Source organism: Sinomonas sp. T428B (genome assembly GCF_056780155.1).
The window spans coordinates 1623703-1681018 of the sequence record NZ_JBRAZR010000001.1 but is presented as its reverse complement, the minus strand read 5'-3'; the positions used below and the strand labels follow the sequence as shown (position 1 = coordinate 1681018).

At 72.5% G+C, this 57316-nt stretch carries 49 protein-coding genes (2 of these 49 running past the window's edge); 14 read left to right on the top strand and 35 right to left on the bottom strand.

Annotated features, from left to right (window positions below):
- Together ACUYMY_RS07745 and ACUYMY_RS07740 are read right to left on the bottom strand one after the other, a co-directional pair.
- A protein-coding gene (locus ACUYMY_RS07745; RefSeq protein WP_481703017.1) for an MFS transporter crosses the window boundary here: on the bottom strand, positions 1-373 show its 5' end (the start). Its footprint begins 938 nt before the window's first position; the window shows 373 of its 1311 coding nt (coding positions 1-373); its start codon is at positions 371-373; its stop codon lies beyond the left edge, outside the window.
- Positions 374-383: 10 nt separating this feature from the next.
- Complete coding sequence (locus ACUYMY_RS07740; RefSeq protein WP_481703016.1) at positions 384-1355, bottom strand: proteasome assembly chaperone family protein; 972 nt, start codon at positions 1353-1355, stop codon at positions 384-386.
- Between the two features lie 183 nt (positions 1356-1538).
- On the opposite strand from ACUYMY_RS07740, the gene ACUYMY_RS07735 reads away from it, so the two are divergent.
- The 5 genes from ACUYMY_RS07735 (at position 1539) to ACUYMY_RS07715 (ending at position 7651) form a co-directional block, all read left to right on the top strand.
- Positions 1539-3071: a leucyl aminopeptidase gene (locus ACUYMY_RS07735; protein ID WP_481703015.1), complete on the top strand. Its 1533-nt coding sequence runs from the start codon at positions 1539-1541 to the stop codon at positions 3069-3071.
- Positions 3072-3319: 248 nt separating this feature from the next.
- Positions 3320-4702, top strand: a complete 1383-nt coding sequence (gene lpdA, locus ACUYMY_RS07730; RefSeq protein WP_481703014.1) for a dihydrolipoyl dehydrogenase — start codon at positions 3320-3322, stop codon at positions 4700-4702.
- A gap of 50 nt (positions 4703-4752) precedes the next feature.
- Positions 4753-6540 carry a 2-oxoglutarate dehydrogenase, E2 component, dihydrolipoamide succinyltransferase gene (gene sucB / locus ACUYMY_RS07725; RefSeq protein ID WP_481703013.1) on the top strand — a complete coding sequence of 596 codons (1788 nt, stop codon included), beginning with the start codon at positions 4753-4755 and terminating at the stop codon, positions 6538-6540.
- 154 nt (positions 6541-6694) lie between these two features.
- Positions 6695-7063, top strand: a complete 369-nt coding sequence (locus tag ACUYMY_RS07720; protein ID WP_481703012.1) for a hypothetical protein — start codon at positions 6695-6697, stop codon at positions 7061-7063.
- Positions 7064-7225: 162 nt separating this feature from the next.
- On the top strand, positions 7226-7651 hold the full coding sequence (locus ACUYMY_RS07715) for an OsmC family peroxiredoxin (RefSeq protein ID WP_481703011.1): 426 nt from the start codon (positions 7226-7228) through the stop codon (positions 7649-7651).
- 156 nt (positions 7652-7807) lie between these two features.
- Here ACUYMY_RS07715 and ACUYMY_RS07710 read toward each other — a convergent pair whose 3' ends face one another.
- Together ACUYMY_RS07710 and ACUYMY_RS07705 are read right to left on the bottom strand one after the other, a co-directional pair.
- Complete coding sequence (locus tag ACUYMY_RS07710; protein WP_481703010.1) at positions 7808-11464, bottom strand: S41 family peptidase; 3657 nt, start codon at positions 11462-11464, stop codon at positions 7808-7810.
- Positions 11465-11494: 30 nt separating this feature from the next.
- Positions 11495-13141 carry a serine/threonine-protein kinase gene (locus ACUYMY_RS07705; RefSeq protein ID WP_481703009.1) on the bottom strand — a complete coding sequence of 549 codons (1647 nt, stop codon included), beginning with the start codon at positions 13139-13141 and terminating at the stop codon, positions 11495-11497.
- Positions 13142-13253: 112 nt separating this feature from the next.
- On the opposite strand from ACUYMY_RS07705, the gene lipB reads away from it, so the two are divergent.
- The 3 genes from lipB (at position 13254) to ACUYMY_RS07690 (ending at position 15793) form a co-directional block, all read left to right on the top strand.
- Complete coding sequence (lipB, locus tag ACUYMY_RS07700; protein ID WP_481703008.1) at positions 13254-13934, top strand: lipoyl(octanoyl) transferase LipB; 681 nt, start codon at positions 13254-13256, stop codon at positions 13932-13934.
- Positions 13931-14941, top strand: a complete 1011-nt coding sequence (lipA, locus tag ACUYMY_RS07695; protein ID WP_481703007.1) for a lipoyl synthase — start codon at positions 13931-13933, stop codon at positions 14939-14941. The genes lipB and lipA overlap by 4 nt, the downstream gene beginning before the upstream one ends.
- Before the next feature lie 120 nt (positions 14942-15061).
- Positions 15062-15793 carry a DUF4191 domain-containing protein gene (locus ACUYMY_RS07690; RefSeq protein ID WP_481703006.1) on the top strand — a complete coding sequence of 244 codons (732 nt, stop codon included), beginning with the start codon at positions 15062-15064 and terminating at the stop codon, positions 15791-15793.
- A 120-nt stretch (positions 15794-15913) separates the two neighbouring features.
- Here the strand turns inward: ACUYMY_RS07690 and ACUYMY_RS07685 are convergent, their stop codons facing one another.
- Positions 15914-16348, bottom strand: coding sequence for an RDD family protein (locus tag ACUYMY_RS07685; RefSeq protein WP_481703005.1), 435 nt, complete (start codon positions 16346-16348; stop codon positions 15914-15916).
- 226 nt (positions 16349-16574) lie between these two features.
- Here ACUYMY_RS07685 and glnA (ACUYMY_RS07680) point away from each other — a divergent pair, with 226 nt between their 5' ends.
- Entirely contained in the window at positions 16575-17999 is a 1425-nt protein-coding gene (glnA, locus tag ACUYMY_RS07680; RefSeq protein ID WP_481703004.1) for a type I glutamate--ammonia ligase, read from the top strand.
- A gap of 131 nt (positions 18000-18130) precedes the next feature.
- Here glnA (ACUYMY_RS07680) and ACUYMY_RS07675 read toward each other — a convergent pair whose 3' ends face one another.
- The 3 genes from ACUYMY_RS07675 to glnA (ACUYMY_RS07665) are packed head-to-tail and all read right to left on the bottom strand — an operon-like array spanning position 18131 to position 22889.
- Positions 18131-18466 (bottom strand): cupin domain-containing protein, encoded by a 336-nt coding sequence (locus ACUYMY_RS07675; protein ID WP_481703003.1) that lies wholly within the window; start codon positions 18464-18466, stop codon positions 18131-18133.
- Positions 18467-18501: 35 nt separating this feature from the next.
- Positions 18502-21540, bottom strand: a complete 3039-nt coding sequence (locus ACUYMY_RS07670) for a bifunctional [glutamine synthetase] adenylyltransferase/[glutamine synthetase]-adenylyl-L-tyrosine phosphorylase (protein ID WP_481703002.1) — start codon at positions 21538-21540, stop codon at positions 18502-18504.
- An 8-nt stretch (positions 21541-21548) separates the two neighbouring features.
- Positions 21549-22889: a type I glutamate--ammonia ligase gene (glnA, locus tag ACUYMY_RS07665; RefSeq protein WP_481703001.1), complete on the bottom strand. Its 1341-nt coding sequence runs from the start codon at positions 22887-22889 to the stop codon at positions 21549-21551.
- A gap of 135 nt (positions 22890-23024) precedes the next feature.
- Between glnA (ACUYMY_RS07665) and panB the strand changes: the two genes are divergently transcribed.
- Positions 23025-23906, top strand: coding sequence for a 3-methyl-2-oxobutanoate hydroxymethyltransferase (panB, locus tag ACUYMY_RS07660; RefSeq protein ID WP_481703000.1), 882 nt, complete (start codon positions 23025-23027; stop codon positions 23904-23906).
- Positions 23907-23921: 15 nt separating this feature from the next.
- On the opposite strand, the gene ACUYMY_RS07655 is transcribed toward panB, so the two are convergent.
- Entirely contained in the window at positions 23922-24110 is a 189-nt protein-coding gene (locus ACUYMY_RS07655; protein ID WP_481702999.1) for an SPOR domain-containing protein, read from the bottom strand.
- Positions 24111-24140: 30 nt separating this feature from the next.
- On the opposite strand from ACUYMY_RS07655, the gene map reads away from it, so the two are divergent.
- Together map and ppgK are read left to right on the top strand one after the other, a co-directional pair.
- The gene (map, locus tag ACUYMY_RS07650; RefSeq protein WP_481702998.1) at positions 24141-25019 is read left to right on the top strand and encodes a type I methionyl aminopeptidase; all 879 of its coding nucleotides are present in this window, start codon (positions 24141-24143) and stop codon (positions 25017-25019) included.
- A 19-nt stretch (positions 25020-25038) separates the two neighbouring features.
- Positions 25039-25836, top strand: a complete 798-nt coding sequence (gene ppgK / locus ACUYMY_RS07645) for a polyphosphate--glucose phosphotransferase (protein ID WP_481702997.1) — start codon at positions 25039-25041, stop codon at positions 25834-25836.
- 59 nt (positions 25837-25895) lie between these two features.
- On the opposite strand, the gene nrdR is transcribed toward ppgK, so the two are convergent.
- From nrdR to dinB, 26 genes are all read right to left on the bottom strand, one after another.
- The gene (nrdR, locus tag ACUYMY_RS07640; RefSeq protein ID WP_481702996.1) at positions 25896-26366 is read right to left on the bottom strand and encodes a transcriptional regulator NrdR; all 471 of its coding nucleotides are present in this window, start codon (positions 26364-26366) and stop codon (positions 25896-25898) included.
- Positions 26367-26446: 80 nt separating this feature from the next.
- Complete coding sequence (gene hisD, locus ACUYMY_RS07635) at positions 26447-27823, bottom strand: histidinol dehydrogenase (protein WP_481702995.1); 1377 nt, start codon at positions 27821-27823, stop codon at positions 26447-26449.
- Between the two features lie 9 nt (positions 27824-27832).
- Positions 27833-28348 carry a hypothetical protein gene (locus tag ACUYMY_RS07630; protein ID WP_481702994.1) on the bottom strand — a complete coding sequence of 172 codons (516 nt, stop codon included), beginning with the start codon at positions 28346-28348 and terminating at the stop codon, positions 27833-27835.
- 10 nt (positions 28349-28358) lie between these two features.
- The gene (gene dnaE, locus ACUYMY_RS07625) at positions 28359-31916 is read right to left on the bottom strand and encodes a DNA polymerase III subunit alpha (protein ID WP_481702993.1); all 3558 of its coding nucleotides are present in this window, start codon (positions 31914-31916) and stop codon (positions 28359-28361) included.
- An 81-nt stretch (positions 31917-31997) separates the two neighbouring features.
- Positions 31998-32924: an RluA family pseudouridine synthase gene (locus ACUYMY_RS07620; protein WP_481702992.1), complete on the bottom strand. Its 927-nt coding sequence runs from the start codon at positions 32922-32924 to the stop codon at positions 31998-32000.
- Positions 32917-33504, bottom strand: coding sequence for a signal peptidase II (gene lspA, locus ACUYMY_RS07615; protein WP_481702991.1), 588 nt, complete (start codon positions 33502-33504; stop codon positions 32917-32919). The genes ACUYMY_RS07620 and lspA overlap by 8 nt, the downstream gene beginning before the upstream one ends.
- Before the next feature lie 73 nt (positions 33505-33577).
- Positions 33578-34207 (bottom strand): DivIVA domain-containing protein, encoded by a 630-nt coding sequence (locus tag ACUYMY_RS07610; protein ID WP_481702990.1) that lies wholly within the window; start codon positions 34205-34207, stop codon positions 33578-33580.
- A gap of 134 nt (positions 34208-34341) precedes the next feature.
- Positions 34342-34629, bottom strand: coding sequence for a YggT family protein (locus tag ACUYMY_RS07605; RefSeq protein ID WP_481702989.1), 288 nt, complete (start codon positions 34627-34629; stop codon positions 34342-34344).
- 7 nt (positions 34630-34636) lie between these two features.
- Positions 34637-35149, bottom strand: a complete 513-nt coding sequence (locus tag ACUYMY_RS07600) for a cell division protein SepF (RefSeq protein WP_481702988.1) — start codon at positions 35147-35149, stop codon at positions 34637-34639.
- An 80-nt stretch (positions 35150-35229) separates the two neighbouring features.
- The gene (locus tag ACUYMY_RS07595; protein WP_481702987.1) at positions 35230-35964 is read right to left on the bottom strand and encodes a YggS family pyridoxal phosphate-dependent enzyme; all 735 of its coding nucleotides are present in this window, start codon (positions 35962-35964) and stop codon (positions 35230-35232) included.
- Positions 35957-36685, bottom strand: coding sequence for a purine nucleoside phosphorylase YfiH/LACC1 family protein (locus ACUYMY_RS07590; RefSeq protein WP_481702986.1), 729 nt, complete (start codon positions 36683-36685; stop codon positions 35957-35959). Before ACUYMY_RS07590 ends, ACUYMY_RS07595 begins: the two co-directional genes overlap by 8 nt.
- Positions 36682-37914, bottom strand: a complete 1233-nt coding sequence (ftsZ, locus tag ACUYMY_RS07585) for a cell division protein FtsZ (protein ID WP_481702985.1) — start codon at positions 37912-37914, stop codon at positions 36682-36684. The genes ACUYMY_RS07590 and ftsZ overlap by 4 nt, the downstream gene beginning before the upstream one ends.
- Positions 37915-38132: 218 nt before the next feature.
- Complete coding sequence (locus ACUYMY_RS07580; RefSeq protein WP_481702984.1) at positions 38133-39104, bottom strand: cell division protein FtsQ/DivIB; 972 nt, start codon at positions 39102-39104, stop codon at positions 38133-38135.
- A complete protein-coding gene (gene murC / locus ACUYMY_RS07575) occupies positions 39094-40482 on the bottom strand; it encodes a UDP-N-acetylmuramate--L-alanine ligase (RefSeq protein WP_481702983.1) in 1389 nt (462 codons plus the stop codon). The genes ACUYMY_RS07580 and murC overlap by 11 nt, the downstream gene beginning before the upstream one ends.
- Positions 40479-41612: an undecaprenyldiphospho-muramoylpentapeptide beta-N-acetylglucosaminyltransferase gene (murG, locus tag ACUYMY_RS07570; RefSeq protein ID WP_481702982.1), complete on the bottom strand. Its 1134-nt coding sequence runs from the start codon at positions 41610-41612 to the stop codon at positions 40479-40481. The genes murC and murG overlap by 4 nt, the downstream gene beginning before the upstream one ends.
- A 6-nt stretch (positions 41613-41618) precedes the next feature.
- The gene (ftsW, locus tag ACUYMY_RS07565) at positions 41619-43022 is read right to left on the bottom strand and encodes a putative lipid II flippase FtsW (RefSeq protein ID WP_481702981.1); all 1404 of its coding nucleotides are present in this window, start codon (positions 43020-43022) and stop codon (positions 41619-41621) included.
- Positions 43023-43044: 22 nt separating this feature from the next.
- On the bottom strand, positions 43045-44598 hold the full coding sequence (gene murD, locus ACUYMY_RS07560) for a UDP-N-acetylmuramoyl-L-alanine--D-glutamate ligase (RefSeq protein ID WP_481702980.1): 1554 nt from the start codon (positions 44596-44598) through the stop codon (positions 43045-43047).
- Positions 44580-45689, bottom strand: a complete 1110-nt coding sequence (gene mraY, locus ACUYMY_RS07555) for a phospho-N-acetylmuramoyl-pentapeptide-transferase (RefSeq protein WP_481702979.1) — start codon at positions 45687-45689, stop codon at positions 44580-44582. The genes murD and mraY overlap by 19 nt, the downstream gene beginning before the upstream one ends.
- A 1-nt stretch (position 45690) precedes the next feature.
- Positions 45691-47211: a UDP-N-acetylmuramoyl-tripeptide--D-alanyl-D-alanine ligase gene (locus ACUYMY_RS07550; protein ID WP_481702978.1), complete on the bottom strand. Its 1521-nt coding sequence runs from the start codon at positions 47209-47211 to the stop codon at positions 45691-45693.
- Positions 47211-48875, bottom strand: coding sequence for a UDP-N-acetylmuramoyl-L-alanyl-D-glutamate--2,6-diaminopimelate ligase (locus tag ACUYMY_RS07545; protein ID WP_481704999.1), 1665 nt, complete (start codon positions 48873-48875; stop codon positions 47211-47213). The genes ACUYMY_RS07550 and ACUYMY_RS07545 overlap by 1 nt, the downstream gene beginning before the upstream one ends.
- 105 nt (positions 48876-48980) lie before the next feature.
- Positions 48981-50864, bottom strand: a complete 1884-nt coding sequence (locus tag ACUYMY_RS07540) for a peptidoglycan D,D-transpeptidase FtsI family protein (RefSeq protein ID WP_481702977.1) — start codon at positions 50862-50864, stop codon at positions 48981-48983.
- 74 nt (positions 50865-50938) lie between these two features.
- Complete coding sequence (gene ftsL / locus ACUYMY_RS07535; RefSeq protein WP_481702976.1) at positions 50939-51613, bottom strand: cell division protein FtsL; 675 nt, start codon at positions 51611-51613, stop codon at positions 50939-50941.
- Entirely contained in the window at positions 51610-52611 is a 1002-nt protein-coding gene (gene rsmH / locus ACUYMY_RS07530) for a 16S rRNA (cytosine(1402)-N(4))-methyltransferase RsmH (protein ID WP_481702975.1), read from the bottom strand. The genes ftsL and rsmH overlap by 4 nt, the downstream gene beginning before the upstream one ends.
- 177 nt (positions 52612-52788) lie before the next feature.
- Positions 52789-53220 (bottom strand): division/cell wall cluster transcriptional repressor MraZ, encoded by a 432-nt coding sequence (gene mraZ, locus ACUYMY_RS07525; RefSeq protein WP_481702974.1) that lies wholly within the window; start codon positions 53218-53220, stop codon positions 52789-52791.
- Positions 53221-53723: 503 nt separating this feature from the next.
- A complete protein-coding gene (locus tag ACUYMY_RS07520; RefSeq protein WP_481702973.1) occupies positions 53724-54089 on the bottom strand; it encodes a DUF3040 domain-containing protein in 366 nt (121 codons plus the stop codon).
- A gap of 216 nt (positions 54090-54305) precedes the next feature.
- Positions 54306-55556, bottom strand: a complete 1251-nt coding sequence (dinB, locus tag ACUYMY_RS07515) for a DNA polymerase IV (RefSeq protein WP_481702972.1) — start codon at positions 55554-55556, stop codon at positions 54306-54308.
- A 102-nt stretch (positions 55557-55658) separates the two neighbouring features.
- Here dinB and ACUYMY_RS07510 point away from each other — a divergent pair, with 102 nt between their 5' ends.
- Together ACUYMY_RS07510 and ACUYMY_RS07505 are read left to right on the top strand one after the other, a co-directional pair.
- Positions 55659-56213, top strand: a complete 555-nt coding sequence (locus ACUYMY_RS07510; protein ID WP_481702971.1) for a hypothetical protein — start codon at positions 55659-55661, stop codon at positions 56211-56213.
- Between the two features lie 5 nt (positions 56214-56218).
- Positions 56219-57316 carry the 5' portion of a polyprenyl synthetase family protein gene (locus ACUYMY_RS07505; protein WP_481702970.1) on the top strand. 6 nt of this gene lie beyond the right edge of the window, so only the first 1098 of its 1104 coding nucleotides appear in the window; it begins with the start codon at positions 56219-56221; the stop codon falls past the right edge of the window.

Genomic DNA, 57316 nt, shown 5'->3' with positions numbered 1-57316 from the left:
ACCATACGGGGACGAGCCGCAGCACGGAGACGAACGTCATCGCGTCCCCCATGCCCACGAGCATCCTGCCGATGATCCCGGTCACGACGGACTCGGCGACGGCGATCTGGAGCTGGCCGAGCGCCATGAAGGTGGCGCCCACGGTGACCATGATGCGCGTGCCGAACCGGTCCACGAGCAGGCCCACGGGGACCTGGAGCGAGGCGTAGACGATGAGCTGGATGACGGTGAAGGCCGAGAGCAGGGCGCCGCCCGCGTGGAACCGCTCCGTGGCCTCGAGGCCGACGACGCCGAACGACGTCCGCTGGACCACCGCCACGAGGTAGGCGGCGACGCCGATCCCCCACACCAACCACGCCCGCCAGCTGTTCACCCGCTCGATCCTAGTCGGCCGGGCGGACCCTCCCGGGGCTCCCGCCGTCGTAGCCGCCGTGCGAGGCGAGGTACGCCTCGGCAGCGGCGCCGAGGTCCTCCGCCGTCGGCAGCTCGTCCTCGGGGCCTGCAAGGAGCGAGCGGAGCGGGAACTCCTCGGAACGGTCGTCGAACCGCTTTTCAAGCCCCGCGACGAGCTCCCGGATGTCGGCGGACCCGGACACCTGCTCGGCGACCTGGCGCCCGACCTCCCGCGCCGCCTCACGGAGGCGGTCGCTCGGGAGCATGAGCGCGGACGCGGCGCCGAGGTGCTCGAGGCCCGTCACAGCCGCGGCCGGGTACTCGGCCTCGGCGAGGTAGTGCGGGACGTGGACGACGAAGCCCGTCACGTCGCGGCCCGCCTCGATGAGGCGCAGCTCGAGGATGTGGCCGACGGAGGCCGGGAACTCGACGGTGGGCTTCCACCGCGAGATCCGCTCGACGAGCTCCTGCCGGGTGCCGTGGACGGTCACGCCGAGCGGCCGCGTGTGCGGGACGGGCATGGGGATCGCGTGGAGCCACAGCACCGACGAGACGTCGAGCTGCTCGACGAGTCCGACGACGGCGCGCGCGAACCGCTCCCACTGCAGGTCGGGCTCGGGGCCCGCGAGGAGGAGGTAGGGCCGGCCGAGCCCGTCGGCGAGCCGGTAGAGGGCGAGCCGCGGCGGCTCGTAGCCCTCGAGGTGGTCCTCGGCGAAGCGGATCCTGGGCCGGCGGGAGCGGTAGTCGAGCAGCTGGTCGACGTCGAAGGCCGCCACTGCGCCGTCGGACTGCTCGCGCACGAGCTCGTCGACGATCTGGCGGACGGCGTGCCCGGCGTCGGCGAAGCCGGTGAAGCCCATGATGAGCGGCAGGCCGCGCAGCGCGGCGTCCTCGGTCAGCTCGGGGGCGGCGGAGTACAGTCCGGCCGGCTCCTGCAGGGGCCCGGTCACGGGGTCGATCACGGTGGAATCCTCTCTGGCCTAGCTGTCGGCCCTCGCGGGACAGTCTGGAAGAGTCCAACGTGGGCCAGCCTTCGATCATTCCACGAGCGGCTACGATCGGTAGGACCTGAAGCAACCGCAGCGAAATACTTCAAGAGCGCGGCGACAAGGACCCCGGCGCCGCGCAGAATCGAGGCCACCGACGTGTTCAGCAACCGCGAAGTCACCCTGAGCGCCATCGCCAAGGACCTCCGCAAGACTCCGAGCGACGTCCTCGTCGTGGGCGTCGCGGCCGGGCCCGACGGCCCCGTCCTGCTCGAGAGCCCGCTCAGCGCGCGCGACGCCGAGGCCATCGGCTCGACCCTGAGGGCCCTCGGGGTGACGGGGTCCGCGGACCAGCTCCACCGCCTCCCGGGGCTGCCCGAGCTGGGCACGGACGTCATCGCGCTCGCGGGCGTGGGCAGGCTCGACGACGGGGCCGTGCCGAGCGCCGAGCAGCTGCGGCGCGCCGCCGGCAGTGCCGTGCGGCAGCTCGCGGGGAGCGACACCGTGGTCCTCGCCCTCCCGGCCCCGGGCGCGGCGGAGCTGGGCGCCGTCGCCGAGGGCGCGGCCCTCGGGGCGTACGCCTACACGGAGCACAAGACCGTGACGCCGGACGGCCCGAAGGAGAACGTGCGCCGCGCCGTCGTCTACTCCCCGGCGGCGGGCACTCCGGCGGCCGACGACGCCCTCGCTCGCGCCGCCGTCGTCGGCGCCGCGGTCAACGCCACGCGCACTCTCGTGAACATGCCGCCGAGCCAGCTCTACCCCGAGACGTTCGCCGAGGCGGCCCGCGAGCTCGCGAAGGGCCTTCCGGTCAAGGTGACGGTCTGGGACGAGAAGCGGCTCGCGAAGGAGGGGTTCGGGGGCATCCTCGCCGTCGGCCAGGGCTCGGCCCGCCCGCCCCGGCTCGTCAAGCTCGAGTACACGCCGGCCAAGGCCACGCGGCGCGTCCACCTCGTGGGCAAGGGCATCACCTTCGACACCGGCGGCATCTCGATCAAGCCCGCGGCCCAGATGGACCAGATGAAGAGCGACATGGCGGGCGCCGCGACCGTGCTCACCGCGCTGCTCGCGGCCGCACGGCTGGGCCTCGGTGTCTCCATCACGGCGTGGCTGTGCATCGCCGAGAACATGCCCTCGGGCACAGCGCAGCGGCCCGCCGACGTCATCACCGTGCGCGGCGGGAAGACCGTGGAGGTGCTCAACACCGACGCCGAGGGCCGGCTCGTCATGGCGGACGGGCTCTCGGCCGCGAGCGACGAGGAGCCCGACGCGCTTATCGACGTCGCGACGCTCACCGGCGCAGCGCTCATCGCGCTCGGCACGCGCACGGCGGGGGTCATGGGCGACGACGCCGTCACGCGCCCGCTGCTCGACGCCGCTGCCGCTGCGGGCGAGCCCGCCTGGCCCATGCCGCTGCCCGAGGAGCTCCGCGCGGGCCTCGACTCCGCGACGGCCGACATCGCGAATGTCGGCGAACGGCCCGGGGGCATGCTCACCGCGGCGATCTTCCTCCGTGAATTCGTCGGCACCCGCGCCGACGGCAGTCCCGTGCCGTGGGCCCATATCGACATCGCGGGCCCCGCCTTCAACACCGGCTCCGCCTACGGCCACACGCCGAAGCAGGGAACGGGCGCCACGGTCAGGACCCTCGTGGGCTACCTCGAGGCCCTCGACGGCGCGTCCCAGGCCTGAGCCGGAGGGCCTGACGCCACCCGGCGTCAGGCCCTCTTTTCATATTGCGAAATTGAAAGTCCGCCAAGTGGAAGTGCTAGAGTTCCCGTGACTCTGGCCACAAGCCCGGTGACATTCGATCCGGGAAGGTGGAGCATAGTCCGTCGGGGGGATAGGGTTTCCCCTGATACCGGGCCTGCGCGGACCGCCGCGGGCACAACTGTCATATCTGACGGCGGAACGCCGTCCACAAGGCGAGGAGCGTCCACGTGGCCGACCAGGCAACTGCGCAGGAATTCGACATCTTGGTCCTCGGCGGCGGGAGTGGCGGCTACGCCACGGCGCTGCGCGCCGTCCAGCTCGGCCTCACCGTCGGCCTCGTCGAGAAGGCCAAGCTCGGCGGCACGTGCCTGCACAACGGCTGCATCCCGACAAAGGCGCTCCTCCACTCGGCCGAGCTTGCTGACCACGCCCGCGACTCCGCGAAGTACGGCGTCAACGTCACGCTCGACAGCATCGACATCAGCGCCGTCAACGCGTACAAGGACGGGATCGTCGCCGGCAAGTTCAAGGGTCTCACGGGCCTCATCAAGTCCAAGGGCATCACGGTCATCGAGGGCGAGGGCCGCCTCACCTCCGCGGACACCGTCACGGTCAACGGCACGGCGTACAAGGGCAAGAACATCGTCCTCGCGACCGGCTCCTACTCGCGCAGCCTCCCGGGCCTCGAGATCGGCGGCCGGGTCATCACCTCGGACCAGGCCCTCGAGCTCGACTACATCCCGCAGAGCGCGATCGTGCTCGGCGGCGGCGTGATCGGCGTCGAGTTCGCCTCGGTCTGGAAGTCCTTCGGCGTCGACGTCACGATCATCGAGGGCCTGCCCTCGCTCGTGCCCAACGAGGACGAGGCGATCGTCAAGCAGCTCGAGCGCGCGTTCAAGAAGCGCGGCATCAAGTTCAACACCGGCACCTTCTTCCAGGGCGTCGAGCAGAACGACAGCGGCGTCAAGGTCACCCTCGTCGACGGCAAGACGTTCGAGGCCGACCTCCTGCTCGTCGCCGTCGGCCGCGGCCCGGTCACGGCGAACCTCGGCTACGAGGAGGCGGGCATCACGATCGACCGCGGCTTCGTCATCACGAACGAGCGCCTCCACACCGGCGTCGGCAGCGTCTACGCCGTCGGCGACATCGTCCCCGGTGTCCAGCTCGCCCACCGCGGCTACCAGCAGGGCATCTTCGTCGCCGAGGAGATCGCCGGCCTCAACCCGGTCGTCGTCGAGGACGTGAACATCCCCAAGGTCACGTTCTGCGAGCCCGAGATCGCCACGGTCGGCTACACCGAGAAGGGCGCCAAGGAAAAGTTCGGCGACGACCAGGTGCAGACCCAGGAGTACAACCTCGCGGGCAACGGCAAGAGCTCGATCCTCGGCACGGGCGGCATCGTCAAGGTCGTGCGCCAGAAGGACGGCCCCGTCGTCGGCGTGCACATGATCGGCTCCCGCATGGGCGAGCAGATCGGCGAGGCGCAGCTCATCGTCAACTGGGAGGCCTACCCGGAGGACGTCGCCCAGTTCGTCCACGCGCACCCGACGCAGAACGAGACCCTCGGCGAGGTCCACCTCGCCCTCGCCGGCAAGGCGCTCCACGGCTGAGCAGCCCCGAGACATTCGCACGAGAAAAGAACTAAGGAGTACGGGGACACATGTCTGAGACCGTCAACCTGCCTGCGCTCGGGGAGAGCGTCACCGAAGGAACCGTCACCCGCTGGCTCAAGCAGGTCGGCGACCGCGTCGAGCTCGACGAGCCGCTCGTCGAGGTCTCCACCGACAAGGTCGACACCGAGATCCCGTCGCCCGTCGCGGGCGTCCTCGAGGAGATCCTCGTCGGCGAGGACGAGACCGCCGAGGTCGGCGCGCCCCTGGCCCGCATCGGCGACGGCGCCGGTGCCGGCAGCGCGCCCGCCGAGGCCGCCCCGGCCCAGGCTGCGCCTGCCGAGGAGGCGCCCGCACAGGAGGCACCGGCCCCGGCTGCCCCCGCCGCAGAGGCCCCGGCCCCGCAGCAGGCCGCCCCGGCCGAGGAGCCGGCGGAGCCCGCCTCGGCGCAGGCCGCCCCCGAGGGCCACGAGGTCACTCTCCCGGCCCTCGGCGAGAGCGTCACGGAGGGCACGGTGACCCGCTGGCTCAAGGCCGTCGGCGACGCCGTCGAGGTCGACGAGCCGCTCCTCGAGGTCTCCACCGACAAGGTCGACACAGAGGTCCCCTCCCCCGTGGCCGGCACGCTGCTCGAGATCCGCGTGAACGAGGACGAGACCGCCGAGGTCGGCGCCGTCCTCGCCGTCGTCGGCTCGGGTGCCCCGGCGCAGGCCGCTCCAGTCGCCGAGGCCCCGGCCCAGGCGGCCCCGGCCCCGGCTCAGGAGGCCCCCGCCGCCCCCGCCCCGGCGGAGGAAGCCCCCGCCCCGGCCCAGGAGGCTCCGGCGCCGCAGGCTCCGGCGGCCCCGGCACCGCAGGCGCCGGCACCGCAGGCGCCCGCGCAGCAGGCCCCGGCTCAGGGTGGCGAGTCCGGCTACGTGACCCCCCTCGTGCGCAAGCTGGCCAATCAGCACGGCATCGACGTCACGACCCTCACGGGGACCGGCGTCGGCGGCCGCATCCGCAAGCAGGACGTGCTCGCCGCGGCCGAGGCCGCCACGGCTGCGCAGGCCGCCCCCGCTCCGGCCGCGCCTGCCGCCGCCCCGGCGAAGGCGGGCCCCTCGGTCGCCCCGTCGTCGCTGCGCGGCACGACCGAGAAGGCCCCGCGCATCCGCCAGGTCATCGCCCGCCGCATGCGCGAGTCCCTCGACACGTCGACCCAGCTCACGCAGGTCCACGAGGTCGACATGACCAAGATCGCGAAGCTCCGGGACAAGGCCAAGGGCCAGTTCCTCGCGCAGAACGGCACCAAGCTCACCTTCCTGCCGTTCATCGCGAAGGCGGTCGCCGAGGCGCTCAAGCAGCACCCGAAGCTCAACGCCGAGTACGACGAGGCGCAGCAGCAGATCACGTACCACAACGCGGAGCACCTCGCGATCGCGGTGGACACCGAGAAGGGCCTCCTCGTCCCGGTCATCCAGGACGCCGGCAGCCTCAACCTCGCGGGCCTGTCCGCCAAGATCGCGGACGTCGCCGACCGCACGCGCAAGGGCAAGATCGGCCCGGACGAGCTCTCCGGCGGCACGTTCAGCATCACGAACATCGGCTCGGTCGGGGCGCTCTTCGACACCCCGATCATCAACCAGCCGCAGGTCGCGATCCTGGGCACGGGCGCGATCGTGAAGCGCCCGTGGGTCACCCAGAACAGCGAGGGCGACGACGTCATCGCCGTCCGCTCGATGATGTACCTCTCGCTCACGTACGACCACCGTCTCGTGGACGGCGCGGACGCGGGCCGCTTCCTGCAGACGCTCAAGGCGCGCCTCGAGGAGGGCGCCTTCGAGGCCGACCTCGGCCTCTGAGCACCGCGCACGACGCCGGCGGCGCCCGTCCCCAGGGACGGGCGCCGTCGCCGTTTCCCGGCAGTCTGGCGGGGCCGGCATTCGTTATGCACTTGGGATCCGCCGCGCCCGCGCCCGGCCGATCGCGCCTCTCCCCGCCACTAGACTCGAGACCATGACAATCGTCTACAACATCGTCGTCTTCGTGCACATCGTGGGTGCGGCCATGATCATCGGCCCCTGGATCGCGAACATGAAGCAGCCCACCGTCGGGCCGCGGCAGTTCGACGGCGCGATGACTCAGCTGCTCACGGGCATCATCCTCATGGGCCTCATCCCCGTCCTCGGCCAGACCGAGGAGGCCTTCGCCGACCCGAACTACCCCAAGCTCATCGTCAAGTTCGCCGTCGCCGTGATCGTCGGCGCCCTCGCGTTCGTCGGCAACCGCAGGCGCAAGGCGGGCGAGACGGTCGCGCCCGGGCTCGCGCACGCCGTCGGCGGCCTCGCCCTCCTCAACGTCGCGATCGCGACCCTCTGGAACTAGCCAGGGCACCGCGGCACACGGCCCCGGCCGCCGGCGTCACGCCCGGCGTCCGGGGCCGTCCTGTACCCGGCCTGGGCCCGGGTATGCCTAGGATGGGCGAGGACGGCGCAGTCCCTTTCCGGCTTCGCCGCGGCACACCGACCACGCACGCAAGGAGCACGCATGGCTACCATCCGCAACGCGCACACCATCTGGCAGGGCAACCTCTTCGAGGGCGCCGGCGAGACCACCTTCGACTACTCGGGCATCGGCACCTACGACGTGACCTGGAAGGCGCGCACCGAGGACGCCCGCGGCAAGACCAGCCCCGAGGAGCTCCTCGCTGCCGCGCACTCCGCGTGCTTCTCGATGGCCTTCAGCAACGAGCTCGACAAGGCCGGCTACAAGGCCGAGCGCATCGAGACGAAGTCGGAGGTCGGCTTCCAGCCGGGCGAGGGCGTGACCGGCAGCAAGCTCACGGTCTCGGCCCGCATCCCCGGCATCGCCGAGGACGAGTTCCAGAAGATCGCCGACGCCGCCAAGTCCGGCTGCCCGGTGAGCCAGGCGCTCTCCATCCCGATCACACTCGAGGCCACGCTCGAGTCCTGATCCACGTCTCGGCCGACGGCGATCCTGTCGCCGCGGCCGGCGGCCCGCAGGGGCCCCAGCGCCCGGAGTGCCCCGGGCTCTGGGACGCACGAAGGCCCCTTCCGCACCGGCGTGCGGAGGGGGCCTTCGTGCGTCGCCGGCCGGACAGGGCGGGGCTCAGCCCTCGAGGGCCGGGACAGGCTCGGCGCCGGCCAGGGCCTGCGGCCGCGGCGGGAGCGGCGCGGGGCGGAGCGAGCGGTAGCCCTCCCGCGCCGGCGGGCGCTGGGTGGGGATCTCGACGAGCATCTCCTTGAGCACCCCGATGCCCTGCTCGAGCTGCGGATCGATGCCGGCCGCGTAGGCGTGCGGCGGGTAGGGGACCTCGATGTCCGGCTCGACGCCGGCGTTCTCCACGCCCCAGCCGACGCCGTCCTCGAACCACGTCGCGTAGCGCGGCTGCGTCACGCCCGTGCCGTCGGCGAGCCGGAAGCGGTTGTCGATGCCGACGACGCCGCCCCACGTGCGCGTGCCCACCACGGGGCCGATCCCGCGCAGCTTGGCCACCTGGGTGATGATGTCCCCGTCGGACCCGGCGAACTCGTCCGCGAGGATCACGACCGGGCCGCGCGGGGCCTGCCGCGGGTAAGTGCGCGGCTGCTCGCCGCGGGGCATGCTCCAGCCCGTGACGCGGCGGCCGATGAGCTCCGCGACGAGCTGGGACGTGTGCCCGCCGCGGTTGCGGCGCACGTCGACGACGAGCGCGTCGAGGGCGGTCTCGGTGTCGAGGTCGCGGTGCAGCTGGGCCCAGCCGCGCGCGGCCATGTCGGGCACATGGAGGTAGCCGAAGCGGCCGCCGGAGGCCTCGCGGACGAGCCGGCGGTTCGCCTGGACCCAGTCCTGGTAGCGCAGCCGCTCCTCGTCGCGGATGGGCACGACGGCGATGCGGCGGCTCTCGCCGGCCTCGGCACCGTGGGCGGGGCCGTTGAGAACGGTCAGCTCGACGACCTTCCCCGCGGCCCCGACAAGGGCCATGGCCGGGCCGAACTCGGGGGTGAGCGGCACGCCGTCGACCTCGAGGAGGCGGTCCCCGGCGCGGACGTCCGCGCCGGGCGAGGCCAGGGGCGAGGACGCGAGCGGGTCGGAGGACTCGTTGGCGAGCACGCGCCGCACCACCCAGCCGCCGTCGAAGTCGAACTCGCCGCCGAGCCGGCCCTGGCCGCCCGCCCCGGGCTCGGTCACGGGCGCCGGGGTCACGTAGGCGTGAGACGTCCCCAGCTCGCCGTGCACCTCCCACAGGAGGTCGACGAGGTCGTCGTGGGAGCCGAGCCGGGCGACGAGGGGACGGTACCGGTCCGAGACCTCGTCCCAGTCGGTCCCGGCCATGTCCGGTGTCCAGAAGAAGTCGCGCTGGAGCCGCCAGGCCTCGTCGAAGGCCTGCGACCAGACGTAGACGGGATCGAGCCGGACGCGGATCCGGTCGAGGTCGACGGCGATGTGCTCGCTGTGCCCGTCCTCGGCGGCCGACGAGCTCGGCACGCTGTGCACGGCCCTGTCCCGCACGTACACGACCCGGGACCCGTCGCCGCTGATCCGGTAGGCGTCGAGGGCCGAGACGAGCGTCGTCTCGACGCCCGAGACGAGGTCGAGACGCTGCAGGGTGGGCGGCGTGTCCTTGTCCCCCGGCTTCGCCTTGCCCTCGCCCGTGGCTCCGGCGAGGTCCTGGGAGAGCCACAGGAGCGCGTCGGGAGCCGCGGAGAGGCGCGAGTAGTTGCCCTGCCGGACGGGCAGGGCCACGATCCGGTGCTGGATCCCCTCGAGGTCCACCGTCACGCGGGGCGGCGCGGACGACGGCGGGGCGGCGGCTTCGGCGTCGTCGGCCCCGCGGCCCTCGGCCGCGCTCCCCGCTCCGCGGCCTGCGTCCCCGAAGTCCGCCACGCGCGGGCCGAACGGGCTCGCCTTGGTGGCCTCGAGCGGGACGATGTACGGCTTGATCGGGCTCGGGAACGAGAGGTCGAACGAGTGGCCGTCGTACACCGGGTCGAAGCTGCGGCCCGAGAGGAAGGCGAGGTACGCGCCGTCGGGCGTGAATGCCGGGGACGCGTCCCAGAAGCGCCCGTCGGTGACGTCGGCGATCGTCCCGGTCGAGCATTCGGCGAGGCGGATCTTCGACCGCGCGCCGAACGCCGTGACGGGCTCGCTCCAGGCGAGCCACCGCGAGTCGGGGCTCCACGCGAGCTGCTCGACGCTGCCCTCCTCGACGCTGCTCAGGGTCGTCGCGGTGCCGGACGCGACGTCGACGAGGTGCACTTCGCCGAAGGCCGTGCCGACCGCGATGAGCGTGCCGTCGGGGCTTGGGACGAGCTCCGCCGCGCGGCTCGGCGTGGGGAGCGCGATGCGGCGCAGGCGCGGGAGCGAGTCGGCCGTCACCTCAGGGTCCGGCGGCGCGCTCTCCCGGCCGGGCACGACGTATGAGCGCGAGCCCGCCGCGGCCGGGGCACGCAGGCCCGCGGAGAATGTGCCCGTCTGGCTCCCGGAGGGCGCGGCCGCGTCGTCGCCCCTCGCCGCCTCGTCTCCACCGTCTCCGCCCGCGCCGGGTGCGCCGGGCTGGCCCGGCTGGCCCGTCGTGGACAGCGCCGAGACGGGAACGGGGAGGCCGTCGCCGCCGTCGAACTCCACCCTCGCGGGCCCGCCGTCGCGCTCCGCCGCGGTGCGGGTCCCCGCCGCGGCGGCACGGGCCGCGGCTTCGGCGCCCGCGAGGCGCTTGATGAACAGCCCCTCCTCGCCCTCGTGGTCCGCGATGTATGCGACGGCGTCCGAGCCGAGCGGGCGGGCGAGCCGGGCGCGCACGCCCGGCGTCGCCTCCACGACGCGGGAGGGCCCGTCGCGGTGCGCGAGCCAGTGCACCGTGCCATGCGATTCGACGACGCTTGCGCGCCCATCCGGGGTCGGCACGACCTCGCCGAGGTGGCGGGACACCGCGAGCGGGACGGGGCGGCGCGAGGTGGAGGCCGAGGCGAGCGCCACGTCCAGACGGCGGGGCTCGGCGTCGAGGCCGTCCAGGAGCCAGAGCTCGCCGGCGGACTCGAAGGCGATGCGGCTGCCGTCGGTGGTCGCGTGCCGCACGTAGAAGCGGTCAAAGTCGGTGTGCCGCCGCAGGTCCTGGCCGAGCCGGTCCACGGAGTACAGGTTGCCGACGCCCTCGTGGTCCGAGAGGAAGGCGATCCGGCCGTCGATCCACATCGGGTCGCAGAGGTTGCCCTCGAGGCCGGGGACGAGCAGGCGGAACTCGCCGCCGCCGTCGGGGTCGATCCAGAGCTTCCCCGCCGCGCCCCCGCGGTACCGCTTCCAGGAGGCGGGCTCGCGCGTCAGGACGCTCCCGACGACGACGGGCCGCTCGTCCCCGACGCGGGGGCCGAAGGCGACGGAGTCCACCGGCCCGTAGGGCAGCTCCTCGAGCCAGCCGCCGTCGAGGGGCACGGTGTACGCGTGCGTGTGCCGCGAGTCCGGCTGGTTGTGGGCGCTCGTGACGACGACGCGGCCGCCGGGCTCGAAGCCCTTGACGCGGGTGGTCGAGTGACCGAAGTAGGTGAGCTGGCGGAAGCCGCCGCCGTCCACGTCCGCCGAGACGACCTCGGGCGCGCTGCCCTGCACCACGGTCCAGACGACCTTCGACCCGTCGGGGGCGAAGCGGGGGTTGCGGGCCGGGAGCCGGAGCGCGGACAGCCGCCAGGCGCGGCCGCCGGACACGGGCGCGAGCCAGACGTCGTCCTCGGCCACGAAGGCCACGAGGTCCCCGTGCACATGGGGATAGCGGAAGTAGCTGGAGCCAGTCATCCTCCGATCATAGGCAGGCCGCGCGCTCGCTCACGCCGCGAGGACGCTGGCCACGCGCCAGCGTCCGTCGACGCGCTCGAGCACGACCCGCAGGTCCTGGTCGCGGCCGGCTGGCCTCTCCCCCACGGGTGCGCCCGCGGCGTCGAGCACGGTGTAGCCGCTCGTGACGATGCGCACCCGCACGACGGCGCTGCCGGGCGCCGCCCCGGGCGCCGGGTCCGGCTCGAGCGACGCCGCGGTCACGCTCGCGCGGAAGCCCTCGAGCCGCTGGCCGTCCCGGGCGAGCCCGTCCGCCAGGGCCGCGTCCCCCGCGGCCGCCGGGGAGCCCGGGACGCTCACGGCCTCGAGCAGGGGACGGTCGGCGGCGGCGATGGCCCGGGCCCGGATGTCCGAGAGGGCCTGGACCGCGCGCACCGGGTCGTCGGCCTCGGCGGCCGTGCGCAGCTGCTCGGGGAGGGCGTCCCATCCCGCCGCGCCTTCGGCGGGACGCCCGCCGTCGGAAGCCGGCGCATGCGCCGCGGTGGTGGTCACCCCGCCAAGCGACGCCGCCCACCACCCGCCGGCGACGAGGGCGACCAGGACGAGGAAGGCGGTGCAGGCCCGCAGCACTGCGGCGCGCGAGGCCAGCCCGCGGGCGTCCGGGGCCCGGTGGGTCCTCGGCGATCGGGCGTCGGCCTCGGCGCCGAAGAGCGGCCGGCGCCGGGGCCGGCGGAGGCGCGCGAGCGGCCAGCGCCCCGGCGGCGGCGGCTGCACGCGGGTGAGCAGCTCGGGGATGACGGCTGCGTCCACCGCGGGGGCGAGGTCGACCGGCTCGGCGCGGGCACTGCGGAAGAGGGCGTGCGCGAACTCGGCGGCGGTGGGGCGTGCGAAGGGCTCCTCCCGCAGGGCCGTCTCGATGGCCGCGGCGAGCTCCGCCGGGACGTCCTCGACGAGGAGGCTGAGCGGTGGCCGGGCCGACGTCGGCTGCGGGGGCGAGCCTGTGAGGCAGAACCACGCGAGCGCCCCGAGGGAGAAGACGTCCCGGGCGGCGGTGCGCACGTGCTCCTCCTCCGGCGCCCTCGGCACCGGGTCGGCGAAGCCGGGCGTGCCGGCGTCGGCCGCGGACGCGTCTCCGACCATGCGGGCGAGGCCGAAGTCGGAGAGCAGCGGCTTGCCCTGGGCGGTGAACAGGACGTTCCCGGGCGAGACGTCGCCATGGACCGTGCCCTCGGCGTGGAGCGCGCCCACCGCCTGCGCGACTGGCGCGACGGCCGTCACCGTCTCGCCCACGCCGAGCCGCCCGCGGGCGGCGAGGAGCCGCCCGAGCGAGCCGCCCGCCGCGTAGTCGGCCAGGAGCGCGATTGTGCCCTCCCCGCTTCCCCCACCGGCGACGTCCGTGGGACCGTGTGCCCCGCCCTGCACGGCAACGGCGTCGCGGACCGCGAGGACGTGGTCGTGCGGCTTGGCCCCCGCGATCCGCAGCTCGCGCCGCGCCGCCGAGAGGGCCTCGGGCTCCGCGGCAGTGCCACGGGCGATCACCTTGGCGGCGAGGGCCCGGCCCGTCGCCGCCTCACGCACGAGCCACACGTGTCCCGCCGCCCCCGTCCCGAGATGGCGCACAACGTCGTAGCCCGGCAGGGCGGGCGGCTCCGGCTGGTCCGCGCTCGGCGGCTGCCCGGGGTGCGGCTGGGTCTCCATGGCTCATGTCTACCGCAGACCCGCAAGGTGCCGCAGAAGTTATCCACAGGCCGGTGCGACGTTCGCCACACTGCCGGGCTGGGGCCCGGGGCGGAGGGCTAAGCTGGACGGCATGACTCTTGCGTTCACCCGGCTGGGGTTCGCGCCGGACTACGTCGACTACGAAGCCGGCCTCGAGGCGCAGCGCCAGCTCCACGACGACGTGGTGGCCGGCAACTCCCCCAGCACCGTCCTCCTCCTCGAGCACGCCGCGGTGTACACCGCGGGCAAGCGCACTGAGGAGCACGAGCGTCCCCTCGACGGGACCCCCGTCGTCCCCGTCGACCGCGGCGGGAAGCTCACGTGGCACGGCCCGGGGCAGCTCGTCGGGTACCCGATCGTCCGGCTCAGGGAGCCCCGCGGCATCCGGGCCTACGTCGAACTGCTCGAGGACGTCATGATCACCGTGATCTCGGAGTACGGGATCAGGGCCGAGCACGTCGACGGCCGCTCGGGCGTCTGGGTGCGCGCGGATTCCCGCGGCGGCGACCGGAAGATCGCGGCCATCGGCATCAGCGTCCACGACGGCGTCACGGGCCACGGGTTCGCGATCAACTGCAACAACAGCCTCGAGCCGTACGCGCAGATCATCGCGTGCGGCATCACCGACGCCGGGACCACCACCATCTCGGCCGAATGCGGGCGTGACGTCAGCCCCAGCGACATCGTCGACCGGATCGCGGAGGAGCTCTCCCGCCGCCAGGACGAATTCGTCGCCGCCGGCATCGCCGCGCCGGAAGGAGCCCTCGCGTGACCCTCGCCCCCGAAGGACGCCGCCTGCTGCGCATCGAAGCACGCAACGCCCAGACGCCCGTCGAGCGCAAGCCGGACTGGATCAAGGCCAAGGTCCAGATGGGACCGGAGTTCGTCCAGCTCAAGAACCAGGTCAAGAAGGAGGGGCTGCACACGGTCTGCGAGGAGGCCGGCTGCCCCAACATCTTCGAGTGCTGGGAGGACAAGGAGGCCACGTTCCTCATCGGCGGCTCGGAATGCACCCGGCGCTGCGACTTCTGCCAGATCGACACGGGCAAGCCCTCCCCGCTCGACCGCTTCGAGCCGACCAAGGTCGCCCGCAGCGTGCAGTCGATGAACCTGCGCTACGCGACCGTCACCGGGGTCGCCCGAGACGACCTCGAGGACGAGGGCACCTGGCTCTACGCCGAGACGATCCGCAAGATCCACGAGCTCAACCCGGGCACCGGCGTCGAGATCCTCATCCCGGACTTCTCCGGCAAGCCCGAGCACATCGCCGCGATCTGCGACGCCGCCCCCGAGGTGTTCGCGCACAACGTCGAGACCGTCCCGCGCATCTTCAAGAGCATCCGCCCGGCGTTCCGCTACGAGCGCTCGCTCGACGTGATCACGCAGGGCCGGGACCGCGGCATGGTCACGAAGTCCAACCTCATCCTCGGCATGGGCGAGACCCGCGAGGAGGTCTCCGAGGCCCTGCGCGACCTCCACGAGGCCGGCTGCGACCTCATCACCATCACCCAGTACCTGCGCCCCTCCGAGCGGCACCACCCCGTCGAGCGCTGGGTCAAGCCCGAGGAGTTCGTCGAGCTCTCCCAGGAGGCCGAGGAGATCGGCTTCCTCGGCGTCATGAGCGGCCCGCTCGTGCGCTCCTCGTACCGTGCCGGCCGCCTCTGGGCGACGGCGATGCGCAAGAAGGGCCTGCCGATCCCCGCGCACCTCGCGCACATCGAGAGCTCCGGCACGACCCGCCAGGAGGCCGCGACCCTCGTCGCCGCCCGCCAGGGCTGACAGGGTCCGCACAGCCGGAACAGCATGCGGAGCACACGGCGCGCGGCGCCCATCGGGACCCCGTCCTGGGGCGCTCGGACGGGCGCCGCGCGCTCGAGCGTCCCGTAGAATTGAGGGACTATGGCCAAGCGCACCGACACCCCCAGCACGCCCTCGGGGAATCCCAAGGACATCAAGCCGAAGAAGGAACGCTTCAAAGGCTTCAAGCAGTTCATCCAGGTCTTCCAGATGACCCGGAAGGCCGACCCGAATGCCGTCTGGCTCATGGCGCTCGTGTTCCTCGCCGTCACCGGCGTGAGCCTGCTCATCGGCTTCCTGCTCGACAACTGGATCACGGGCCTCATCATCGGCATCCCGCTGGGCCTGCTCGGCGCCGTCTTCATCCTGAGCCGCCGCGCGGAGCGTGCTGCGTTCAGCCAGATCGAGGGCCAGCCCGGCGCTGCCGGCGCGGCGCTCAGCACCCTCCGCCGCGGCTGGATCGTCGCCGAGGAGCCTGTCGCCGTCAACCGCATGCAGGACGTCGTGTTCCGCGCGATCGGCCGCCCCGGCGTCGTCCTCGTGACCGAGGGCCCCAGCACGCGCGTGCGCCAGCTCGTCGACGAGGAGCGCAAGCGCCTCGCCCGCATCCTCCCGAACGTCCCGATCCACGTCATCGAGACCGGGCGCGACGAGGGCCAGACCCCGCTGCGCGGCGTCGCGAAGGCCATGCAGAAGCTCAAGCCCGAGCTGACCAAGGTGGAGGTCGCGGCCGTGGACAAGCGGATCGCGTCCCTCGGCCCGCGCATGCCGATCCCCAAGGGCATCGACCCCCGCCGGGTCCGGCCGGACCGCCGCGCGATGCGCGGCCGCTGACGCTACCCCTGACACGCACGAGGACCCTGGGCACCGCCCGGGGTCCTCGTCTGCTCTGGGCCGGTCTGCTCTGGGCCTTCGGTCTCTTGGCGAGGGCCAGTCTTTTCTGGGCCGAAGGAGTCAGAGGCGGACGACGACGGTCCCGGCCGCCTTGTCGTGGAGGCCGCGCTGGTCCGGGTCGAAGATGACCGCGGGGATCACGAGGCACAGCAGGACCGTGCGGAGGGCCGCTGCGGGCAGGGACACCCGCCCGCCATCGAGGCGCTCGACGCGCAGGCCCGCGATCCGGTGACCCAGGCTGAAGCCGGCGAGACCGACGAGGAGGACCTGCTCGACGGCGAAGACCCCCAGCGTGGCCATGGCGTCGCCGCCGAAGAACGCGCCCGAGATCGCGAGGGACGCTGCCCAGTCGATGCACAGGGCGAGGACACGCCGGCCGGGGCGCCCGATGGAGCCTGGCCCGGCAGTAGGCTTGCCGAGGCGCCGCCCGGGATAGTCGCCGTCGGACGACGGCGCGCCGCCGAGCCAGGAGCCGATGTCTTTGCGCTCGATCACCGCTCCAGTCTAGGGCGCGTGGCGCGCTGGCCACGCGCCGGGCAGGCCGCTAGCGTTTACACACGACAGCCTTCTGTAACCTGCCTGAAACAATACGGACACGGCCGGGAAATGCCCCATTCGTAGGCTGGAGCCCGTTGCAGCGAGGCGTCCGGCGCCGCGCAGGCTGCGCGCGCCGTGATTGCGCCCGGCCAGACTGCCACCCCCCTTGTGTATAGGAGCATAGATGTTCAAGTCTGCGGACGAAGTCCTCAAGTACATCCAGGACGAAGACGTCAAGTTCGTCGATATCCGCTTCACCGACCTCCCGGGCGTCCAGCAGCACTTCAACGTCCCCGCCAAGACGGTCGACGCGGACTTCTTCGAGAACGGCCAGCTCTTCGACGGCTCGTCCATCCGCGGCTTCCAGGGCATCGCCGAGTCTGACATGCAGCTCATCCCGGACGTCACCACGGCGTTCGTCGACCCGTTCCGCGTCGAGAAGACGCTCGCCCTCAACTTCTCCATCGTGAACCCGCGCACCGGTGAGCCCTACCACCGTGACCCGCGCGGCGTGGCCGAGCGCGCCGAGGCCTACCTCGCCTCGACCGGCATCGCCGACACCGCGTTCTTCGCGCCCGAGGCCGAGTTCTACGTCTTCGACAACGTCCAGTTCGAGTCCTCCCCGCAGGGCTCCTTCTACAAGGTCGACTCCATCGAGGCCCCGTGGAACAACGCCCGTGAGGAAGAGGGCGGCAATCTCGGCAACAAGACCCCGTTCAAGGGCGGCTACTTCCCCGTGGCCCCGGTCGACCACCAGGCCGACCTGCGCGACGCGATGTGCCTGAACCTCGACGCCGCGGGCCTCGAGGTCGAGCGCTCCCACCACGAGGTCGGCGCCGCCGGCCAGGCCGAGATCAACTACCGCTTCTCGACGCTCGTCCGCGCCGCGGACGACCTGCAGAAGTTCAAGTACATCATCAAGAACACGGCGCTCGAGTGGGGCAAGTCCGTGACGTTCATGCCGAAGCCGATCTTCGGCGACAACGGCTCGGGCATGCACTGCCACCAGTCGCTGTGGAACGGCGGCGAGCCGCTCTTCTACGACGAGAAGGGCTACGCCAACCTCTCCGACGTCGCCCGCTGGTACATCGGCGGCCTGCTCAAGCACGCCTCGGCGGTGCTCGCGTTCACGAACCCGACGGTGAACTCCTACAAGCGCCTCGTCAAGGGCTTCGAGGCCCCGGTCAACATGGTGTACTCGCAGGGCAACCGCTCCGCCGGCATCCGCATCCCGGTCACGGGCTCGAACCCGAAGGCCAAGCGCATCGAGTTCCGCGCGCCGGACCCCTCTTCGAACCCGTACCTCGCCTTCGCCGCGCAGCTCATGGCCGGCATCGACGGCATCCGCAACCGCATCGAGCCCCCGGCTCCGATCGACAAGGACCTCTACGAGCTCCCCGCCGAGGAGGCCCGCGACATCCCCAAGGCCCCGGGCTCGCTCGACGAGGCGCTCGAGGCCCTCGAGGCGGACAACGAGTTCCTCCAGGCCGGCGGCGTCTTCACGCAGGACCTCATCGACACCTGGATCGCGTACAAGCGCGAGAAGGAGATCGCTCCGCTCTCCCTGCGCCCGAACCCGTACGAGTTCGAGCTCTACTACGGCGTCTGATCCGCACCGCGGACCCTTCCGCCCAAGCGCCCGCCCCGGGACGGCACAGCCGTCCCGGGGCGGGCGCTTTTCCGGCGTGCGAGGCCGCGCCTCGCCCTGCCCACCGGCAGGGCCTCGGCCGGCCGCCGGCCTCAGCCGGCGATCGTCGTCAGGAGCGCCACGAGGTCGCCCTCTGCGCGGACGTCGTGGGTTCCGCCGGGCAGCACCATGACCTCGCCCTGGGAGACGGTTGTCTCGGGCCCGTCCGTGCCAGCACGCACGATGGCGCGTCCCTGCAGGACGTGGAGCGTCGCCGCCTCGGGCTTGGCGTGCTCGCCGAGGCTGCGGCCGTCGAGGATGGCCAGGAGCGTGTGCCGCAGCCGGCCGTCCTTGAGCACTGCCGCTGCGCTGTGCCCGTGGGCGTCCGACCGGGCCCGCGCGAGTTCCCGCTCGGCCTCGGAGGCGAGGTCGGCTCTGACGTGCTCCATGTGCCGCTCCTTCTGGCGTCCCAGGTTGTGGCGGATTATCCGGCGGCGTAGAACCGCCGCTCGAAGACCTGCCGCGCCCGGCGCGTGAGGTTCAGGTAGTGCTGCTCGAGGGCGCTGGCCTGGCCGGGCGGGTAGCCGCACCAGCGCGCAACGCCCTCGAGGTCGCGCCGCGAGGAGGGCAGGAGATCGGACGCCCTGCCGGTCCACGCGACGTTGGCGCTGCGCACGCGGCTCGCGAGGGTCCAGGTCTCGGCGAGCAGCTCAGCCTCGTCCGCCGGGATGAGCCCCGCCTCGGCCGCAGCCGAGAGCGCCGGAAGGGTCGCCGTCGTGCGCAGCTCGGGGTGCCGCGCCGCGTGCTGGAGCTGGAGGAGCTGGACGAGCCACTCGACGTCGCTGAGCCCGCCGCGGCCCAGCTTGAGGTGCCGCGAGGGGTCGGCTCCGCGGGGCAGTCGCTCCGATTCGACGCGGGCCTTGATGCGGCGGATCTCGCGGACGTCGGCGGGGTCGAGCTTCTCGGGGTAGCGCACGGAGTCGACGAGCGCCATGAATTCGCGCGCAACGTCGTCGTCCCCGGCGAGCGGCCGGGCGCGGAGCAGGGCCTGCGACTCCCACACGAGGGCCCAGCGGCGGTAGTACTCGGCGAAGGACTCGAGCGAGCGCACGAGCGGCCCGCTCTTGCCCTCGGGTCGGAGGTCCGCGTCGAGCGTGAGGACCCGCTCGGCGAGGACAGGGGGCTTGAGCGGCTGGGTCAGGAGGGAGGAGAGGCTCGAGACGATCTCGAGGGCCTGCTTCTGCGCCGCCGTCGGGTCGGCCGCGGGCAGCGGGCGGTGCACGTAGATGACGTCGGCGTCGGAGCCGTAGCCGATCTCCCGGCCTCCCTGCCGGCCCATCGCGACAACGAGCACCTGGGTCAGGACCGGGCCGTTGGCGGCGGCGATGCCCTCGGCAACGCGCAGGGCGGCGAGCACGGCCGCCTGGTCCGCGTCGGCGAGGGCCTCCCCCACCGCCCGGACGTCCAGGAGACCGGCCCGGTCCGCGAGGGCGACGCGCAGGATCTCGCGCCGGCGGATGAGCCGGACGAGCCGCATCGCCGCGGCCGGGTCCTCGTGCCTGGACAGCTTGGCCTGGATCTCCTGCCACTGCGTCTCGAGCGGGACAGGCCGCAGGTCGCCGTCGTTGCCGAGCCAGGCGACGGATTCCGGCGAGACCTCGAGCAGGTCGGCGATGAGCCGGGAGTCGGAGAGGACGTGGCACAGCCGCTCCGCGGCGGCCGCCGAGTCACGGAGGAGTCCGAGGTACCAGTGCGTCGTCCCGAGGGCCTCGCTCACCCGGCGGAAGGCGAGCAGGCCGCCGTCGGGATCCACGCCGTCGGCCAGCCAGTCGAGCAGGACGGGCAGGAGCTGGCGCTGGAGGGCGGCCCGGCGGCTCACTCCGGCCGTGAGCGCCTCGATGTGCCGCATCGCGCCCTGCGGGTCGCGGTAGCCGAGCGCGGCGAGCCGCTCCTGCGCCGCCTGCGGGGTCAGCCGGGCCTCGTCGGGGCTCAGGTTCGCGACGGTGTTGAGCAGCGGGCGGTAGAAGATGCGCTCGTGCAGCTCACGGACGCTGCGCTTGGTGCGGTGCCAGCGCTCGAGGAGCTGCTCGGGGTTCGAGCGGCCCACGTCGAAGATCCCCTGCACGGCCCGGGCGAGGGCGCGCAGGGCGTCCTGGTCGACGGGCATGAGGTGGGTGCGGCGGAGCCGGAAGAGCTGGATGCGGTGCTCGAGGAGGCGCAGGTAGCGGTACGACGAGTCGAACTCGGCAGCGGCCCCGCGGCCGATGTAGCCGCCCGCGGCGAGGGCCGCGATGGCCGATGTCGTGTCCCGCACGCGCAGCGACTCGTCGGCGCGGCCGTGGACGAGCTGGAGGAGCTGGACCGTGAATTCGACGTCGCGCAGGCCGCCGACGCCGAGCTTGATCTGCCGCTCGGCCTCGCCCGCAGGGATGTTCTCGGTGACGCGGCGGCGCATGGCCTGGACCGATTCGACGAAGCCGTCCCGCCCCGCGGAGGCCCACACGAGCGGGGCGATCGCGGCCTCGTAGCGGGCCCCCAGCTCCCGGTCCCCCGCAATGCAGCGTGCCTTGAGGAGGGCCTGGAACTCCCAGCTCTCCGCCCAGCGCGCGTAGTAGGCCAGATGCGAGTCGAGGGTGCGCACGAGCGGGCCGTCCCGGCCCTCGGGCCGCAGGTTCGCGTCCACCTGCCACAGTGCCGGCTCGCGTCCCGTCGACCAGACCGCTCGGGCGAGCCCGGTGGCCAGGAGCGTGCCGATCTGAACGGCCCGCGTGTCGTCCAGCGTTCCGCCGGGACCCGTCGAGTCGGCGTCGATCACGTACACCACGTCGACGTCCGAGATGTAGTTGAGCTCGCGTGCCCCGCACTTGCCCATGCCGATCACGGCGAGCCCGACGGCGGCGACCTCCTCGGCCGGGAACGTCGCCGCGGCCTCGGCTCGGGCGACGGCGAGGGCTGCCTCGAGGGCCGCCCCCGCCAGGTCGGAGAGCTCGGCGGCGGCGGTGGGGAGGAAGTCTGTTGGCGAGGCGGCGCCGAGGTCGCGCAGGGCGAGCTCGCACAGGCGCCGCCGGTAGGCCACCCGCAGGGCCTCGTACGCGCTCCCGCCCGTCACCGCGGCGACGGGCCGGGCGGAATGCGGGTCAGCGCCGACGGAGCGCAGCAGGAAGGTGCGCAGCTCGTCGGGGTCGGCGCCGAGCGGCTCGGCCGAGAGCGGGGCCTCGAGCACGTCGAGGTGCTCGGGGCGGCGAAGCAGGAACTCGCCGAGCGCCTCGGACGCGCCGAGGAGGCGGAAGAGCGGCTCGCTGCGCTCCGGGCCGGCCTCGAGCAGCGACGCGAGCTCTGGCCTGCGGTCGAGGAGCCGCACGAGCGTCAGGAGCGCCGCGTCCGGGTCCGGGGCGACCGAGAGGCCCTCGAGGAGGGCCTCCTTGTCCACGCCGTCGAGCTCCCGGGCAGACAGGAACCGCTCGGCCCGCTCGGGATCGGACGAGCCGAGGGCGATCAGCCTGCGCGCGAGGCTCGGAGCCATGCGGTCCCCTAGAGGATGCCGAGGTTGCGGTGCAGCTCGTAGGGCGTGACCTCGAGCCGGTACTCGTTCCACTCCTGGCGCTTGTTGCGCAGGAAGTGCTCGAACACCTGCTCGCCGAGGATCTCGGCCATGAGCTCGGAGTCCTCCATCGCGTTGACCGCGTCGTAGAGGCTCGCGGGCAGCGGCGAGTGGCCCAGGGCGCGTCGCTCCGAGGTCGTGAGCGAGGAGATGTCGTCCTCGGCCGCCGGCGGCAGCTCGTACGCTTCCTCGATGCCCTTGAGGCCCGCCCCGAGCAGGACGGCGTAGGAGAGGTACGGGTTCGTCGCAGAGTCGATGCCGCGGTACTCGACGCGGGCGCTCTGGTGCTTCCCCGGCTTGTAGAGCGGGATGCGGACGAGCGCGGAGCGGTTGTTGTGCCCCCAGCTCAGGTAGCTCGGGGCCTCCCCGCCGCCCCAGAGGCGCTTGTAGGAGTTGACGAACTGGTTCGTGACGGCGGTGAACTCCGGGGCATGGCGGAGCAGGCCGGCGATGAAGTGGCGGGCGGTCTTGGAGAGCTGGAACTCGGCGCCGGCCTCGTGGAACGCGTTCGTGTCGCCCTCGAAGAGCGAGAAGTGCGTGTGCATCCCCGAGCCCGGGTGGACCGTGAAGGGCTTGGGCATGAAGGTCGCGTAGGCGCCCTGCTGGAGGGCCACCTCCTTGACGACCGTGCGGAACGTCATGATGTTGTCCGCCGTCTGGAGGGCGTCGGCGTAGCGCAGGTCGATCTCGTTCTGCCCCGGGCCCCCCTCGTGGTGGCTGAACTCGACCGAGATCCCCACGGACTCGAGCATGTTCACGACCGTGCGGCGGAAGTCCTGCGCGACGCCGCCGGGAACGTGGTCGAAGTAGCCGCCCTGGTCGACGGGGACGGGCGCGCCGTCGGGACCGAGCCTGTCGGACTCGAGCAGGTAGAACTCGATCTCAGGGTGCGTGTAGCACGTGAAGCCCATCTCGGCGGCCTTGGCGAGCGTGCGCTTGAGGACGTTGCGGGGGTCGGCGGGCGAGGGCTCGCCGTCCGGGGTGAGGATGTCGCAGAACATGCGCGATGTCGGCTCGGTCTCGCCGCGCCAGGGCAGGATCTGGAACGTCGAGGGGTCCGGCTGCAGGAGCATGTCCGACTCGGAGACGCGGGCGAGGCCCTCGATCGAGGAGCCGTCGAAGCCCAGGCCCTCCTCGAAGGCCCCCTCGACCTCGGCCGGGGCGAGGGCGACGGACTTGAGGGAGCCCACGACGTCCGTGAACCACAGGCGGACGAAGCGGACGTCGCGTTCCTCGATGGTGCGGAGCACGAACTCCTGCTGACGGTTCATGGGGGGCAGTCCCTCGCCTTCTACGTGCCGGTGCCGGTGCGTGAGCAAGGAGGCGCCACGGCCGGTGCCTCCCACTCTACTAAGCAACCGGGCCTGCGCTAAGCAACGCCCCGCGCGGTCGGCTAGGCTCGGTCCATGGCCCCCACAGACTCTCCTGAGCCGCGCCCGTCCGAGGCCGCCGCGCCCTACGGCAGCGGCGCGGCCCCCGCCCGGAGCGGCCGGGTCCGTGTGCACCACCTCGCCCAGGCCAAGGAGCGGGGCGAGCGCTTCGCGATGCTCACCGCCTACGAGCAGTACTCGGCGCAGATCTTCGACGAGGCCGGCGTCGAGGTGCTCCTCGTCGGGGACTCCGCCGCGAACAATGTCTACGGCTACGAGACCTCACTGCCCGTCACGGTCGACGAGATGCTGCCGCTCGTGCGCGCGGTGTCCCGCGCCGCGCGCCGGGCCCTGGTCGTGGCGGACCTGCCGTTCGGCTGCTACGAGGCGTCCCCCGGGCAGGCCGTGGCGGCGGGCGTGCGCTTCCTCAAGGAGGGCCTCGCGCACGCGGTCAAGATGGAGGGCGGCGCCTACTACGCGGACACCGTGCGCGCCATGGTCCAGGCCGGCATCCCGGTCATGGCCCACATCGGCTTCACGCCCCAGAGCGAGCACGCGCTGGGCGGCTACCGGGTCCAGGGCAGGGGCGACGACGCCGGGCGGCTCATCGAGGACGCCCGCGCCCTCGAGGCGGCCGGCGCCTTCTGCGTGCTCATGGAGATGGTCCCCGCGGAGACGGCCAAGGCCGTCGACGCGGCCCTCGCCGTGCCCACGATCGGCATCGGGGCGGGCAGCTCGACGACGGGCCAGGTGCTCGTGTGGCAGGACATGGCCGGGCTGCGGGGCGGCGAGGGCGTCCGGGTCGCGAAGTTCGTCAAGAAGTACGCGGACCTCCGCAGCACTCTCCTCGACGCCGCGCGCCAGTACCGCGACGAGGTCCACTCCGGCCAGTTCCCGGGCCCCGAACACTCGTTCTAGCCCGGCGCGCCGGCGTCAGTCGTTGTCGGACCAGCCGTCGCCGTCGGCGTCGGAGGGATCCCAGGCGCGGTTGCGCTCCCTGACCTTCTCGAGCGCCCGCTCGGCCTCCTCGCGCGTCGCGTACGGGCCGATCAGCTGGGTCCAGTCGCTCTGGGCGTCGACCTCGACTTCATGGGTCCGCACGTTGTACCAGTACTCGACCACGTGAGCCTCCTCCCTAGTACACTCAACCCTATGCCTTCTTCCCCTTCCACGGCACCCGTGGGCACTCTTGCCCGCGGCACGGTGAGCCCCCAGCGGAACGTCCCGGAGTGGATCCCACGCCCCGAGTACGTGGGGAAGGCGGCCCCCGCCAAGTACACGGGCTCCCCGGTCCTCTCCCCCGAGAAGATCGAGCTCGTGCGCGCCGCGGGCAGGATCGCCGCCCAGGCAATCGTCGAGGTCGGCCGGCACATCCGGCCGGGCGTGACGACGGACGAGCTGGACCGGATCGGGCACGAGTTCGTGCTAGACCACGGGGCGTACCCATCGACCCTGGGCTACCGCGGCTTCCCGAAGTCGCTGTGCAGCTCGATCAACGAGGTCATCTGCCACGGCATCCCGGACACGACAGTCCTGGCCGACGGGGACATCGTGAACATCGACATCACTGCCTTCAAGGACGGTGTCCACGGGGACACCAACGTCACTTTCCTCGTGGGGGACGTGGACGACGAGTCGAGGCTGCTCGTGGAGCGGACGCAGGAGTCCCTCCGCCGCGGCATCAAGGCCGTCGCTCCCGGACGCGAGATCAATGTGATCGGCCGGGCCATCGAGTCCTACGCGCGGCGCTTCGGCTACGGCGTCGTGCGGGACTTCACGGGCCACGGCGTGGGCGAGGCCTTCCACACGGGCCTGATCATCCCGCACTACGACGCCGCACCCGGCTACAGCCAGGTGCTCGAGCCGGGGATGGTCTTCACGATCGAGCCGATGCTGACCCTCGGCGGGATCGAGTGGGACATGTGGGAGGACGACTGGACCGTCGTCACCCGCGACCGGAAGCGCTCCGCCCAGTTCGAGCACACCCTCGTCGTCACCGATTCCGGCGCCGAGGTCCTCACCCTCCCCTGACCCGCGAGAGGCACAACGCATGGCCAAGAGCGAGAAGAAGAAGTCCCGGTACGTCATTGGCGTGGACATCGGCGGCACTGGCATCAAGGGCGGCATCGTCGACCTGAAGAAGGGCAAGCTCGTCGGCGACCGAGTGCGCATCGACACGCCGCGCCCCGCGACCCCCGAGAACGTCGCCGAGGTCGTGGCCGAGATCGTCGGAGCGCTCGGCGCCCGGGAGGACGCGCCCGAGCCGAGCTCACCCGTCGGCGTGACGTTCCCGGGCATCATCCAGCACGGGGTGTCCCGCTCCGCGGCCAACGTGGACAAGTCGTGGCTCGACTTCGACATCGACTCGCTCTTCACCCAGCGCCTGGGCCGCCCCGTCGAGGTGATCAATGACGCCGACGCCGCCGGGCTCGCCGAGGTGCGCTACGGCGCCGGCAAGGGCGTCGACGGGACGGTCCTCGTCATCACGCTCGGCACCGGCATCGGCTCGGCCTTCGTCTTCGACGGCAGGCTCGTGCCCAATGCCGAGCTCGGCCACCTCGAGATCGACGGCTTCGACGCCGAGACGAAGGCCTCCGCCGTCGCACGCGAGCGCGACGGGCTCAGCTGGGAGGAGTATTCGGTGCTGCTCCAGCGCTACTTCGCGCACGTCGAGTTCCTCTTCTCCCCCGAGCTGTTCGTCGTCGGCGGCGGGATCTCCAAGCGCGCCGACGAGTACCTGCCGCGGCTCAAGCTGCGCACGCCCATCGTGCCGGCCGAGCTCAAGAACGAGGCGGGCATCGTCGGGGCGGCGCTCCAGGTCGCCATCCACCACAGCCTCGCCGAGTAGGCATCGCGGTCCCCGCATGACGGAGGGGCCCGGACCTTCCGGTCCGGGCCCCTCGCGGCTCAGTGGTCCGCGTGCTGCGGGTGGGACTGCTCGCTGCGCAGGAGGCTGATGGCCGCCTCGAAGTCCTCGAGCGAGTCGAAGGACTGGTAGACGCTCGCGAAGCGCAGGTACGCGACCTGGTCGAGCTTCCTGAGCGGGCCGAGGATCGCGAGGCCGATCTCGTGGGCCTGGATCTCCGCCGAGCCTGCGGCCCGGATGGTCTCCTCGACCTCCTGGGCGAGCAGGGCGAGGTCGTCGTCCGTCACGGGCCTGCCCTGGCAGGCCTTCCGGACGCCGTTGATGATCTTCGTCCTGCTGAACGGCTCGCCCACGCCCGAGCGCTTGATCACCGTCAGGCTCGTCGTCTCGATCGTCGTGAACCGGCGGCCGCACTGCGGGCACTGCCGGCGGCGCCTGATCGCGGCGCCGTCCTCCTGGATGCGGCTGTCGACGACGCGCGAGTCGGGATTGCGGCAGAACGGGCAGTACACGTGGGAGATCTTACTGACCCCGCAGCATGCGCCACAAGGAGATCACCACAACATGTAGTACTGCGACGACTATCTGTGGGTCAGTGGCGCGCGAAGCGGACGTCCACGGCGTCGCCGTGCGCTGGCAGGTCCTCGGCGTCGGAGAGGCTCCGGATATGCGCCGCAACACCCGTGAGCGCGGCCTCGGAGTAGTCCACGACCTGGATTGCGCGCAGGAACGTCGCGACGTTGAGGCCAGAGGAGAACGCCGCGGTGCCGGAGGTGGGCAGCACGTGGTTCGACCCCGCACAGTAGTCGCCGAGGCTCACCGGGCTGAAGTCGCCCACGAACACGGCGCCCGCGTTGCGGATGCGCGCCGCGACGGCCGCCGCGTCCGCCGTCATGACCTCGAGGTGCTCGGCCGCGTAGGCGTCGCACACGGCCACGCCGGCGTCGACGTCGTCCACGAGGACCGCGCCGGACTGCTCGCCGGACAGCGCCGTGAGGACGCGCTCCCGGTGCTTGGTCCGGCCTGCCTGGGCCTCGAGCTCCGCGCGGACGGCGTCGACGAGCTCCGGGGAGTCGGTCACGAGGACGGACCCCGCCCGGGGGTCGTGCTCGGCCTGGCTGATGAGGTCCGCGGCGACGAGGGCCGGGCGGGCCGTCGCGTCGGCGAGGATCGCGATCTCGGTCGGGCCGGCCTCGGCGTCGATGCCGACGACGCCCTTGACGAGGCGCTTGGCCGTCGCCACGTAGATGTTGCCGGGGCCGGTGACGACGTCCACCGGCTCGAGCGCCGGCAGCGCCCGGTCGCCGTCGGCGGCCGTCCCTGCCTCGACCCCTGCGGGAATCCCGTAGGCGAAGGCGGCCACGGCCTGGGCGCCGCCGATCGCGTAGACCTCCTCGATCCCGAGCAGCGCCGCGGCGGCGAGGATCGTGGGGTGCGGAAGGCCGCCGTTGTCCTTCTGCGGCGGCGAGGCGAGGGCGATCGAGGGCACGCCCGCGGCCTGCGCCGGGACGACGTTCATGACGACGCTCGAGGGGTACACCGCGAGCCCGCCCGGGACGTAGAGCCCCACGCGGCCGACCGGGACCCAGCGCTGGGTGACCTTGGCGCCGTCGGCCGGGGTGACGGTGACGTCCGCGGGGCGCTGCGCGTCCGCGAACAGCCGGGCCCGCGCGATTGACTCCTCGAGCGCGGTCCGCACGGCGGGGTCGAGCTCCGTCAGGGCCGCCGCGATGGCCTCCGCGGGGACCCGCGGGTGGCGCTGCCGCACGCCGTCGAACCGCTCGGCGTAGTCGCTGAGCGCGGCGAAGCCCCGCGCACGGATGTCCGCGATGATCCCGCGCACCGCATGCTCGACGTCGGCCCCCTCCGACGGGGCGAGGCGCGGCACCGCGGCGCGCAGCTCGGCGAGGCCGAGGGTGCGGCCGCGCAGGTCGATCGTGCGGAAGTCCAGGAAACCGGCGGAAGTCACCGGACCAGTCTACGCGGGCGGAGGCACGCGTCCGGGCAGATCCTCCTGGGGCGGCTGCCACCAGAGCGTGGTGAGAGCGAGGACGGCCAGGGCGGTGATCGCCGGCCAGACGGCCAGCACGCTCACGGCCTGGACGCCGAACTCGGAGCCGGCCGCGCCGGCGTCGACCCCCCGCGCCCCGACGAGCCGGCCCAGCAGCGTGCCGGCGAGCCAGGCGAGGCCGCTGCCCGCGACGCTGCCGGCGAGGGCTGCGAGCCCCCGGTCGGGAAGCCCGGGGCGGCGCCGGCCCGCGGCGAGAGCAGCCGCGAGCACGAGCCCGGCCGCCGCGCCGAGGGCCGCGAACACGAGGTCCCGCTCGTCCCACGCGCGGTAGTCGGTGCCCTCCCCGTAGAGGATGCCGCCAGGAGCCGCGAGCCACCACACCGCCCCGAGGAGGGGCCCGGCCGCGGCGGGGACGAGCGCCCAGCGCGCGAGCCCCGCCTGCCGGGACCGTTCCGCCCGCGGCTTCGGGCCGCTCTCGGTCACGGGAGCCGCCTCAGGCATCGAGGCATGCGGGGCCGAGGAGCACCTTGAGGTCGCCGAAGAGCGCGGGATTCGGGTTGACGCGCAGGTGGTACCCGAGGCGCATGACCTCGATGCTCCGCGTCCCGTGCAGCCGCAGCTGGACCTCGTTGTGCCCGGGGTGCGTCTTGAGCACGTCCCCGAGCTGGGTCACGACCGACTCGGTCGCCTTGTGCGTGGGCATGCTGATGACCACGGGCCCGCCGGTCGCGTCGCTCAGGTCGGGGACCGTGAGCTCCATCGCGCTGAGCGTGACCGCGCCGTCGTCGCGGCGCTGGAGCCGGCCCTTGACGACGACGATGAGGTCCTCGGCGAGGACGGACGCGATCGGGCCGTACACCTGCCCGAAGAACATGACCTCGATCGAGGCGCTGAGGTCCTCGATCTCGGCGCGCGCGTAGGCGTTGCCGCTGGCCTTGGCGATGCGCCGGCTGAGGGAGGTGATCATGCCCGCGATCGTGACGATCGCGCCGTCGGCCGGGCCGTCCTCGGCGAGCAGCGCGGTGATGCCCGTCTCGGCGTGCTGGGAGAGGACGCCCTCGAGGCCCTGGAGCGGGTGGTCGGAGACGTAGAGGCCGAGCATGTCGCGCTCGAAGGCGAGCTTGTCCTTCTTCTCCCACTCGGGCAGGTCCGGGATGTCGACCTGGAGCCCGGCCGCCTCGGAGGCCCCGCCGTCGAGCGCCGAGAACAGGTCGAACTGGTTGTTGGCCTCGTTGCGCTTGAGCGTGATGACGGCGTCGACCGCCTCCTCGTGGACCATGACGAGGGACCGGCGCGGGTGGCCGAGCGAGTCGAAGGCGCCGGCCTTGATGAGCGACTCGATCGTGCGCTTGTTGCACACGACGGCGGGGACCTTCTGGAGGAAGTCGCTGAAGCTCGCGAAGGCGCCCTTCTCCTCGCGCGCGGCGACCATAGCGTGGACGACATTCGAGCCGACGTTGCGGATGGCGCCCATGCCGAAGCGGATGTCCTCCCCGACCGGAGTGAACGTGAGCGAGGACTCGTTGACGTCCGGCGGCAGCACGGTGATGCCCATGCGCCGGCACTCGTTGAGGTACATGGCCGACTTGTCCTTGTCGTCGCCGACAGAGGTGAGGAGGGCGGCCATGTACTCGGCCGGGTAGTGCGCCTTGAGGTACGCGGTCCAGTAGGAGACGACGCCGTACGCGGCCGAGTGCGCCTTGTTGAAGGCGTAGTCGGAGAACGGCAGGAGGATGTCCCAGAGGGTCTGGATGGCTTCCCTCGAGTAGCCGTTGTCGATCATGCCCTGGGAGAAGCCCTCGAACTGCTTGTCCAGCTCGGCCTTCTTCTTCTTGCCCATCGCGCGGCGGAGGATGTCGGCCTGGCCGAGCGAGTAGCCCGCGAGCTTCTGCGCGATGGCCATGACCTGCTCCTGGTACACGATCAGGCCGTACGTCCCGCCCAGGATGTCCGCCAGCGGCTCCGCGAGCTCGGGGTGGATCGGGGTGATCTCCTGCTGCCCGTTCTTGCGCAGGGCGTAGTTCGTGTGCGCGTTGGCGCCCATGGGGCCCGGGCGGTAGAGCGCGAGGACGGCGGAGATGTCCTCGAAGTTGTCGGGGCGCATGAGCTTCAGGAGGGAGCGCATCGGACCGCCGTCGAGCTGGAACACCCCGAGGGTGTCGCCGCGGGCGAGGAGCTCGTAGGAGGCCGCGTCGTCGAGCTCGAGGCGCTCGAGGTCGAGGTCGATGCCCCGGTTCGCCTTGATGTTCTCGATGGCGTCCGTGATGATCGTCAGGTTCCTCAGCCCGAGGAAGTCCATCTTGATCAGGCCGAGGCCCTCGCACGTCGGGTAGTCGAACTGCGTGATGATCTGGCCGTCCTGGAAGCGGCGCATGATCGGCACGACATCGATGATCGGCTCCGAGGACATGATGACGCCGGCCGCGTGCACGCCCCACTGGCGCTTGAGGCCCTCGAGGCCCTTCGCCGTCTCGAAGACCGACGCCGCGGCCTGGTCGGCGGCGATGAGGTCCCGGAACTCCCCGGCCTCGGAGTAGCGCTTGGCCTCGGGGTTCTCGATGTCCGCGAGCGGGATGTCCTTGGCCATGACGGCCGGGGGGAGGGCCTTGGTCAGGGTCTCCCCCATGCTGAACGGGTGGCCCATCACGCGGGCGGAGTCCTTGAGGGCCTGCTTGGTCTTGATCGTGCCGTAGGTGACGATCATGGCCACGCGCTCGTCGCCGTACTTCCGCGTGACGTACTCGATCACCTCGGGGCGGCGGCGATCATCGAAGTCGACATCGAAGTCGGGCATCGAGACGCGGTCGGGGTTGAGGAACCGCTCGAAGATGAGGCCGTGCCGCAGGGGGTCCAGGTCGGTGATGCGCAGCGCGTACGCGACCATCGAGCCCGCGCCAGAGCCTCGGCCGGGCCCGACCCGGATGCCGTTGTCCTTGGCCCAGTTGATGAAGTCGGCGACGACGAGGAAGTAGCCGGGGAAGCCCATCTGGGTGATGACGCCGAGCTCGTAGTCGGCCTGCTTGCGCACCTCGTCGGGCACGCCGCCCGGGTAGCGGTACTTGAGCCCGCGGTCGACCTCCTTGACGAGCCATGACGTCTCGTCCTCCCCCGGCGGGCAGGGGAACTTCGGCATGAAGTTCGCGTCCGTGTTGAACGAGACCTCACAGCGCTCGGCGATCGCGAGGGTGTTGTCGCAGGCCTCCGGGAGCTCGCGGAACAGCTCCCGCATCTCCTGCGGGGACTTGAGGTAGTAGCCCGAGCCGGAGAAGGCGAAGCGCGACCCGCCCTGGTCGTAGCTGGGCTCGAGCAGGGTCGAGCCGGACTGGATGGCGAGGAGGGCCTCGTGGGCCTTGGCGTCGTGCTCGTGGGTGTAGTGCAGGTCGTTCGTGGCCACGAGCGGGATCGAGAGCTCCTTGGCCAGGCGCAGGAGGTCCTGGGTGACCCGGCGCTCGATCTCGAGCCCGTGGTCCATGAGCTCGCAGAAGTAGTTCTCCTTGCCGAAGAGGTCCTGGTACTCCGCGGCGGCCTGCCGGGCCTCCGCGTACTGGCCCAGCCGCAGCCGCGTCTGGATCTCGCCCGAGGGGCATCCGGTCGTGGCGATGAGGCCCGGGCTGTACTCCTCGAGCAGTTCTCGGTCCAGGCGCGGCCACTTGCCGAACACGGAGTCGAGGGAGCCGATCGACGACGCCCGGAAGAGGTTCCGCATGCCCTGGTTGTTGTAGCTCAGGAGCGTCATGTGCGTGTAGGCGCCGCCGCCCGAGATGTCGTCCGACTTCTGGTGCTCCTCGCCCCAGCGGACGCGGCCCTTGTCGGTGCGGTGCGTGCCCGGGGTCACGTAGGCCTCGACGCCGATGATGGGCTTGATGCCGGCCTGGGTGGCCTTGTTCCAGAAGTCGAACGCTCCGAAGAGGTAGCCGTGGTCCGTCGTCGCCATCGCGGTCATCCCGAGCCGCTGAGCCTCCGCGAAGAGGTCCGTGAGGCGGGCGGCGCCGTCGAGCATCGAGTACTCGGTGTGGACGTGGAGATGGGCGAACGAACCGCTGGAAGTCACCGCACCAGTGTAGTCAGCGCCCCTCGGGGACGTGGCGAGGCGCGCCCCTCACGCCGCGCCGGAGGGGGAACGCGTCAACGCTCAGATCCGCCCGTCCCTCAGGGCGTCGACGGCGAACTGCAGGTCTGCGGGATAGGGGCTCACGGCCTCGACGGGCTCGCCCGTTCGCGGGTGCGCAAAACCGAGACGGTGGGCGTGGAGCCACTGCCGCGTGAGGCCGAGGTCCGCGGCGAGGCGCGGGTCCGCCCCGTAGGTCAGGTCGCCGGCGCAGGGATGGCGCAGGGCTGCGAAGTGCACCCGGATCTGGTGCGTGCGGCCCGTCTCGAGGTGGATCTCGACGAGGCTCGCGCGCCCGAAGACCTCGATGACCTCGTAGTGGGTCACCGAGGGCCGCCCGTCCTCCACGACGGCGAAGCGCCAGTCGTAGCCAGGGTGGCGGCCGATCGGCGCGTCAATGGTCCCCTCGAGCGGGTCGGGGATGCCCTGCACGACGGCGTGGTAGACCTTGTCCACCGTCCGCTCCTTGAAGGCCTGCTTGAGCACGGTGTAGGCGTGCTCCGTCTTCGCCACGACCATGGCGCCCGACGTGCCGACGTCGAGCCGGTGCACGATCCCCGCGCGCTCGGGGGCGCCCGAGGTGGAGATCCGGTACCCCGCGCCCGCGAGGCCGCCCACGACGGTCGGGCCGACCCACCCCGGCGAGGGGTGGGCGGCGACGCCCACGGGCTTGTCGACGACCACGAAGTCCTCGTCGTCGATGAGGATCTCGAGTCCGTCCACCTTCTCAACCACCACTTCCAGGGGATCCCGTACGTCAGGGCGCTCGATCTCGAGCACGTCGCCCGCCGCGAGCCGGGCGGACTTGGGCACCGACCTTCCGTGCAGGCTCACGTGCCCACCCGTGAGGAGGGCCGCCGCCGCGGAGCGCGACAGCCCGAGCAGCTCCGCCAGGACGGCGTCGGCGCGGGCGCCGGCGTGCTCCTCTGGGACCGTGACCCGCTCAGCCACGGCCGTCGCCCCCGGTGGCCCCCTCGGCCGTCCCGTCCGTCGGGGACGGTGCCTTCGCGGGGCTCCCGTCGGGCGTGACGCCTCGCAGGGTCAGGAGGCACACGAGCACGACGCCGCACACGACGGCGGAGTCGGCCACATTGAAGATCGCGAAGTTGGGCAGCGAGATGAAGTCGACGACGTGGCCCATGCCGAACGAGGGCGCCCGGAAGAGCCGGTCCGTGAGGTTGCCGAGGGCGCCGCCGAGCACGAGGCCGAGCGCTGCCCCCCACACGGCGGACCGCACCCGGCGCGCGTAGACGAGGATGGCGGCCGAGACGATCGTCATGACGATCGTGAACACCCACGTGACGTTCTCGCCGATGGAGAAGGCAGCCCCCGAGTTGCGGATGTAGAACCACTGCAGGAGCGGCGGGAGGACGGGGATCCGCTCCCCCTCGGCCATCGTGCTCGTGACCCAGAACTTGGTCAGCTGGTCGGCGGCGTAGGCAGCCGCCGCGACGAGCGCGAGGAGGATGACGGCGCGTCGCCGCCTCGGGCGGGGGGTGGCGGGCTCGGCCGCGTCAGGGGTGGTGTCCATGCTTCTTTCAGGGGCAGGCAGAGGCCGGCGGCTGCCTCTGGCAGCCGCCGGCCTCACGAGCTCGTGGTCTGGCTCAGACCTCGGCGCTGTCGGAGATCTCCGCGGTGGCCACGGAACCGCGCGACTCGAGGTCGCGGAGCTGGCCCTCGATGTAGGCCTTGAGGCGCGAGCGGTAGTCGCGCTCGAAGCCACGGAGCTGCTCGACCTTGCGCTCGAGGACCGAGCGCTGCTGCTCAAGGGCGCCGAGGACCTTGCGGGACTTCTCCTGCGCCTCGTTGACCAGGCTGCTGGCCTCGATCTGTGCCTCGGCGATGATCTTGTCGCGCTGGTCGAGGCCGTCCTGGACGTGCTTGTCGTGCATCTGCTGGGCCATCGCCAGCAGGCCTGCCGCGGACTCGGAGACCGGCTGCGCGGCCGGCGCCGGGGCGGGCGCGACGGGGGCCGGGGCGACCTCCTTGACGGGCTCGGGCTTGGGCTCCTCGCGCACCTCGGGTGCGGGAGCCTTCTCCACCGGCTGGGCCACGCCCTGCTTGGAGCTGAGCTCGGCGACCTTCTTGCGGAGCTCGTCGTTCTCCTGGTTCAGGCGGCGGAGCTCGATGACGATCTCATCCAGGAAGTCGTCGACCTCGTCCTGGTCGTAGCCCTCGCGGAACTTCGTCGGCTGAAAGCGCTTGTTGACAACGTCTTCTGGCGTCAGAGCCATCTGCTCACCTCATTGGTCTAGTCAGTCAGGCAGCTTCCGCCACCGTGACTACCGTATCTGAACTGTTACCTGTCCTCCAGCCAGCCCGCCCCGGCCTGATGGGGACGAACCAGCGGATGCCACTGACTGTGAACCTACGCGAGATTGCGCACGACCGCCATTGCGATGACGACGGCGATCGCGAGCACGATGAAGCCGAGGTCGAGGCTCATCGCCCCGAGGTGCAGCGGGCGGAACCACCGACGCGAGAGCTTCATCGGCGGATCTGTGACCGAGTACACAGCGCTGGCCGCGACGAGCGCCGCCCCCCTCGGGCGCCACGACCGCGCGAAAGACTGCACCCAGTCGAAAACGAGCCGCGCGATGAGCGCTATGAAGAACAGCTCCAGCAGGAGGTAGACGAGCGCGAACAGGATGCCCACCGGTGCCTCAGCTCTGGTTGAAGAAGCTCGTCTGGCCGTCGGTGACCTTCTTGTCCTCGCCGAGGACCTCGACCGTGGAGGGCGAGAGGAGGAAGACCTTGTTCGTCACGCGCTCGATGCTGCCATGGAGGCCGAAGACGAGGCCGGCGGAGAAGTCGACGAGGCGCTTGGCATCGGCCTCGCCCATGTCCGTGACGTTCATGATGACGGGGATGCCCTCGCGGAAGCTCTCGCCGATCACCTTGGCGTCGTTGTAGGACCTCGGGTGCACGGTCGTGATCTGCCGGAGCGCGCCATCCTCGCGGACGGCGGCCGCGCGCTTGATCGGCGTGACCGGGGCCCGGTACTCCTCGACCTCAGTGGAGGACTCTCGGGTGGCCAGCGCCTGGCGGCGTTCGTCTCGGTCGGTGTGCACCGGCTGTTCCTCTTCCGTGCGTGCGTGCGTGGCCTCGGTCTCGAACTGCTCCTCGCCGTCCGCCAGACCGAGGTAGATCATCGTCTTGCGCAGAGCGCCAGCCATGCTCGACTCCTGTCCCCTAGGGCCGGGCTGCTGGAACGCTCGCCGGGGTGCTCGGCCCAGAAGGTCCCGACACGACGACGCTACCGCACGGTTCGGCGGCGTCCCAGAACATCCGTGCCAATCCTCAGGTGTGTCGCGCCGGCTGCCACGGCCTCCTCGAGGTCCTGGCTCATCCCGGCCGACAGCATTCTCGCCCCCGGGTGGCGCTCGCGCACAGCCCGGGCGAGGACGGCGAGCCGCCCAAAGGCCGGAGCCGGCTCCTCCCCGAGGGGTGCGACCGCCATGAGCCCCGCGATCCGCAGCCCCGGCGTGTCGTCGATGAGGTCTGCGAGCGGCAGGACCTCCTCGGGCAGCGCCCCGCCTCGGCCGGGCGCTGCACCCTCGGCGAGATTCACCTGGACGAGGCAGTCGAGCGGGCGCGCCCGCTCTTGGGCGGCGACGGCCTTGCCGAGGGCGGCGGCGAGGGAGGGCCGGTCCACGGAGTGCACGGCATCGGCGTAGCGCGCAACGCTCTTGGCCTTGTTCGTCTGCAGCTGGCCGATGAAGTGCCACGTGAGCCCCAGGTCGCCGAGCTCGGCGGCCTTGGCCGAGGCCTCCTGGTCCCGGTTCTCCCCCACCTCGGCGACCCCGAGTCCGGCCAGGAGGCGGACGTCGGAGGCGGGGTGGAACTTCGTCACCACGATGAGGTGGGGCTCATCGTCCCTCCCGGCCGCCGCGGCGGCCCGGCGGATCCGGTCGCGGACGCGCGCGAGGTTCGCCTCGAGCTCGGCGCGTCGCTCGGCCTGCCCCGCGCCCTGGTCAAGCCCCTCAGGCATGCGACCACACGAGGCCCGCGAAGCGGCCCTGGCCGGGCGCGCGGCGGTGCGAGTAGAGGGCGTCCTCCTCGAACGTGCACGCGGCGGCATCGGTGTGGGCCGGCACGCCTTCCGCTGCCAGCTGGCGCAGCACGCCGGCGGGCAGGTCGAGCGCGGGCGTCCCCCAGGCCGTCGTCGCGGCCGTGCCGGGCACGACGGCGTCGACCTGGTCGCGCAGGGCCTCGGGGACCTCGTAGCAGCGCCCGCAGATGCTCGGCCCGAGCCAGGCCTCGAGGCCGATAGCTCCAGCCTCGCGGAGGCGGGCGACTGCCCCCGGGACGACGCCGGCGGCGAGCCCAGGCCGCCCGGCGTGCACCGCGGCGAAGGCCGGAGTCCCATCGGGGAAGGTGCCTGTGAGGATGACGGGGACGCAGTCCGCGACCATGACCGCGAGCGGCGCCCCCCGCGAGAGGAGGGCGTCGGCGGTCGGCGCGGCGCCGCCGTCGTCCGCCCACGCCGCGTCGGCGCCGTGCACCTGGCTCATGAAGCGGAAGCCCCCAACGCCCGCCGCGGCCGCGAGCCTCTCGCGGCTCCGCAGCACGGCGTCGTCGTCCGAGCCGACGTGGAAGGCGAGGTTGCCCGCGTCGGTCCGGGTGAACGCGACGGTGACGCCGGGACGGACGTCCCGGCGCCACCAGAAGAGGCCCCCCGCCTCGGGGGTGCCGCCCGCGCCCCGCGTCACTTGAGGAAGTCGGGGACGTCGAGGTCGTCGCTGCGGCTGCCCGTGAGGTCGGACTCGACGACGGCGGGCAGCTCGACATCGAAGCCCGAGTCGGCGGCGAGGCCCGAGCGGCCCTGGCTCCACTGGCTCAGCCCCGCGTGCGCGGGCGCAGCCTGGGCCGGGCGCGGCGCGGCGGCGGGCGCTGCCGGGACGCTCGCCGGCGCGGCCGGTGCCGAGGGGGCGGGGGCGGCCGGGGCGGCGGCCTGGGCGGGCTTGACGTCCTCGAGCGACGGGGAGGTCGCCTTGAGGTCGTCGAAGCCGGCGGCGATGACGGTCACGCGGGCCTCGTCGCCGAGGGCGTCGTCGATCACGGCGCCGAAGATGATGTTCGCCTCGGGGTGCGCGACCTCCTGGACGAGGCGGGCGGCCTCGTTGATCTCGAAGAGCCCGAGGTCGCTGCCGCCCTGGATCGAGAGCAGGACGCCGTGGGCGCCGTCGATCGAGGCCTCGAGCAGGGGCGAGGCGATCGCGAGCTCGGCGGCCTTGACCGCGCGGTCCTCCCCGCGGGCCGAGCCGATGCCCATGAGCGCGGATCCCGCGCCCTGCATGACGGACTTGACGTCGGCGAAGTCGAGGTTGATGAGGCCGGGGGTGGTGATGAGGTCCGTGATGCCCTGGACGCCGGAGAGCAGCACCTGGTCGGCGGAGCGGAACGCGTCGAGGACGGAGACGTTGCGGTCGCTGATCGAGAGCAGGCGGTCGTTCGGGATGACGATGAGGGTGTCGACCTCGTCGCGGAGGGCCTCGATGCCGTTCTCGGCGCTCGTGGCGCGGCGCCGTCCCTCGAAGGTGAACGGGCGGGTCACGACGCCGATCGTCAGGGCGCCGAGCGAGCGGGCGATGCGGGCGACGACGGGCGCGCCGCCGGTGCCCGTGCCGCCGCCCTCGCCGGCGGTGACGAAGACCATGTCGGCGCCGCGGAGCACCTCCTCGATCTCGTCCGCGTGGTCCTCCGCAGCCTGGCGTCCGACCTCGGGGTTCGCGCCCGCGCCGAGGCCGCGGGTGAGCTCGCGGCCGACGTCGAGCTTGACGTCCGCGTCGCTCATGAGCAGCGCCTGGGCGTCCGTGTTGATGGCGATGAATTCCACGCCCCGCAGACCCACCTCGATCATGCGGTTGACTGCGTTCACGCCACCGCCGCCGATGCCGACGACCTTGATGACGGCCAAGTAGTTCTGCGGTGCTGCCACGTTGAGTGTCCCTTGTTCGGAGCCTGCTGGAAAGAAGCCTGAGCCACAACCTTAACCCTCAAGTTGAAGGTGATAGTTATGTCAAGTAGCCCTTGCTGAAGACGGTATGGGGCGGGTTCGGGGCGTGCAACGACCGCTCTGGCGTGTCGTCGCATTGTGCCCCATGTGTCCCGGGGCGTCCCGTTCTGCGGCCCCCTTCGGCCGCCGGTGACCGGTCCTCACCGGGTCACCGGATGCCGCGGCGCGCTCACGTCGAAGACCCGCACGGGCGCCTGGCCCGGGGGCGCCTCGTCGGCGGCCTTGACGAGCGCCTGGAGGACGCGGGACTTGAGCTCGCGCTCCTCGGCGTTGCCCCAGATGACGGTCCGGCCGTCGGCGAGCCTGAGCTCGACCGAGTCGGCCGACTCCGCGGAGGCCGTCGCGAGCTGGGCGAGCACCTCCGCGGGCAGGGCCGAGAGCACGGCCGTCACGGCGTGGAAGACCTCCTGCCCGACCGGCATCGAGGCGCCGTCGATCACGGGGACGTCGTACTGCTCCTCGTCGGCCGCGTTGCCCAGGACCACGCCCTCGCCGTCGACGACGAGCAGCCCGCCTTCCTGCTTCACGAGCGCCACGGGCACGCGCTCGATGACCGTCACGACGAGGGTCTCCGGCGGCTCGGCACGCACGCGCGCGTCCTTGACCTGGACGAGCTGGCCGAGGAGCGCCCGCACCTCGTCGTCGCCGACCCTGGCGAGCGGCTTGCCCCGCACCGGCGCGAGCACGCCCTCGACCTGAGCGGGCGTGAGCAGGTGCGTGCCCTGCACCGTGATGGTCCGCACCGCGACGAGCGGGGTGAAGAGCACGACGGCGAGCAGGCCGGCCACGAGCGCCGCGGCGACCCCGGCTGTGATCGCCATCCGGCGGCGGCGCCTGCGGTGCGGCGGCTCCGGGAAGGCCAGGACCTCGCCTGCAGCGCGGGCGTCCCCCACGGAGCCGGCGCCGCCCGCGTCCGTCCGGCCCGGCCCCGTGAGCAGGGTGACCTTGGCCCCGGAGCCCACGCTGACCCGGCCGGGATCGCCCGCAGCAGCATTCCTCCCGGGCTCGCCCTTGCCGCGGCCGGCCGCCACGCCCTTGCCCTGCCCGGCGGGCACGTCCTCGTGCCCCGGGGTCATGCGGGGCACCCGGGGCGTGTGGCGGCTAGCGGCCACGCAGGGCCTCCAGGAGGGTCGCTCCCTGGGCCGTGACGTCGCCCGCGCCCACCGTCAGGACGATGTCCCCCGGCGCGGCGGCGGCCGCGAGCTCGCGGACGGCGTCCTCGGGGCGGGGCGCGTAGGCGCCGGTCGGCAGGGCGGCGGTGACGAGCTCGCTCGTGACGCCCGGGATCGGGTCCTCGCGCGCGGGGTAGATGTCGAGGACGCGGACGGTGTCCGCGCCCGAGAGTGCCTCGGCGAACTCGGCGGCGAACTCGCGCGTGCGGGAGAACAGGTGCGGCTGGAACAGCACGTGGATCCGGTGCCCGGCGGCGACCGAGCGGGCCGCGGCGAGGGCAGCGCGGACCTCGGTCGGGTGGTGGGCGTAGTCGTCGTAGACCCGCACCCCGGCGGCCTCCCCCTTGAGCTCGAACCGGCGGGACGCCCCCGTGAAGCCGGCGAGCGAGGCCGCGGCCCTCTCGGGCTCGGCGCCGACCTCGACGGCGGCCGCGAAGGCACCGGCGGCATTGAGGGCGTTGTGCAGGCCGGGGACGGCGAGCGGGAGGGGCACGGTGCGGCCGGACCACTCGAGGCTCGACCCCCCGGGCGCGAAGTGCACGCGCACGTCGGCGTCCGCACCGGTGCCGTACAGCGCGACGCGGGGCCCGCCGTCGGCCGCGCGAAGACGCTCCGCCACGGCGCGGGCACCCGGATCGTCCCCGCACGCGAGCACGAGCCCGCCCGCGGGCACAAGGGCGGCGAAGGCGGCGAAGGCGGCGCTCACGGCCTCCGCGGTGCCGTAGTGGTCGAGGTGGTCCGCCTCGACGTTGGTGATGACGGCGACGAGGGGCCGGTAGTTCAGGAACGACGCGTCGGACTCGTCCGCCTCCGCGACGAAGATGTCCGTCTCCCCCGCTGCGGCGTTGACGCCCAGGGCCGGGATGTTGGCCCCGATCGCGAAGCTCGGGTCCAGGCCAGCGCCGCGGAGCATCCACGTGGCCATCGAGGTCGTCGTCGTCTTGCCGTGCGTGCCGGCGACGGCGATGACCCGGTCCCCCGCCATCGTCGCCGCGAGGGCCTCGGAGCGGTGCAGGACGCGCAGCCCGCGCGCGCGGGCCGCGGCGAGCTCAGGATTGTCGGCGCGGATCGCCGAGCCTGCGACGACGGTCTCGGCCTCGCCCAGGTTCTCGGCGTCGTAGCCGACGGCGACGCGCGCGCCGAGCCGGGCCAGGTCCGCCATGACGGGCAGGTCCTTCGCGTCGGAGCCGCTCACGGACACGCCCCGGGCGAGCATGACGCGCGCGACGGCGGACATGCCGACGCCGCCGATCCCGACGAAGTGGACCCGCCCGAGGGCCCCGAGCCCGCGGTCCTGTCCCGCCTGCGTGCCGCTCATGCCTGTGCCGCCTCCATCACCATGTGTGCCATCGTCCTGTCCGCGTCCCGCACGCCGAGCCTCGCCGCGCGGTCCGACATGTCCGCGAGCCTCTGCGGGTCCGCGAGGAGCGGGAGCACGTTCTGCTCGAGCCACGCGGGCGTGAACTCCGCGTCACGCACCATGAGCGCGGCCCCGGCGCTGACGAGGCCGCGAGCGTTGAGCGCCTGCTCGCCGTTGCCGATCGGCAGCGGGACGAACACCGCGGGGAGCCCGACGGCCGCCACCTCGCAGACCGTGCCGGCGCCGGACCGGCAGACGATGAGGTCCGCGGCCGCGTAGGCCGCCTCCATGCCGTCCACGTACTCGATCTGATGGTAGCCGGGGGCCGTGAGCGGGGTCCCGTCCGCGCCCGTGACCGACTTGCCGCGGCCCGTGATGTGCAGCGTCTGGACGCCGGCCTTCGTGAGCGCCGGGAGCGCTCCGGCGATCGTGCGGTTGAGGCTCGCGGCCCCGGACGAGCCGCCCGTCACGACGAGCGTGGGCAGGCGCGGGTCGAGCCCGAGGGAGCGGCGGGCGGAGTCGCGAGCGGCGGCGCGGTCGAGGCCGGAGACCTCGCGGCGCATGGGCATGCCCACGAGGCGCGCGTGCCGCAGCCTCGTGTCGGCGAAGGCCTTGCCCACGAAGCGCGTGAAGAGGGCTCCGACTCGATTGGCGAGTCCGGCCCTGGTGTTGGCCTCGTGGATCACGATGGGCGTCCCCCGGCGGCGCGCCGCGAGGTAGAGGGGGGTGCACACGTAGCCCCCGACGCCGACGAGCACGTCCGCCCCCGCGCCCTCGAGGACCGCCTCGGCCTGGCGCACGGCCGCGGCCAGGCGGGCGGGCAGGCGCACGAGGTCGAGGGTAGGACGGCGCGGGAGGGGGACGCGGTCGATCGTCGCGAGCTCGAAGCCCGCCGCCGGCACGATCGTGGTCTCCATGCCGCTCTCGGTGCCGACGGCCAGGATCCTGGCGCCAGGCGCGAGGTCGACGACGGCGCGCGCGATCGCGAGGAGCGGGCTGATGTGCCCCGCCGTGCCTCCTCCCGCGAGCACGACGGACGGTCCGGTCCCCGCGGGGTCAGCGGGGCCGGGGGTGATCTGGGGTGGCATTGCTTCTCAGACGGCCTTCCGGTTCTTGGCTGGTGGTCGTGGGACGCGGCGCTGGCCCTTCGAGGGCCGGGAGCCCGTGGCGTGATGGGCGCCCGTGGCGCCAGCCCCTGCGCCGGTCCCGCCGCGGCGCCCGGCGGATGCGGGCGCGGGCTTGGGGCGGGCCGCGGGCTTGGCCTGCCCCGCGCGCGGCGGCCTGCCGAAGAGGCGGCGCCGCGGGGAGGACTCGAGCTCCTCGCGCGCGAGGGAGAGGACGACGCCGATGCCCCCGAGGGTCATGACGAGCGCCGATCCGCCGTACGAGATGAAGGGCAGGGGAACGCCGATGACGGGCAGGAGCCCGGTCACGACGCCCATGTTCATGGTCGCCTGCCCCAGGATCCACACCATGATGGTCCCGCCGAGGATGCGCGGGAAGACGTCGTGCTGGCGGCCCACGACGCGGTAGATGGCGACGGCGAGCACCGCGAAGAGTGCCACGACGACGAGCGCGCCGACGAAGCCGAGCTCCTCGCCGATGATGGCGAAGATGTAGTCGTTGTGGGCTTCGGGCAGCCAGTTGTACTTGAGGCGGGACTGGCCGAGGCCCACGCCGAGCCAGCCGCCCTCGGCGAGGGCGAAGAGCCCCTGGGTGGACTGGAAGCTGATCTGCTCCGAGTCGGCGCCCGCGCAGCTCTGTCCGATCCACGAGGTGATGCGGCACATGCGGTTCGGGCTCGTGAGCGCGAGCACGGCGGCGCCCGCGGCCAGGACGAGGCCGGCCACGGCGAAGAAGCGCCCCGAGACTCCCGCGAAGAACAGCGCGGCGGCGACGATCATCATCACGACGAGTGCGGTGCCGAGGTCCTCGCCCCAGAGGATGAGGCCGATGACGCCGAAGCCCGCCGGGACGGCCGGGACGAGGGCGTGCTTCCAGCTCGCCAGAAGGGGTGCCTTGGCGGTGAGGACCGTCGCGAGCCACAGCGCGAGGGCCAGCTTGGCGGCCTCCGAGGGCTGGAAGGTGAAGCCCGCGATCTCGATCCAGTTGCGGTTGCCCAGCACCGACTTGCCGATGCCGGGGACCTGGACGAGGCCGAGCAGGGCGATGGCGAGGAGCAGTGCGGGCCACGCGAGGCGCTTGAGCCAGCGAACGTTGATGCGGGACAGGACGACCATCAGGACGAGGCCGCCGGCGCCCATGATGCCCTGCTTGAGGGCGGCAGAGTACGGCGATTCGCCCGCGGCGATGTTCTCGACGCTCGAGGCGGAGAGGACCATGAGGATCCCGATCGCCGTCAGGGCGAGCGTGGACCCCAGGATGAGGTAGTAGCTGGCGCCGCTGCTGGCCTTCTCGGTCTGCGCGATGCGCAGCCACAGGTCCGCGAGCCGCCGCAGGGGCGTGCTGGGCCGCTCCCGCTGCGCCGTGCCGGCCATGTCCTGCTCCTTGCCTTGGTCCCTACGCGCCAGGTGCCTCTCCCCCGCGCGCTGTCAGCGCCGTCACCGCTGCCACGAAGGCCGAGCCGCGGTGGGCATAGGACTCGAACTGGTCCATGGACGCCGCCGCGGGCGCCATGAGCACGGTGTCGCCCTCGGCGGCATGCTCGGCGGCTATCGCCACGGCGCTGGCCATGACGGCGTCCCCGTCCGGCCGCTCCCCCTCAGTCTGGACCGGCTCGACGGGGAACACCGGGACATCCGATGCGTGTCGTGCGAGGGCGGCGGCGAGCTCGCTGCTGTCCTCGCCGATGAGGACGACGGCCTTGAGCCGCTGGGCGTTGCGGGAGACGAGCTCGTCGTAGGCGACCCCCTTGGACAGGCCGCCGGCGATCCAGACGACGCTGCCGAACGAGGAGAGCGAGGCCGCAGCGGCATGCGGGTTGGTCGCCTTCGAGTCGTTGACCCATGTGACCCCACCGGACCTCGCGACGGGCTGGATGCGGTGGTCGCCCGGCAGATAGGCCTGGAGGCCGCGCTTGACGGCCGCCGGCTCGACGCCGTAGGCGCGCACGAGGGCGGCTGCCGCGAGGGCGTTGGCGATCATGTGCCGCGGCGCGGCGTGCCCGAGGTCCCCCACCGAGGCGAGCTCGGCCGCGTGGTCCTTGCGCTCCTCGATGAAGGCGCGGTCCACGAGGAGCCCCTCGACGACGCCGAGCATGCTGATGGCCGGCGTCTGGGTCGTGAAGCCGATGGCGCGGCAGCCCTCGACGACGTCGGCGGCCTCGACCATGCGCTCGGTCTCGATCTGCTCGGCGTTGTAGACGCACGCCTTCTGCGTGTTCGCGTAGGCGCGGGCCTTGTCCGCGAGGTAGCCCTCGTAGGAGCCGTGCCAGTCGACATGGTCCTCGGCGACGTTGAGCACGACCGACGCGACGGGCGAGAGCGAGTGCGACCAGTGCAGCTGGAAGCTCGAGAGCTCGACGGCGAAGACGTCGTACTCGACTGGCTGCCGGAGCGCATCGAGGATGGGGGTGCCCACGTTGCCGACCGCGATGGCCGTGAGCCCGGCGGCCTGGAGCATCGACTCGGCCATGCCCACCGTCGTCGTCTTCCCGTTCGTGCCGGTGATGACGAGCCAGTCCGCCGTCTTCCTGCCGCGCCGCGTGCGCAGCCGCCACGCGAGCTCCACGTCGCCCCAGATCGGGATGTCGGCCCGCTCGGCCGCGGCGAGCATCGCCTGGTCCGGCCGCCAACCGGGCGAGGTCACGATGAGGTCCGGCAGCGCGCCGTCGACCTTGGGCAGGCGCACGACGGCGTCCGGCCCGAGCAGGACGTCCTCCGCGCCGACGATGCGCAGCGTGTCCGCCTGGGCCCTGGCCCGCTCGCTCTCGGAGGCGTCGACGACGACGACCGACGCGCCGAGCTCGATGAGCGTGTCCGCGGCGGCGAAGCCGGAGACGCCGATGCCGGCGACGACGACGCGCAGGCCGGACCAGTCGGCGTCCCACGAGGTCAGGGACGCGAGGCGCTCCGCGGCTGAGGGAATGTTTCGAGTCACAGTCCTGCCACCCATTCTGCGTAGAACACGGCCAGGCCGGCGGCGACGCACAGCCCGGCGAGGATCCAGAAGCGGACCACCACAGTCACCTCGGCCCAGCCCTTGAGCTCGAAGTGGTGCTGGAGGGGCGCCATCTTGAACAGCCGCTTCCCCTTGGTGGCCTTGAAGTACCCGACCTGGAGGATCACCGAGAGGGTGATGAGGACGAAGAGGCCGCCGATGATGCCGAGCAGCAGCTGCGTCCGGGTCAGGATCGCGAACCCGGCGATGGCCGCGCCGACCGCGAGGGAGCCCGTGTCGCCCATGAAGATCTTCGCGGGCGAGGTGTTCCACCACAGGAACCCGACGAGGGCGGCGCTCATGATGGAGGCGAGGAGCGCCAGGTCCATCGGGTCCCGCGTCTCGTAGCAGACCGAGCCGCCGATGCCCGGGAGGCCGCACGCCTGGTTGCTCTGCCAGATGCCGATGAGGGTATATGCGCCGAACACCATGATGGACGCCCCGCCCGCTAGCCCGTCGAGCCCGTCGGTGAGGTTCACGCCGTTGCTCGCGGCCGTGACGATGAGGTTCGACCAGATGACGAAGAGGATCGCCCCGAGGACCGTCCCGCCGAAGGCGAGGTCGAGCCACGGGATGTCCCGCAGGAACGAGATCTGCGTCGAGGCCGGCGTCGTGCCCTGCTGGTCCGGGAACTGCAGGACCAGGAGCGCGAACGCGACGCCGACCAGGCCCTGGCCGATGAGCTTGGCTCGGGCACTGAGCCCGAGGCTCCGCTGCTTGGAGATCTTGATGAAGTCATCGAGGAAGCCCACGACGCCCATGCCGACCATGAGGAAGAGCAGGAGGGCGGCGGAGACCGAGGGGCCCGCGCTCGTCGGGTTCATGAGCCACGTCACGAGATGCGTGAGGTAGTACGCCGCGACCGAGGCCAGAACGAACACCGTCCCGCCCATCGTCGGCGTACCGCGCTTGGTGTGGTGCGTCGTGGGGCCGTCGTCGCGGATGAACTGCCCGTAGCCCTGACGCACCAGGATCCTGATGAACAGGGGGGTCCCGACGAGTCCGAAGACCAGGGCGAGGCCGGCGCCGATCAGGAGTGCGATCACGTCAGCTCCGTTCCTGGGTGTCCATGGGGCTCGCGTGCCCGGCCCATGCTATCCGATCGCCGAGGTGCCTCAGCCCCACGCCGTTGGAGGACTTGAACAGCACCAGGTCGCCCGGCTCGAGCTCCTGCTCGAGCAGCCTGTAGGCGGCGTCGGCATCCTCGACGAAGGAGCATTCGCTGCCCCACGAGCCCTCGTTCACGGCGGAGACATAGAGTGCCCGGGCCTCGCGCCCGACGACAACGAGCCGGTCGATGTTGAGCCGCACCACGAGCGTCCCGACGGCCGTGTGGGCCGCGACGGACTCGTCGCCGAGCTCGAGCATGGCCCCGAGGACAGCCCACGTGCGGCGCCCGCGGCCGAGGTCGGCGAGCGTGCGCAGTGCGGCGCGCATCGACTCGGGGTTGGCGTTGTAGGCGTCGTTGATGACCGTCACGCCGTCCGGCCGCTCGGTGCGCTCCATGCGCCAGCGGCTGCCGGGCCCCTGCTCGGAGAGGGAGGACGCGATCCGCTCGACGGGCACTCCGGCGGCGGAGGCGGCCGAGGCGGCCGCCAGCAGGTTGGCCGTGTGGTGCGCCCCGATGAGCCGGCTCGTGACGCGCACGGGCTCGGCGTCGCCGATGGCGAGGTCGAACACCGGCGAGCCGGCGGCGTCGACCGTCGCCCCGTGTGCGGCGACGAGCGTGCCGCGGGCGGCATACTCCCCCGCGGCGGCCGGCTCGGCCGTGAAGAAGGCGCAGCGCGCCACCGTCCGGGCCTCCATCTCCCGCACGCGCGGGTCGTCGAGGTTGATGACGGCGGTGCCCTCGGGCGCGAGCGCCTCGAGCAGCTCGCCCTTCGTCTTGGCGATGTTCTCGACGCCGCCGAACTCGCCCGCATGGGCGGTGCCGACGCACAGGACGACGCCGATGTCCGGCTTGACCATCTCCGCGAGGTAGGCGATGTGCCCGAGCCCCGTCGCGCCCATCTCGATCACGAGGTACCGGGTCGAGGCGTCGGCCCCGAAGACGGTGAGCGGGACGCCGACCTCGCCGTTGTACGAGCCCTGGGGTGCGACGGTCGCGGTCGGGGTCGCCGAGCCCTCCTGCGTGGAGCGGAAGATCCCGGCGAGCAGGTCCTTGGTCGTGGTCTTGCCGGCGGAGCCGGTGATGCCGACGACCGTGAACTCCTCTCCCCGGGCGGCGCGCTCGGCGCGGATGCGCCGCACGGCCTCGCGGGCGAGGGCGCCCATGGCCACGACGGCGTCCGGGACGATGACGGAGGGGTAGACGGTGCCGTCGGCGTCCGCGACCTCCCGCTCGCACAGGGCCAGGACCGCCCCGGCGGCGAAGGCGGCCCCCACGAAGGAGTGGCCGTCTGCCCTCTCGCCGGGCTTGGCGACGTAGAGGGAGCCTGGCTGGGCTTCGCGGGAGTCGGTGACGACGGAGGTCGGCACGACAGCGTTCAGGACAGCTGGATCGGCGGTGGGGGGCACGAGGCGGCCGCCAGTGATCTCGGCGATCTGCGCCGCAGTGAAGTGAATCATTACTCCCCGGACTCTAGCGGCTCGCCGCCCACGGGGCGGAATCCGTGCTCGACGAGGGCAGCACGCAGCTCGTCGCGGTCGTCGAGCGCGAGGTTGACGCCCTTGACCTCCTGCCACGCCTCGTGGCCCCGGCCGGCGACGAGGATCACGTCCTGGGGCCGGGCGAGCGCGACGGCGCGGCGGATGGCCTCGGCGCGGGGCGCGACCTCGAGGATCGTGCGGCCCCACGAGCCGGCCGCGTCCTCGTCGCGCGCGCCCGCGAGCACGTCGGCCCGGATCGCGTCGGCGTCCTCGTCGTGCGGGTCGTCGTCGGTCACGACGACGACGTCCGCGCCGCGGACGGCGACGGCGCCCATGATGGGCCGCTTGCCGACGTCGCGCTGGCCGGTCGCGCCGAAGACGAGGATGAGGCGCCCGTCCTCCGTGCGCGGCCGCACGGCGTCGAGGGCACGGACGAGCGCGTCCGGGTTGTGGGCGAAGTCGACGACGGCGGCCGGCTCGGTCCCGACGGGCTGCATCCGCCCCGGCACCTCGACGGCGAACGGGTCCGACGCGTCGAGGGCCGCCTGGACGTCGTCGAGCCCGGCACCGGCCGCGACGACGAGGAGGACGGCGAGGGCCGCGTTGGAGACGTTGAAGGCTCCCGGCAGGCCCGAGCGGACCCGGAGCACGGCGCCGTCGCGGTGGCGCAGCTCGAACGCTGTGCCGAGGCCCGAGGGCGAGGGCGCGGCGACGGTCCAGTCGGCCTCGGGCTGGGCGGCTCCGGCCCCTGTCGCTGCAGGGGCGGTGCTCAGAGTGGTGACGGGAATCCCGGCCGAGGCCGCGAGCCGGAGGCCCCACTCGTCGTCGACCGTCACGACGCCATGCGCCGCGCGTTCGGCCGTGAAGAGCTCTGCCTTGGCCGCGAAGTAGTCCTCCATGGTGCCGTGGAGGTCGAGGTGGTCCTGGGTGAGGTTCGTGAACCCGACGGCGTCGAAGCGCACGCCGTCCACCCGGCCGAACTCGATCGCGTGCGAGGAGACCTCCATTGAGGCCGCGGTCACGCCGCGCTCGCGCATGAGGGCCAGGAGGGCGTGGACGTCGGTCGATTCGGGGGTCGTGAGCCGGCTCGGGATGGGCTCGCCGCCCGCGACGATCTCGATCGTGCCGATGAGCCCCGTCGTGTGGCCGAGGGCGCGCAGGAGCGAGTTCGCGAAGTACGTCGTGGTCGTCTTGCCATTCGTCCCCGTGACGCCGAGCAGGAGGGGCCTGGGGCCGTCCGCGGGCTGGCTCGCGTAGATGCGGGCCGACAGGCGGCCGACGACGGCGCGCGGCTGGTCGACGACGAGCACCGGCAGCGCCGTGAGGTGCTCGGAGAGCGCGACCTGGGCAGCGCCCTGATGGTCGGTCAGGATGGCCGCCGCGCCGGCCTCTGCCGCGTCCAGGGCGAAGTCCGCGCCGTGCCGGCTCGCGCCGGGCAGGGCCACATACAGGTCGCCGGGGCGCACCGTGCGGGAGTCGAGCGAGGCGCCGGTGACAGACACGTCCCCGTCGAGGGTGTTCCTGGGGAGCCCCAGGAACTCTGCGATGTCCGTCAGGGCCATGGGCTCCACACGGTCTGGGCGGAATGCCCGGGCCTCGTCCTCCGCCGCCCCCTCCGGGGAGTCCGTCCTGCCCTCGGGCATGGGCTGATCGCTCACGTTCACCTTCACTGCTCGGGAGATTCCAACTCTAGTCGCTCGCGTCCCGCACCTGCCTCCGGGGCGGGGCGGGAGGCGGTGCCGGGTCAATCAATCGGCGGGAGCGTAGGCGCCTGCTGCCGCGTCCGGCCCTGCGTCCGCGAACTGCGGCAGGCGGACCGGCTCCCCGGTCGAGGGCGGCACGTTGTAGAGGCGGAGGGCCTGGGCGAGGATCGATTTGAAGACCGGACCGTTCGTGATGCCGTAGATGTCCCCCTTGGGGCGCTGGACGACGACGGCGACGACGAAGCGCGGATCCTCCATGGGCGCCATGCCGATGAGGGACGCCGTGAACCCGTCGTAGCCGGGGACGCCGTCCTCGCGCGGCGCCTCCGAGGTGCCGGTCTTGGCGCCGACGCGGTAGCCGTCGATGCCGGCCTCCTTGACGTGTCCCTCCGTGACGGTGGACTCGAGCATGTCCTTGACCTGCTGCGCCGTGGACGGGCTGAGGACCTGGGTCGGCTCTGCCGTCGGCGGGCGCTCCTCGGACCCGTCCTCGCTGATGTAGGCGTCGATGAGCCGTGGCTGGAGCATGGTCCCGCCGTTCGCGATGGCCTGGTAGGCGCGCGCGGTGTGCAGCGTCGTCTGCGTCACGCCCTGCCCGAAGAGGACGGTGTACTGCTGCCGGTCGTCCCACGCGTCGGGCCCGGCGAGGATGCCGGTGTTCTCGCCCGGGAGCCCGACGCTGATGGGCTTGCCGACCCCGAACTTGCTCAGCCAGTCGTAGCGCTGCTCGCGGGTGAGCTCCTTGCCGGCCATGACCGTCCCGGTGTTCATCGAGTAGCCCAGGATGCCCGCGAGGGTCCGCTCCTCGGTGCCATGCGAGAACGAGTCGGCGAACGTCTGGCCGTCGACCGTGTAGGTGGGCGGGATCGTGTACTTGCTCAGCGGGGTCGCCTTGCCCTCCTCGATGAGGGCCGCTAGCGTGAGCGTCTTCTCGACCGAGCCCGGCTCGTAGGCGGCGGTCACCGAGCGGGCACCGCGGTCCTTCGCCTCGGACCGGCCCGGATCGTTCGGGTCGACGGAACTGCTCTCCGCCATCGCGAGGATGTTGCCGTTCTTGGCGTCGAGCACGACGACGTTGCCCCACTGGGCCCCGAGGTTCTGCACCTGTGTCTGGATGGCCTGCTGGGCGAAGTACTGCAGGTCCGAGTTGATGGTGAGCCGGACGCTGCTTCCGTCCTTGGCCGGGGTCAGCCTGTCCGTCGCGACGGGGATGCGGAGGCCGTCCGCGCCGATCTCGTAGACCCGCTCGCCGTCCTTGCCCGTGAGCACGGCGTCCTGGGTCTGCTCGATGCCGGCCAGTGGCGTCCCGTCGGAGCCGAGGAAGCCCACGATGCTCCCGCCCACGGCCCCGTTCGGGTAGACCCGCTGGGAGACGCCCTCCGAGAGCACGCCGGGGAAGCCGATCGCCATGACGCGGTCCTCGGTGTCCGGGGTGACGTTCTGGGCGACGTAGTTGAAGGGCTTCTCGCCCGTGACCGCCTCGGTGACCTCGGCGGCGCTCTTGCCGAGGACGTCCGCGAGTTCCTGGATGGCCTCGCTGCGGGAGACCTCGACGATCTCGCTGCCCTCGCTCGTCTCGATGCGCCGCTCGAGGTGGGTGAAGTCGGGGTCCGAGGCGAGCCGCTGGTCGACGGTGATGTTGTAGCGGATGACGCTCGTGGCCAGGACGGTGCCACGGGAGTCGAGGATCTCGCCGCGCTGCGCCGGGAGGACGGTCTTCTGCAGCCGCTTGCTCAGGGCCGCCTCGGCGAGCCCGCCCACGTCGAGGCCCTGGACCAGGACGAGCCGCCCGCCGATCACGATCAGGAACGCGAGCATGGCGGCCAGGCCGAGCCTGAGCCGTCTCTTGGCCCGCGCCGCACGGCGGGCGGCGCCCTCCGCGGCCGGCGGGGACCCCGCCGTCGTGCGCTGCCGGCCCTTGCTGCTCACTCCCACATCCGTGTCCTCAGGTTCGCTCGTTCCCGCCCTCTCCCTGGACCCCTCGGGGGCCGGGCGGGCGCCGGCTAATTCCCCGGTGTCCGCTGCGCGGGTGCCGGGATGGAGCCGCCGTGGAGCTCAGCCGGAGGAGCGGGCTGGGCCTGCGCTGCCGCCTGGGCCGCCGCGGCGGTCTCATGCCCGTCAGCCTTGCGGCCGGACGCCTCCCGGGCGGCCTCTGCCCGCTGCTCGAGCGGGTCCTTCGAGGCCGGGGCGGGGACGGCCGCCAGCTGGCCGGGCACGGCCGGCGGAGCGATCGCGGCGCCCTGTGAGGCACCCTTCTCCGCGGCCTTGGCCTTGCCGGTCACCAGGAGCGTCCCGAGGTCGATCTGGCCCTTGGACGTCGAGGCGACCATGCCCAATTCTGCCGCCCGCGCGGCCAGAATCTGGGGAGCCTCGTAGTTCTGGGCGCGCTGCGTGAGGTCCTGATTCTGCTTCTGCAGGCTCAGCTGCTCGTTGCGCAGCTGCACGAGCTCGTACTGGCCGGTCGAGACGGAGATGTTGAGCACGAGCACGCACAGGAGCGCGGCGCCGAGGACGCCGAGGCAGAAGATCGCGAAGGGCGCGCGCCGGCGCGCCGGCAGGGCGCGGACCAGTGCCAGCGGGGCCCGGCGCGAGCGCTCGGGCGCCTGCGACGGTGCCGCGACGGCCAGGGCAGAGGTCCCCGAGACGGCGGTCCTGGTGGTCTGTGCTGCTCGGTTCATCGCTGGCTCCTCACCCTGATGCGTTCTGCTGCACGGAGTCGTGCCGAGGCAGCACGGGGGTTCTCCTCGATCTCCTCGGCCGTGGGGACCTCTGTCCCCTTCGTCAGGACCTTCAGTTCGGGCTTGTGCTCCTCGAGCTCGACCGGGAACCCGGGAGGCGCCGACGAGCGGCTGCGCTCCTGGAGCGCCCCCTTGACGATCCTGTCCTCGAGCGAGTGGTAGCTCATGACGACGATCCGCCCGCCGAGCCGGAGGACGTCGACGGCCGCGGGGACCGCCCTCTCGAGCACGTCGAGCTCCTCGTTGACCTCGATGCGCAGGGCCTGGAACGTGCGCTTGGCGGGGTGGCCGCCGGTCCGGGCCGCAGCGGCGGGAACGACTCCGCGGATCACCTCGACGAGGCGCCCGGTGGTCGTGAAGGGCTCCGACTCGCGGGCTTCGACGATCGCGCGGGCGATCCGGCCGGCGAACTTCTCCTCGCCCCACGCTCGGATGATCCGGGTGAGGTCCTCGACGCTGTAGGTGTTGACGACGTCGGCGGCTGTCTGGCCGCGGCTCACGTCCATGCGCATGTCGAGCGGGGCGTCGTAGGAGTAGGCGAAGCCCCGCTCGCGCTCGTCGAGCTGCAGGGACGAGACGCCGAGGTCCATGAGGACGCCGTCGACGCCGTCGAGCCCGAGATCTGCCAGGACCTCGGGGATCTCGTCGTAGACGGCGTGGACGAGGCGCGCGCGGCCGCCGAAGGGGGCGAGCCGGGCGCCGGCGAGGGCGAGGGCCTGCTCGTCGCGGTCGATGCCGACGAGCGTGACGTCCCCGAACCTCTGGAGCACGGCCTCGCTGTGGCCGCCCATGCCGAGGGTCGCGTCGACGATGACGGGCGCACGGCCGGCAGAGCGGGCGGCCTCGACGCCGCCCCCGAGGAGCCCGACGCAGCGCTCCCGCAGCACGGGGACGTGACGCTCGGACGTGGGGCGTGCCTCGTCCTCGTCGTGGGCCATGTCGTCTCCTTCCGGGCCTCCAGCGTCGGTACTGCGTGCTTCAGCGTGTGCCTCTCGTGGCCGGCACGGCTCCGGCGATGCCCAGATCCCCCTCCGCACCGCGTCTCCCCTGGCTCCGGGGAAGGTGAGCCAGGTGAGGTCCGCCGGGCGGCTGGAGATCTCGGCCAGCCGGTGGGATCACAGGATCCCGGGGATGGCATCGTCGTCGGTCTCCGAGAAGGCGGTCTCCTTCTCGGCCAGGTAGTCCTCCCAGGCCCGGGCGTCCCAGATCTCCGCCCGGGTCCCCACGCCGATCACGGCGAGGTCCCGGTCCAGCCCCGCATACGTGCGCAGGTTCTGGGGGATCGTGACGCGCCCCTGCTTGTCGGGCACCTCGTCGGAGGCTCCAGACAGGAAGACCCGGAGGTAGTCACGTGCCTGACGCGATGAGATGGGGGCCTCCCGCATCTGCTCGTGGACTCTCTCGAACTCCTTCTGGCTGAAGACGTAGAGGCAGCGTTCCTGGCCCCGTGTCAGAACCAGCCCCTCGGCCAGCTCGTCGCGGTACTTGGCCGGGAGGATGAGCCGCCCCTTCTCGTCGAGACGCGGCGAATGCGTACCGAGCAGCACCGGCACCACCACCTGTCCCGTTCGAAGAGCCGCACGTCCCCATACCGCCACTTCCCTCCAACATCCCCCACTTTACTCCACTCCCCTCCCCCGTCAATGCGACACGGCGTGGCCCAGCCCTCCACTGGGGCCTCGCGATCCCCGAGATGCCGGGGAATCCGGCGGAGGGGGGCGGGTGGAGGGCTGTGGAGCGACGGGGCACGCCGGGAGGCGCCAACCCTCCTACGGGGCACGCAGAGACGTGGATTCCTGCCCGCGCCCTTGAGGGGAGCGCTGGCGGGGAGGTGCCTGGGGAGGAAAGTGGAGGGAGGCAGGCGGAGCGAAGGGTGGAGGGTGGAGCGGAGGGTGGAGGGCTCGGGGCATACCGAGATGCAGAAGCGCCCCGGAACCGGAGTTCCGGGGCGCTGTCAGTCGGTCAGGTCGCCATGGTGCACGTCACGGCGAATCGACGTCTCTCCAAGCAGGGTCCGGCCGGGGCCGGCGTCGTGCGTCGGAGCGAGGGGTCAGCCGTCCTCGCGGCGGCGTTCCTCCCACTGGGCCTCGAGGCGGCTCAGGAATCCGCCGCGCGAGCGGTTGGCGGCTCCGGGGCCCGAGGTCCGGCGGCGTCCCGGGCGGCGCAGCGTGCCGTAGTAGACGCTCGCCCCCATCGCGAGGAAGCCGAGGACGCCCACGAAGATGTTCTGGATTCCGACGCCGACCAGCAGGATCAGGACGCCCACGATCACTCCGAGGACACCCAGGACGATGTGCTTGGTCGAGAAGGTGCGGAGCGCATCCGCGCCCATGGAGTCCGCGAACTTCGGGTCCTCGTCATGGAGCTGCTTCTCAAGCTGCTCCAGCATCTTCTGTTCATGCTCGGAGAGAGGCATGGCGACTCCTTCATGCGTGCACGTGATGGCGGCCCATCACCTACATCAACGCACTGAACCAGCCGCTGGTTCCCTGGCGCCCGACGAGCCGATGCGGACCCGACCGCCCACCGGGAACCTTCAGCCGACTCACTGCACTCAATGTTCGAGGTGCTTTTAAGAATAGGCGCTCGGGGTTCGTTCCAAAAGGGAGTCGGACGAGGCCTGGGACACGCCTCAGGGGCCCTCCGGCCGCCCCTCGGCGGGCCGAGTCCCCTCTCCGAGAAGGCGCGCCGGACGCAGGGTTCCGGGACCGAATTTGGCTGCGACGCGGTCGAGGGCCTCCTCGGCCGTGCGCCAGTTGTCATCTGCCCGATCGAGGCTCAGCTGCCGGGGCGCCCCGTCCGAGCGTTCGAGCCGCTCCCCGCGCAGGCCGATGAGCCGGACGCTCTGCGGCCGCGGGCCGACGCCGGCCAGGAGCCTCCTGGCCTCGGCGTACAGCTGCTGGGCGCTGTCGGTCGGGACGGCCAGGGCATGGGAGCGGCTGAGCGTCGAGAAGTCCGCGTAGCGCAGCTTGAGCGCCACGGTCCCGGCCGAGAGTTGGGCAGCCCTCAGCCTGCCGGCCACGCGGTGGGCGAGGCGGAGCAGCTCGCGGTGCAGCACCGCGTCGTCGTCGACGTCAACGGCGAAGGTCTCCTCGGCGCCAAGGCTCTTCTCCTCCCGGACGGGCGTCACGGGCCTCGGGTCGATCCCCCAGGCGAGCTGCTTGGCGTGCACGCCCGAAACGCCCAGGACGCGGCGCAGCGTGGCATCCGGTGTGTGGGCCAGGTCCGCCACGGTGTGGATGCCCAGTCGGGCCAGCGCCTCCCGCGCCTTCTGCCCGACGCCCCACAGGGCACCCACGGGGAGCGTGTGGAGGTACGCCACCGTCTCCTCGGGACGCACCACGAGGAGCCCGTCAGGCTTGGAGCGCGCGGACGCGATCTTCGCGACGAACTTGGTGCCAGCGACGCCGACCGAGGCCGTGATGCCGAGCTCGGCGCTGATCCGCGCCTTGATCTGGGCCGCGATGTCCTCGGGCGGGCCGAGGCGGCGGACCGCCCCGGAGACGTCGAGGAACGCCTCGTCCACGCTCAGCGGCTCGACGAGGTGCGTGAAGTCGGCGAAGATCCGCATGAGGTCCCGCGAGACCTCGTAGTAGAGGCCGTGCCGGGGCGGGACGACGATCGCCCTGGGGCACTGGCGGATCGCGACGGCCATCGGCATGGCACTGCGGATCCCATAGGCCCGAGCCTCGTAGCTGGCGGAGAGCACGACGGAGCGCTCGGCGGGGAAGCCCACGATCACGAGCTGCCCGCGCAGCTCGGGCCGCTCGCGCTGCTCGACGGCCACGAAGAAGGCGTCCATGTCCACATGCAGGATCCCCCGGGCACGCAGCGACGCGAGGGGCTCGCCGGACCCGGCGGTCCCCGGATGCTCGGTCTCCACGGCTCCATGGTAGGCGTGCGGACCGACACGGCGGCGGGGCCGGGCGGCGTCCCCACTACACTGGACGGGACCTCGACGCCGAAGGAAGGGACAACAGTGGGCATGAGCACCACAGGGATTCGACGCGCGGGCTGGGCCGCACTCTGGGCGGCGGCGGTGCTGGCCGCGGCGGGGTGCTCTGGCTCCCCCGCCGCGCCCAGCACCTCCGCAACGGGCACAGCGACGGCGGCCGCCTCGCCGTCGTCCTCCTCGCCAAACGCCACTCCAAGCGCGACGGCGAGCGCGACCGCGACGTCCACCGTGAGCGGCATCGCCCAGGGCTTCCCGACCACGCTCATCCCCCTGATGCCCGGCGCGACGGCGAAGGCGACAAGCTTCGACGCGTCGACGACGCCCGCGGGGGCGGTACTCGTCGCGACCACGAAGGCCTCGGTGGCAGACGCGCTCGCCTTCTACTCGAAGTCGTTCACGGGCCAGGGGTTCACCGCTGTCCCGGCCGCGAGCCCGTCCGCTGCACCCGGGACCGGGGCGCCCGCCGAGACGCTCGACTTCGTCCGCGCCGACGGCCAGGAGACGGCGAACGTCTCCGCGGTCACGGCCAACGGTGTGACGACTGTGACGGTGGGTGCCTCCGTGGCCCCCGCGAACTTCAAGTAGGGCCCGTGCGCGAACAGCTCTCGCCGGCCGTCCACGAGTCGGAGCAGGCGGCCTACCGGGACGCGCTCTCGGCCGAGCTCGAGGCCTTCCTGGCCCGCCAGCGCTCGGCCATGGCGGCCGTCTCGGGGGACGTCGGGCCGCTCATGGACGCCATCGGGGGCCTCGTCGCGGGCGGCAAGCGGCTCCGCGCGCTCCTGTGCTACTGGGGCTGGCGCGGGGCCGGCGGCGCGGCGATGTCCCCCGAGCCGGTGGCGGCGGGCGTGGCGCTCGAGCTGTTCCAGGCCGCTGCCCTCATCCATGACGACATCATCGACCGCTCGGACACGCGCCGCGGCGCCCCGAGCGTCCACCGACGCTTCTCTCAGCTGCACGCAGGATCCGGGTGGTCGCTCGACCCCGAGCGGTTCGGCCACGCCGCCGCGATCCTCACCGGCGACCTGTGCCTGTCCTTCAGCGAGGAGGCCTTCACGGGCATCGGCCCGGCCGCGGGCGCGCCGACGCCGGCGCGGCGGATCTTCAACACGATGCGCGCCGAGGTCATGGCCGGGCAGTACCTGGACATCCTCGAGGAGGTAGCTGGACCGTCGCGCAGCGCCGACTCCGCGGTGGCGCGTGCCCGGAACGTGATCCGCTACAAGTCCGCGAAGTACTCGACCGAGCATCCCCTCGGGATCGGCGGGGCTCTCGCCGGCGCGGACGACGGCCTGCTGCGCGCCTACTCCGCGTTCTCCCTGCCGCTCGGCGAGGCCTTCCAGCTGCGGGACGACGTCCTCGGCGTGTTCGGCGACCCGCACACGACAGGGAAGCCCGCCGGGGACGACCTGCGCGAGGGCAAGCGCACCGTCCTCGTCGCGCTGGCCCTCGAGGCCGCCGACGCCGCCGGGCGCGAGGAGCTCGAGCGGGGGCTCGGGCGCCAGGACCTCGGGATGGACGACGTCGACCGGCTGCGGGCGGTGATCAGCGGCACGGGCGCGCTCGCGCGGACGGAGCGGCTCATCGACGAGCTCGCGTCCGAGTCCTCCGCCGCCCTCGCGCAGCTCGACCTCGATCCAGTGGTCCGCACGGCCCTCGAGTCGCTCGCCGACGCGGCGGTCCGCCGGACG

Coding starts and splice junctions, on each gene's coding strand:
- ACUYMY_RS07675 (WP_481703003.1), bottom strand. CDS start 18,466: ATGGAGCACGTCAGAGCCGACCTCGCCTCCGAGGCCGAGCGGGAACTC.
- ACUYMY_RS07520 (WP_481702973.1), bottom strand. CDS start 54,089: ATGCCTCTCTCCGAGCATGAACAGAAGATGCTGGAGCAGCTTGAGAAG.
- glnA (WP_481703004.1), top strand. CDS start 16,575: ATGTTCAAGTCTGCGGACGAAGTCCTCAAGTACATCCAGGACGAAGAC.
- ACUYMY_RS07595 (WP_481702987.1), bottom strand. CDS start 35,964: ATGCCTGAGGGGCTTGACCAGGGCGCGGGGCAGGCCGAGCGACGCGCC.
- glnA (WP_481703001.1), bottom strand. CDS start 22,889: ATGAACCGTCAGCAGGAGTTCGTGCTCCGCACCATCGAGGAACGCGAC.
- murC (WP_481702983.1), bottom strand. CDS start 40,482: ATGAGCGGCACGCAGGCGGGACAGGACCGCGGGCTCGGGGCCCTCGGG.
- ACUYMY_RS07720 (WP_481703012.1), top strand. CDS start 6,695: ATGACAATCGTCTACAACATCGTCGTCTTCGTGCACATCGTGGGTGCG.
- murG (WP_481702982.1), bottom strand. CDS start 41,612: ATGCCACCCCAGATCACCCCCGGCCCCGCTGACCCCGCGGGGACCGGA.
- ppgK (WP_481702997.1), top strand. CDS start 25,039: ATGGCCAAGAGCGAGAAGAAGAAGTCCCGGTACGTCATTGGCGTGGAC.
- ACUYMY_RS07705 (WP_481703009.1), bottom strand. CDS start 13,141: ATGGAGACCCAGCCGCACCCCGGGCAGCCGCCGAGCGCGGACCAGCCG.
- ACUYMY_RS07710 (WP_481703010.1), bottom strand. CDS start 11,464: ATGACTGGCTCCAGCTACTTCCGCTATCCCCATGTGCACGGGGACCTC.
- ACUYMY_RS07510 (WP_481702971.1), top strand. CDS start 55,659: ATGAGCACCACAGGGATTCGACGCGCGGGCTGGGCCGCACTCTGGGCG.
- map (WP_481702998.1), top strand. CDS start 24,141: ATGCCTTCTTCCCCTTCCACGGCACCCGTGGGCACTCTTGCCCGCGGC.
- ACUYMY_RS07545 (WP_481704999.1), bottom strand. CDS start 48,875: ATGCCCGAGGGCAGGACGGACTCCCCGGAGGGGGCGGCGGAGGACGAG.
- ACUYMY_RS07690 (WP_481703006.1), top strand. CDS start 15,062: ATGGCCAAGCGCACCGACACCCCCAGCACGCCCTCGGGGAATCCCAAG.
- rsmH (WP_481702975.1), bottom strand. CDS start 52,611: ATGGCCCACGACGAGGACGAGGCACGCCCCACGTCCGAGCGTCACGTC.
- ACUYMY_RS07715 (WP_481703011.1), top strand. CDS start 7,226: ATGGCTACCATCCGCAACGCGCACACCATCTGGCAGGGCAACCTCTTC.
- panB (WP_481703000.1), top strand. CDS start 23,025: ATGGCCCCCACAGACTCTCCTGAGCCGCGCCCGTCCGAGGCCGCCGCG.
- lspA (WP_481702991.1), bottom strand. CDS start 33,504: ATGGACACCACCCCTGACGCGGCCGAGCCCGCCACCCCCCGCCCGAGG.
- ACUYMY_RS07550 (WP_481702978.1), bottom strand. CDS start 47,211: ATGATTCACTTCACTGCGGCGCAGATCGCCGAGATCACTGGCGGCCGC.
- ACUYMY_RS07670 (WP_481703002.1), bottom strand. CDS start 21,540: ATGGCTCCGAGCCTCGCGCGCAGGCTGATCGCCCTCGGCTCGTCCGAT.
- sucB (WP_481703013.1), top strand. CDS start 4,753: ATGTCTGAGACCGTCAACCTGCCTGCGCTCGGGGAGAGCGTCACCGAA.
- ACUYMY_RS07600 (WP_481702988.1), bottom strand. CDS start 35,149: ATGGCTGGCGCTCTGCGCAAGACGATGATCTACCTCGGTCTGGCGGAC.
- lipB (WP_481703008.1), top strand. CDS start 13,254: ATGACTCTTGCGTTCACCCGGCTGGGGTTCGCGCCGGACTACGTCGAC.
- ftsW (WP_481702981.1), bottom strand. CDS start 43,022: ATGGCCGGCACGGCGCAGCGGGAGCGGCCCAGCACGCCCCTGCGGCGG.
- ftsL (WP_481702976.1), bottom strand. CDS start 51,613: ATGAACCGAGCAGCACAGACCACCAGGACCGCCGTCTCGGGGACCTCT.
- ACUYMY_RS07610 (WP_481702990.1), bottom strand. CDS start 34,207: ATGGCTCTGACGCCAGAAGACGTTGTCAACAAGCGCTTTCAGCCGACG.
- murD (WP_481702980.1), bottom strand. CDS start 44,598: ATGGGTGGCAGGACTGTGACTCGAAACATTCCCTCAGCCGCGGAGCGC.